Below are 56785 nucleotides of genomic sequence, written 5' to 3'. Positions count from 1 at the left end.
TGGCAGCAAAGGTGCTTTACTGGAAACGCAGAGATTGAATTGTTCGGCATTGAATGGTGGCCAGGTAATGAAGCGGGCAATCTTTTCGATGATCGATGCGCGAATCAATTCGCTGGACTCAACCGCAACTACCTGATGGGGCGTCAGATAAAGCCCAATAATAATCAGTGTAGCGAAACACAACTTTCGCGTAGACACAATTAAAGAGACTATACGTTTATTCACCAGCACCAACCACTAGAACTCGAGCGCAATTTCACCGAATAGCATTCGGCCTGGCGATGCGGGAATGGTGTTTAGATTTTTGCGATTAAATTCCGGATAGTAAAATTGCTCATCCAATAAGTTGTCTAAATAAAGCGTGAAGGTGATGGGCTTGATTTTGGAAAGACCAAGCAAGGTATTTAATCGATAATTACTATTGATCGTCACATTATGATAACTGTTGGCCGGCGGATTGAGTACCTGCGACGAAGCAACAATTTTAGCGGCACTGAAGTAAGTATCGAAGGCGCTGATTTGCAAATCGGCAGTAACATCATAGCTCAAACCAATTTTTGCCATGTGATTGGGCATTTGTGTTTTATTGTTTTGATTCTGCTCATCGCGATTGGTTTGAAAGGTGTATGAGCCTTTCCAGGATAATCCTTCAAATAATTTGGCCTTGGTTTCCAATTCCAGACCTTCGAATGTTATGCCGCCGGCATTGACATATTGCAGCCTGGTTGGCGTGGTATCCGGTATAGGGTTACGCACAATCAAATTGGTGACTTTGCTTTGAAAGGCGGTTAACGATAATTGGCGATCGGCATCGTGGTAGTAAATTTGCGCATCGACCGATTCAACTTTTTCTGGCTGCAAGCTACGGTTGCCTAACACGACTGCGGAATTCGCCCCCATTTCCCCGGCACTTGCCACTCGATACGCCTGATCGAATAATAATTTTGCGCCCCAGTTTGAATTCAGCTCATACACCAGGCCCGCCCGGCCTACGACGCCGTCTATACTAGATGCATGATCAACCGAACCTTCTTTGAAAGGGTCGAAACGGTGCCATTGTCCACCGATATTGAGTTTGAGATTATCTAACAGCGCATAGCTAATATCGCCGTAAATACTCGACTTTAATTGTTCATAGGGGTCCAAAGTATTGGGCTGCGAAACTTGAGTCACCTGGCCTTGCTGCCATTCCACCAAGCCACCGAAAATCAGATTGAACTTGTCCTCGAAAAAAGACAAATAATGGGTTTGTTCGAAGAGCAAATTGTTTTCCCATAAATTGGTCATATACATCACGTCATTCACAGGCAAATTATAGTTCTGGGAAAATTTGTTGTAGGTTAAATTCCAGCTGCCTCGCCAATGATCATTAAAGCGATGTTGATAGCCGGTATCAAAAAACAAGCGGTTATTTTCGATTTCCTGACCGGAACCAATCGGTACCGAACCCCAATGGGTACGTTGGTTATTCACCACATACAGATTGAAGTCCAAGTCTTTCCAGGCTCCCCAAAGGCTGGCGCTGACATCGCCATCGTCGTTACGAAAAGAAACCGGCTGTTTGCGCTCATCGGTAGCGGAAGCCAACCAGCCATCGCTGCTGCGGTGACGTATGGCGCCGCTGATGGCCGCATCTTCATTTTTCCAGGCAAACTCGGATTCCACCTGGCCAGTATTAAAGCTGCCGTAACGGCCGCGCACGGTCACACCATTGTCTTGGCGTTTTTTGGTGACGATGTTGATGACGCCAGTAAAGGCATTGGTGCCGTACAGCACCGATCCGGCGCCGCGCACCACTTCAACTTGTTCGATTTGATGAATCGGAAAATCCCGAAACACTGTTTCATTGAGGCCGCCGTAAGCGCTATCACGAAATGGCCGACCATTGATCAGGACTAGAGTGTGATTGTTGACATGCGTCAAGCCATCGCCACGTACCGATGCTGTGCTGTCTGACCAGATATAGGTGCTGAGCATATATACACTGGTGACGCGATTGAGTACATCGGCCAAGGTATTGCCGCCATAACGCTTGATGTCGTCTGCTGTGACGATACTGACGATACCCGCTGCTGAATACTCGCTTTCGCTTTTTTTGGACACTACTTCGATATTGAGAATGTCTTCTAGCGACATCTGCTTCAATTCGGCCATGTCAATTTGTTCGTCTTCGGCCATAGCCTGGCAAGCCATCACCAGCAAATACAAGGCGAATGATCGAGAGCAGAAAGATAATTTTTGCATAATGGCGTATCAGGTGTGGATGGCTCTTTACAAAACCCAAGCAAAGCGTTTAATGCCAAGCCTCCTGAGACTAATGTATATAGCAAGATTATACATATAAGTTTTAACGCTAAATGTTGACTCGTAAGTTCTGAACTGGCATTTCACACATATATTATTAATGATCGGCAGCATGCTTGTGGCTACAAAAATTCGTGACTACATACCATTGCTTAAACAGACTATTGCTGAAGCAAGGCCTAGCTTATTTGTCAAACAGCATGAGGTGTGCAGCAATGAAGACGATGCCAATATGCAAAGCTTTCACCCTGATACAACCAGGCTCAGTTGTTTTGATTACGACAAATGATGGTCGTCGGAGTAGGGGCATGTTCCGGAGCCGATACGGACAAAATTGAAAAGTTCAGACTGACGCCGCTTAAGGGAAAGCATGTCAAGGCGCTGTTGATCAAAGAATGCCTGGTAAATGTAGAATGTAAGGTAATCGATATTGTTGAAAAGTACAACATCCTTGTTTTTGACGGTATCGAAGCATACCTTGATGATTTACCAGGAAAGCAGCGAATCATTCATGCGATCAGCGATGGTATCTTTGTGGTAGCTGGAGAAAAGTTGGATCGACGGCAAATGATGCGCTCGAAATTTCCAGATGGTGTCTAATACTGCAAATGGAGCATTAGCAATTTGCAATGGCTGATGCCTATATAATGCCTACAACCACTAGCAGCCATCAATGAGCATACTCACCGAACTTCATTCTGACATCGACAAGCGAGTAGGCATTATTCGGTCCGAACGCACTGATTGGCTGTGTCGCAGTGGCTGTGCAGGCTGTTGCCACCGGCTTGCAGAAATACCAGTGCTTACTGAAGCTGAATGGACTTTGCTGCGGGAAGGGCTGGCTGGATTGCCCCAGGAATTGCTGCAGGGCATTGGTCAAGATGTCGCTGCGCTAGCTGTGCAAAAATCTCGGCCTATCGTCTGTCCGTTATTGGATCGGTCAACGGGGACTTGTCGGGTATATTTGTTTCGCCCCATTGCGTGTCGTACTTATGGGTTTTATGTTCAACGAGATAAGGGGCTTTACTGTAAAGACATCGAATCTCAAGTGGATAACGGTGAGTTAAATGACGTAGTCTGGGGTAACCAGGATGCTATAGATCGGCAGCTTAAAGGCATGGGGGACGCGCGCGAATTGACGGCTTGGTTTGTAGATTGGAGAGATAATCAGTCAAACTGAGACGAGCTGTATTTTTAGTTGCCGTTAATTCAAGCTGAAATTCGGTGACGATTGCGAGTTGAGCAGGTTTCAATTGCACACCTACGTTCCATCATGATTCCTTACTATATTCTTTGCCTGATTATCAGCGACTATCTCAATTGTTCGTTCAACCCTAAATTTTAGCCAGATCTTATTCCTTATGACCGAAGTTAATTTCAGCGCCGCCGATTACCCCAATATTCGTCGTGCACTCTTTGATTTGCATAAACGCATTTTGAAAAATCCCAATATCAATGAAGTTAAGACTTGTGCGAAACATTTGGGGTTATGGCACCAGAAGTCCTTAAGTTTTAACAACGATGCCGAAGTCGACTTGCTCATGGACTATAGGGTCTATGCGTTTCGGCCTAACGGTTTCAATATGGCTGAAAAATATCTTCGCTTGCACAAAAATACCTTGAGTGAATACGAACAAGCACTGCTAGCCCGTATGCGTATTGCCCGTTTTGCAGTCTTTCAAATTGAAGCAACCAATCATATTAACGAAATAACAGCTGTCGATGTATTCATAAAAACCCGCATTACGCTGGTTGACTATCAACTGGCAAAAACAGCCGAGACAGGTATGGTGTTCGCCTGCCATATCATTGAGCTAGGCGAATTCATCATTCAATCAGGAGCGTTGCTTCCTTTGAACAAGGCCTTGTTACAGGACGACGAGGTAATCAATGCGTTGGAGCGTGTCGACGATGACAATTTCGTGGACTACATGTTAAACCCGGCCAACACCTCGAAATTAGCACGGGCTATTATTTCCGCTTCCATTCGCTTGGGTTACACTGATAATGTTAAATATCACGACGTTTGAATGGCTTGTCGATCGGGTTTAGCGGCTAAGGCTTAAAAATTGAATATGGGTATGCCTGAATCATCTGCGTTTTGCGACCTGCAAATCAATAAACTTCTCTTTATAGGCGCACGAATACTCGGCATCCTTGCGATAATTAGAACATCCCCAGAACTCACCATATGGCCCTTTACGCAAACTTAATGTGCCGCCGCATTCAGGGCAAATAGGTTCAACATAATCACAACGACGATTTTCACAGACTCTGAATTGGCCGCTATTTAATAATCCGCCGCCGCAACGTTGGCATGCGCGTTGAGTGTGACCACATAACGGATATTCGCTGCAACCAAAGAAGCTGCCATGTCGGCTATCTCTGGGTACCAAATAGCCGGTCTGGCACTGACTACAAGCAATGTTTGCCAACTTAGCTTGAAATCCGTCTCCCTGGAATTCGTCGACAACGATAGGGTAGCCATGCTCTATCAACTCGCGGACAAACGGCGAAGGATTATTGCCATTGGTGATCAAATAGACATGATGCCTAGCGCGGGTCAGCGCCACATAAAACAAGCGGCGTTCTTCTGCATGTTCGTAAGCTTCCGCTTTCGGTAGCACCAGCTCCAATAATGGATGGCTGGCTTTTTCGGATGGGAAGCCATGCTTACCTTTATCCAATCCGAGTATCACCACATAATCGGCTTCCTTGCCTTTGGATGCATGGACACTCATGAATTGAATTTTTAACTGGGGATACTGGTTTTTTAAACCGGCCATCTCCGGTTTCTTAAAATGAAACCGGGCTAGCAACAAGACGCTGGCTTGCTGGGTTGACTTAGCGCTGATGGCCGTTAATGCAGCATGAATACCGACCATATCCTGGTTAGTCTTAATCAGCGATACGGCGGTATGCTCAACATGCCGGTGACTGCTGATGTCTTTTTTGATTTGACTGGGATTCTGGGTGACAAAACGAGAGGCCACCTCGCCAATTTTATTATTAAATCGGAAGGTTTTATCCAGGACACTGGTTGCAGTCGCACCAAAGTGATGTTCAAAGTCTTTGGTCAACGAAACATCGCTGCCGGAAAAGCGGTAGATCGACTGCCAGTCATCGCCGACGCAAAACAGGCTACTCTGTGGGTTGTGTCCCATTAAGGCTTTCAATAGTCGGGCACGACTGGCGGAAATATCCTGAAATTCATCGACCAGCAAATAAAGATAAGGCGATCGAAAGCGACCGGATTCTACATAGTCAATCGCTCGACCTATCATGTCATCAAAATCGATGCTGGCCTGATCACGTAAATAGAGTTGGTAGGCCTCATAGAGAGGTTCGAACAAATACGCGGCTGCCAACATGCGCTCGTGGTCTTCATGTTCTTTGGCAAGCTCAACCAGGTTTTTAATGGTGAGATTGGCCGATTTGAATTGAGTTAGAATATCGGTGATTAATTGGCTGAATTCCGATACTCGGCCTAATTCTTTTAGATTGTTTAGTAATTGGTTGGCGGGGACGGGCTTGAACTCGACACCGGCAGCCAATAATTTTTCGCTTAGCGCATCGGTTAACCGGCCTTGATGCTTCAAGTAGCTGTAAGTTTCGATCAGCGGGGTTTTGTGTTTCTGGTGTAAGCCACGTTTCCAGGCCATGCCCGCCAAATAACTTTCTTGATCAATAAACGGCGGGGTTTGGTTGTGTTCATTGACGGCAAAGTGTTCAATATAAATACCGTACTCGGGCAGATAGAAGTCAGGCTGGTAAACTTTATAATCCGGCCCGGATGTGTTGACCTGATAATTGGCTTCATATTGGTAACGAACACCTTGCCGGTAGAGAAAATTGGCAATCTCGCATTCTTCATAGCTTTTGACCAACTCGCCCTGCAGGGTTCGAATGTCGTTTTCCAATATGTATTGGTTATAAGCACCCAGGCTATCAAAGTCATACTGACTTTTATACGGATGGTTAAAACGAACAAAATAGGTCAACAGGCGTGATTTATAGCGGTCATCTTGCAGTAGCAATTGAATCTGTGCATCAACAAATCGAGTGCGTAATTCGGGATCTTCGGCCATTTTGTCAATTAACGGCACCATCTCTTCAACTTGGGAAATGATATGTTTGCCAAGGCCATGAAAAGTCTTCACAGTCAGGTCTTCGATGGCAAGTTTTTCTTTGATGCGCTCAGACATTTCTTCGGCAGCCTTGCGAGCATAGGCCAGCATCAATATCTGATTGGGTTTGGCTAAACCAGCATTGATCAAGTAGCCGGCACGACCTATCATCGTGCTGGTTTTTCCAGTGCCTGCGCCGGCGAGTACCAAGTTATGCTGCTCATCGATGATGCACGCCCGCCGCTGATGCTCGGTTAGTGGATTGGTTTCTACTTTGTCGAAATAGGATTGGTATCTGAGGAACTGTCGATCAATGAATGCCTGATTCAAACTTTCGACCTGACGATGTCCACCCTCAAGCAGTGGCAATATCAGTTGATAATCCAGCAAGACTTCTGGTTTGAGATGACGTTGGCAGTCTTTACGTTTGAATCCTGCTGCTAACCATTGATGGGATTTTAACCATTGATGAGCTGTGGCATGCCGGATGTAATGATGACCGGTAAATAGTAGCTTGGCTTCCTGTGCAGCTTGATTTAAAGCCGGTTCGAACTGTTGGTAAAACCGCTGGATGTAACTTCGAATATTGTTGTTAAGCTTGGATTGCAGTTGCCTGGATAGTGCTTTTTCTATGCCGCCGAAATGGAAAACTTGCTTATCTTGAATGCTAATGACCAAAACATCCCAAAACCAGCCTGAATGAATAGTCACGCCCGATTCAATACTCAGGATATCGATGTGATGGCAATTATTATTTGAGTCGACAAACTCGATTTTGCCATTGGTGAGTGCGAGCGATTGATAATCGTTGCTTGAGGCAAAAAAACTTGCCAATAGACTAATTTGATAAGTTAAATTATCCGTGCGGTTGTTAAAGCGGGGCATATGTCCTTATTGCTCGATATAGTGAGTTAACTCAAAAGGCCTAAAGCTCGCCTCCAGCATTAGGAGATGGTTAGGTTATTTGATTGCCAGAAATACCAGGCAGGATAGGGATTGAATCCGTTATAAGTTGGTCAGGCAAACGCTTCTATCAATAGGGGTAAAGCGGATCATGAACCCAATCACCATCCGCTGACAGACATTTTATTTGATTAACGAATCAAAAACTCGTCTTTGCTACGACCTTCAGCAATCAAAGCTTGCATCCATTTTGGTGCTAAACCACGACCGGTCCAGGTGTCTGACGGATTGTTGGGGTTAGCATATTTAGCAGGGACAAAAGATTTGGTTTTTTTGGATTTTTTATCCTCAATGATCTCGACTGTTACGTTAATAGACGATGCTAATTCTTTAATTTGCGCAATAACGTCTTTACGCATGCCGTTTTGCTTGGTTTCTAATTCAGCTTGAGCATCTGTAATCAGTTTTTGTAATTCGATTGTAGAGAGTTCTTGGATGTTTATCATTGATAAATAATGAAGTTAAAAAATGCAATTATATCAGTTTCTGCTAATGTGGTTGGCGATGATATTATTATTGTCGCAGCGTTAGGCAGCTATCCTGAAGCACAACAGGCGGTATTATAAACAGATACTTTCCTAACTTTTAGTTAATCACACAATGCAGGCTTTACGACTGAACAACGGATTATCGTATTGTCCGGATATTGCCAAACCAAACGTTAGTGCCGATCAAGCCTTGATACGATTGAGTTTGGCAGGAATTTGCGCCACTGATCTGGAGTTGGTGAAAGGCTACGCCGGTTTTACCGGCATCCTTGGGCATGAATTTGTCGGTGTGGTCGAAGCCGTTGATAACCCCGAACATCAGCAATGGCTTAATCGACGGGTAGTGGGATCGATTAATATCGGTTGCAATCATTGTGATGCATGTCTGAAAGAGGGCGCTGAACATTGCCAAAACCGCAAGGTGCTGGGTATTCGCGGTAAGGATGGCGTATTTGCTGAATATTTTTCGCTACCTGTTGCCAACCTTTATTCGGTGCCGGATGAGGTTTCTGATGAGGCCGCTGTATTTACCGAACCATTAGCTGCTGCGATACGTGTCGTCAAACAGTTGGAATCAATAGCCATTAAGGTGATAGCGGTGATTGGGCCAGGACGATTAGGTCTGTTGATTGCCCAGGTTTTGGCATTGGCTGGTTATGAAGTGACCGTGCTTGGACGATCCGAAAGTTCATTAGCATTGCCCCGGCACTGGCAACTGAAGACTGCCTTGATTCAAGATATTGCCGATAATTGCTTCGAATGCGTGGTAGATGCTAGCGGGCAGGTTAGTGGTTTTCGGCAAGCGTTAAGAATCCTTAGGCCGCGCGGTATTCTGATGTTGAAAAGTACCTTTTCAACTCTGGAGCCCGTTGATTTAAGTAAAGTGGTCGTCGCAGAATTGACTATCCTGGGTTCACGTTGCGGCCCCTTTGCTGATGCACTGACACTGTTAAAACAGCAACTGATACCGATTGAAAGTCTGATTGACGGGCGTTATCACTTGAATCAAGGTTTAGCTGCATTTGATCATGCCGATCAACCGGGTGTGAGAAAAATTCTATTACATCCATAACTCAACTTCACGCTGATAGATTCAGTCTTGTCGTTATTTACTAAAATTAGTTTGAAACATGAAAAAGAACAAAAAAGTTAAAAATGTAGGCCTAAGCGAAAAAGAGATTGAGGTAGGCTGTTTATATTTCACTACTGCAAACCAATATCGTGCGGTACTCGCGATGAAGGGTGAGTTCTTAATTTATGCGCCCAGCTCGGAAGGCATTGAAGCATTAAGTTCTACAGAAATGCCATTTGAAAATTCGCCCTTCAAAAAATGTCAGATCGTTACCTTTGCCAAAAAAGATTACCAGGATTTCGAATTTAATGGTGCTAAGGCTATCAAGCATAAATTGAATGAATCTCAGCTTGCAGAAGCAGTAAAGCAATGTAATGCAAAGTCTGCTATAGCTGAATTGTTGGCAGAGCAAAATTAGCCGGTGGCTGCAATTGGGGATAGGCAAAGTCAACCGCAGGCAGTCGTTTTGTCGACTCACTCTGGCCCCATTTACTGGCGCTTGATAGCTTTAATTTTTAGAATTGAGTTGCCCGCATGCTGCTAATACATCATCGCCTTTAGCAATTCTTATTAAAGTTGGTATTTTAAAAGTATCTAAAACTGCTTTAAACTTTTCAATTTTATCTAAATCGGGACGTTTGTAATGTGATCCTGGGAATGAGTTAAAAGGAATTAGGTTTATATAAGCACTTTTACCAGATAGTATCGTTCCCAACTTTTTAGCATCATCCGGCGAGTCATTAAAATCTTTTATCAGAATATATTCATAAGTAATAAATTGCTTTTTAATTAAAGGTATCTTATCAATATATTTCAATACCTCATCAAGCGGATATTTTTTATTAATGGGAATAAGTTCATTTCTCTTTTCTTCAAAGGGGGAATGAAGAGATAACGCCAGGTTCACGCCAGGGATTTCCTGGCTCCATCTTTTAAGTCCGGGAATATAACCAGCAGTTGATATAGTAATTTTTTGAACACCAATTGAAGTGCCGTGTTGTGATAGAAAGATTTCACAGGCTTTTTTAACGGCATCAAAATTATGTAAAGGTTCGCCTTGTCCCATAAAAACAATATTTAAAATCCTCTCTTCTCCAGGCCTGTTGTTTGCTAGCCAACGCCAAGCCTGGAGAAACTGGCCAACTATTTCACTTGTCGTTAAATTTCTTTTAAGCCCTTGTTCTCCGGTAAAACAAAAAGAACAATTCATTGCACAGCCAACCTGTGATGAAAGGCAAATAGAATATTTATTATGAAACGGAATAAGGACAGTTTCAACTTTATGATTGTCTTTAAACTTGAAAAGAAATTTTACTGTTCGATCATTTTTTGACTCATAAACCGTATCGACTTCGGGGAGAGAAAAGTCGAAATTTTCTTCAAAAAACGCTAATGAAGATTTGGCGATTTTATCAAGGCATTGAACATTTTCTTTTTTCTTATAGTACCAATTAAAAAGAACTGCCGCTGCTGAATTATTTAAGTTATTTTCATGTATAACAGTTTCTAAATCTGAATAGTTTAGGTCGTAAAAAGATTGTTTCAAAAAGTTTCTCCTGGCAATGCCAATATTTTATCCATAGCAATCAGCTTGAGATATTGTATTTTATATCTCAATAATATGTAAGCCATATTATTTTATTTTAGGGGAAATAGCCGATTGGCGGCCATCTTTAAAATTAGGTTTGTGCCGCTATCAAGCGCCAGATTGTTTTTATGATTTAAAACAAGGTCTCATTTTTAAACATTGTTAACAATCTAACGATTTCATGGTGAATTGGCGAGGGTTGAGCTGGCGGGTTTTCTAAGAAATCCGAGAAGCCTTTAATATCAGCGATTTTTTCTTTATTGACGACATTAAAGCCCATGCTCCAATCGGCAAATGAGCGTTCTTCTATGGGTTTTTTATAGATCAGCGAGACCTTAAAGTGTCGGGGGTCTTGTTTGATGGTGTTAAACAGCTCATTTACTAACTGTTCTTCGCCCTCTAAAATCTGAATAAAAAACGGGTCGAGATAATGCAGCATGCCCGAAATGTTGTAGCTTGCATTTTTGTGTCTGGATTTATTGAGCAAGTTTTTTAGCTCGTCGTCTGACCATTTGTGTTTGGAAACACTGGTATACACATAGCAATATGTCGACATTTTTTAGCTCCGTAAAACGTTTGATGCGTTTTTTTAGCAGTAAACCACAGTCATCAACAATTGTGTTGAAATTACCAGCTTTATCGCTGCATGGATTACTTTTTTATAATGCGCATTTAATTTTGCCGGGTGAAATATGCAAAACTTCATGACTGTGTTGCAAGCCGATATTACGACTTTAAATGTCGATGCCATTGTTAATGCTGCTAATCGTTCATTATTGGGCGGTGGTGGGGTGGATGGAGCGATTCATCGTGCAGCAGGGTCGGAGTTGTTGGCCGAATGTCTTTTGTTGGATGGTTGTGAAACCGGGGCAGCCAAGATTACTGGCGCTTATCAGTTGCCGGCGAAATATGTGATTCATACGGTGGGGCCGGTTTGGCAGGGCGGGCAGCATAATGAAGCGGCCTTGTTGGCGGCTTGTTATCAAAATTGTCTACAATTAGCTATGCAGCATGCCGTAAAGTCGGTGGCTTTTCCTGGTATCAGTACCGGGGTTTATCACTTTCCGAAACGTCAGGCCGCTGAAATAGCGGTGACCACGGTCAACAACTACCTAAGTGCCCAGCAGTCCGGTATTCAAGTGCTGTTTTGTTGTTTTTCTGCGGAAGATGCGCGTATTTATCAATCTGTGTTGGCACTCACGATCTAATCAATCTGGAGTGAATGTTGTAAATAATGGTATCTCTACTGAGGCCTTTGTGAGGCAAAAATTGGCAAGTTGTATCGGGAATTATCAGAATGATAAGCGGACACCCACTTCTACAATATGATTTGAAACATAAGCTTGGCCGAGACGGGTTTCATAACGGATAAAGCCAGCGCCACCATTGGGTAAGGTTGCACTGACAGAGCCACCTAGATTGGCGTAGTCACGATCCGGATCGCCGGTTTGAACGATGAAATTACCGAACCCTGGCGCGGCTTGAGATAAGCGCATCTCGATTAAGCGGTTGTCGTTTAGATATTGATGATCCCATTCCACACGAACGGCTGGGGTGATCACACCCCATGAAGTGCTGATTGCGTAACCGATTTGGGTGCCTAAACTACTGATAAGTGATTGGTTGGTTTGGGCGCTGGTCGTCAGGTCGAATCCATCGCCACCCTGTTCCTGATAGCCTTTTATATGCATGCCAAGATACTCCATGCGCAGGTACGGACCGATGACCCACTCCTGCCAACTCACATCCTTTCCGCTGCTCAAGGCAAAGCTGTACTGATCGCCTGTGCTATCGGCATTTGACTGTCCGTTGAAGCCTTGATAAGCATATTGTCGATTGAATGCGTATTGATTGCCGCCATAATTGGCTACCCAATCCAGATAAAAATCTTTTGGCAAGAAGTAGCTGCCGTAAACAGCGCCCATAAAGGTGTCACTGTTCATATGGCCTGCCGAATCAACGTAATCAGTTGCTGAGTGGGTGTAATTAAACGCCAGACCAGACACCAAGTTATCGTTGATTCGGTAGTCCGCACCCACGGTAACCGTTTGCGCTTGCGAGTTAAAGCCACGATCCCAGAAGGTGTTTTGTTGCTTCCCAAAGTTAAGCCGGGTCTGCACAAAAAAACCTAAGGGACTATCGCGGAAAAGTTCGTTATCGTCACCGGCAGCACCACCTAGCGTATTTAACCCTAGTGCTTGTGCCAGCTGGCTAGTCGACATCTGAACACCATTAAAATTAAACGACAAGGGCGAACTTCCGCCGCCTCCGCGTATGCTAGCCAGTCTTGCAAGCGGCGCATCCATACGGGTAGAGCTAAATTTAACCGGGCCAGCCATTTGGCTGGGTACTTGATCAGGTGTTAACGAATCGACAGCTGCCTTTTGTTGTGACAAGCTGAGTTGCTGCAACTGTATGCAACGATCGATCAAACTTCCGGTCGGTGCCGAGCAGCCCTGGTTTAATGCTGTGGCGAAGTCTTCTTGATTAGTCGTTAGCGCTGAGTCGGTGATAGTGTCGCTGGCAAAAGGTACAAGATTCCAAGGTGTTATTTGTCCATTACCACTGCCAAATGGCAAAACTGTACCTAGTAGATATTGGTTTTCAGGTAGTGTCGGGTCGAAATAGATGTTGTAATTGCTACTGATGCTGCTGAGTTGATTGACGCCGTCGGGTAAAATGACCCGGCTAGTATAGAGCGCTGCGCCGGGTGTGCTATTGCCGTCGATCAATTGCAACATGTTGCCGCTGCTTAGGGTTATCGAATTCCAGGAAAAATTGTTGGCAGGTGCTGTGCCTGTTATCCCAAGGTCGACACCGGCCAACCCCATAGTGTGCTGCGTTGAGACGGGGCCTGTGAAAATCAAGTCGGCATTGGCGGTATTCCAAAGCGTGTTTTGGGTGCTGGCATTATTGAAATCGCCAGTGATGATAAAAGTGTCGCCGCTATCGGCTACTAGATAACCGTCAGTGCCTATCGAAAGGTTGTTGAACAGGTTAGTGGATGGGTCGCTTTCATAGCGGGCACTATTGCTAAAATTGCCGGTAAAACTGACTGACGAGTCCGTAACTTTGAAAACCCCTTCATTGGTCACATTGCCTTCAATGACATGGGGGTCTAAACCGGTAATTTCCACTATACCTTGAGCGGTATTGTAAAAATTTCCGCTGCCTTTTAGTTGTCCTGTGGTTGCGAGATTGAATTGGCCGGTATTCGTGATCAGGCCGGAGTTATTTAATTCGCCGGTGTTGATTAAGTTACCTTGATTGATTAAATCGCCAGCATTGTTGATAGTTCCCTGATTAGTCAGGCTGCCGATATTGTTAAGTGCGCCACCGGTTTGGATGTTGAGGTTACCGCTGGTTAGATTGGTCAGATTGGCTTGATTATTTATAACGCCAGCATTGTTGATAATTCCCTGATTAGTCAGTGTGCCGGTGTTATTAAAAGCGCCTTGATTGGAGAACAAGCTGTTGTTCGAAAAAATACCTGTGGAGTGGGTTAGATTGGCATTGTTATTGATAAGTGTGCCGTCATTAATGAAGGAGCCGGAGGTGCTGTAGTAGAAACCAGGGTTTGTGATTAGGGTATTTCTCGTTGGATTATTAGAGCCGATGCTAATGGGTGTTACCGTCACCTGAAAGGGTGCAAAGCCAGGTTGACCATCGCTATCGTTTCCGAAGCTGCCGCCCACATTGGGTTGGTAGTCGAAATCCAGTGTGCTTCCAAGGCCGATAAAGTAGGTTCCGGGTACTTTGGGTGCCAATAATGTGGTTGCTGGCGGGCTTTGGAACTCTTGATTTAGGATTAATCCGCTTTGACTTCCAAAGCCAGGATAGATGATGCCCGAAAAAAAACCTGCCGAACCAGGCTGAGCGGGCGATATCCAGGCTGTGTAAAGCTGGATAATACAATACGGACAATAACTGGTATCGCCCTCTTGAATGTTAAAACTACCAGCCAGGGTGACGCTGGAGCCCGAGCTAACGGTTGCTGAATTGGCAGAAAAACTCCCACTACCTACTGCCGAGAAAGACGGCTGGCTTATGGAAACACTGCGGCCAATAACTGACCAGGTGACATCTGACGATAGAGTATCAGCCGAAGAACTCGTTGATGAGCATAGCAAGAATAAGCCAAGTCCTTTTTTATATAAGTTGTCTATGCTCATGCTTAAGGTTAAGTAATTAAAAATATTATCCTGCTGCTGACTTGCCTATCAATAAGTAGATTGTCCGGTTATAGGGGTAGGTCAGTTATTGCTGATGGAGGGGCGTGCAAATTATGTTCGGTTTAGTTTATCAGCTCCTGCTTTATTAATGTACGTGGAGCCACAAACAGAGCGGCTAGCAAGAAATTGGCATGAATTTTGGTCAATTTTTACTATTCAGCTTGACGGTTGATAGTTTTGCTGTAGAATCCGCGGCTCCAACTGCGGAGCGGTAGTTCAGTTGGTTAGAATACCGGCCTGTCACGCCGGGGGTCGCGGGTTCGAGTCCCGTCCGCTCCGCCAAATCGCTTGTTTTATATCTATTTTTTTCCCGTGGTTTGATTGTCTATATTCGATGCATTTAAATCGAATTGTTTAGGCTTGAAATATCAAATTTCGTCGCCATAATTTCTCTGCAATCAAAAGCATTTTTCATAAACACAGAGGAGAATAGACATGAACAAACTAAGTCCATTTGTTAGTCACGGCCTGTTTGATGAATTGTTTCGCGACGTTAATCCCGGTTATTTTATCAAGCCCTTGCACGGCGATGGTTTACCGGCACAAATCAAAGTCGATGTAAAAGAAAATCCCAACGAATTTGTTGTTGAGGCAGAAATTCCCGGAGCCAGCAAAGACAATATTCACGTCAATATAGACGGTAATGTAGTCACTGTACGTGCCGAAATTAATCAAGTAGATAGCCAGAACAAAGACGATAAGACGCTCCGCAGTGAACGCTATTACGGTGAGGTGTCCCGCAGTTTCCAATTGCCGGTGGATGTTGACGAGTCTGCCAGTAAAGCTCGCTACGAAAACGGCGTACTAACGCTGAATCTGTTGAAAAAACAGAAGCAGGGTGGCGGTCAGCGCATGATTATCGAGTAATATTCAACGGGTGGGCGCGCTCAGCGTCCACCCTCAGTTATCAATATTCAACTGCCGATAAAGGCGCCAAATAATTTTAAAAGTCTTGGTTAATGTGACATCGTTCTGATCTACCCGCTTATCTATTTCATGCTTATCCAGCCAACGACTTTCGTCTATTTCGTCTACAGCCAATTCAAAAGGGCCGTTATGGTGACAGCGATAGACCTGAATAAACTCCATGCCTAAGTCTGGCGTGGGTTCCAGTTTGAATAAAGCTGTTAAATCAGCTGTTACGCCGAGTTCTTCCTGCAATTCTCTGGGCGCACAGATGTCGTAAGTTTCGCCGTCATCAACATGGCCGGCAGCTGAAGTGTCCCAAAGGCCTTGGTTAAGGTCTTTTTTCTGCGAGCGTTTTTGCAATAATAGTTGCCCAGCTGCGTTAAATAGCAAAATATGCACAGCTCGGTGACGCAAGGCTAGTGCATGAATTTCACTGCGCAAGCGGCGGTCTATGATTTGATCGTGCTCGTCAACGACGGCTAGAAACTCATTATGCATGGTTGACTATCGATTCCAGAGTAAAGGTCGTGTATGGTATCGCTTTTTGATGGCATCTTTCAGGACAAATATGGCTAGAAGAAGTGAACATACCCAAGAGCAAATCCGGGAAATGGTGCTGACTGCAGCGGAAAATATTGTTATTGACGAAGGTTTTAATGCCTTGACGGTGCGTAAGGTGGCCATGGAGATTGGCTACACTGTCGGTAGTATTTATATGGTATTTACCAACATGGATGATTTGATCATGCATGTTAAAGGCCGGGCTCTGGATGTAATAGATGAGCAATTACGTAACGCTGAAGTCGGTGAGACGGTCGAAGAACATATTCAGCATTTAGCCGATATTTATCTGGCCTTTGCACATAAAAATTTTAATCGCTGGCGTATGATTTTCGAAGCCATCAATGATGCACCTGCGCCGGAGTGGTATCAACAGAAAATTAATGATGTGTTTGGTGTGGTAGAAGACTTGTTTCTTCAGCTACTTCCGGATCATTCTGTTGAACAGGCACATTTGGCAGCGCGTGCTTTATGGAGCGGAGTGCATGGTGTTTGTGTGTTGTCTTTGAATGGCAGCCTTGGCAGAGTCGGCGCCGAAAACGCCGAGACCACGGTAAAATTGTTGGTACAAAGTTTTATTTTCGGGCTGTTGCGGACGAAATATCCGGCAGACGCAGTACAACCAAAAATGTAGACAACCACATTAAGCCACCTAATGTCAGCAAGGCCGCAATCGGACTGACTTGCTGTGAGGCAGCAAAGGTATACGTACCTACCGATAGCAACATGGCAACATTCTGAAAGAAATTTTGCATGGCTACTGCGCCACCGCTACCAATACTTTGTTGGCCTATTTCCTGTAAGGCGGCATTGATAGGCACGATAAACATACCACCTGCAGTACCCATCAAAAACAGCACCATACGTGCCGGCCAAACAGCCTCGGTAAAACTCAAGCACATGATTAACAATGCCATCAAATAGGCAGGAATGCGGGCGCGGCGTAAATGTTCCAGTGGAATCAAGCGCGGAACCAAGGCTGAACCGGCGATGATGCCTAAAGCCAGAAATAAAGTCAGATTAGCAATGTCGCTAGCGTTATGTGACATTAAAACCAAGGGTGCCCATGCAATAATGATGACACGAACGCATGCTGCTGTAGCCCAAAACAGCGACGAACCCAATACGGCAAAGCGAGAACGTGGCAAGGCTAAAAAGCTGCCTACTTCCTGAAAAAACAGCACAACTTTCGAACCGGGAGCCGGTTTACGGCTGATGTTGGTGGGTAAAAACAAAGTGGTTGCTGCAGATATCAAATATAAAACCACAGTGCCCAATAAGGCCCAGGTAATCGAATAATCGGCGACTTTTGCCCCTACCACCATGCCGGTCAAAATAGCTAATATTGTCGAGCCTTCAATCCAGCTATTGGCTTTCACCAGGCCGTTGTGTCCAGCCAGTTCCGGCAAAATACCGTATTTGGCCGGGCTGTATAAAGCGGCGCCAACCCCAACCAGGCAATAGGCAATTAAGGGTTCTATGTTGATCAGCAATAAACCGGCGCCTGCAGCCTTGATGATATTGGCGACGATCAATACCCTCGATTTAGCGTAATTATCGGCAAATGCGCCCACCCAGGGTGCCAAAACTACAAAGGCGATTAAGAACACGCTTTGTAAGGCCGGTATATACCAACTGGCCGGCTCGGCTGTTTGCATCACCAAAGCGATGACGGTAAATAAAATGGCGTTATCGGCAAATGCCGATAAAAACTGGGCGATCAGAAGAGGGTAGATGTATTTGCTCATGCTGATTTACGCCTCGCTAGTGATGAGTTTAGCCGCCAGCTCAGTAGCGGCTAGGTAATCGGTTTTACCCGTTGGCAATACCGGCACTTTTTCCACCACAAATACTTTTTTGGGCAAAGTTATCGAGGCTACACCGGGTGAGGCTTCGGCTAATTGTTTGGGGATGGCGTTGGGTTGTGTAGTGTAGTCAATAACACTAATTGCTCGCCCTTTTTAGGGTCAGGCAGGCTGACTACGGCGTGTAAGGCGGTCGGCCATGCATGGCTTGCCAATTGTTCCACGGCGGTCAATGAGACCATTTCGCCGCTGATTTTAGCGAAACGCTTGCTGCGGCCTTGTATGCTAATAAATCCTTCTTCATCCACATTAACAATGTCACCGGTGTCATACCAGCCTTCGCCGTATAGTGAACAGGGCGGCACCAGGACGCCGGGATTATCCGGCAGCAAATAGCCCTTCATGATATTGGGGCCGGCCACATGTAGTTTGCCGCCTGTTTCGATGCCGGGTATGGACTCGAGCTTGTGCAGCATATCCGGCATGAAGCGGCCGACCGTACCTGCTTTGTAATCCATAGGTGTGTTGACGGAAGTGACTGGGGAAGTTTCGGTGGCACCATAGCCTTCCAGGACACGAATGCCGAATTTATTCAGCCACAGGCTGCGGGTGTTTTCATGCAGCTTTTCAGCACCGGCTACCACGTAGCGAAGACTGAAAAAATCGTAAGGATGGGCTTTTTTGGCATAAGCGGCCAGGAAGGTGTTGGTGCCAAACATAATGGTGGCGCCCACTTCGTAAGCCATTTCCGGAATCACCGCATAGTGCAGCGGCGAAGGATAAAAAAATGTGGTCATGCCATTCATAACCGGTAGCAGGGTGCCGACAGTAAACCCAAAAGAATGAAACATTGGTAAAAAATTTAGCACTACGTCGGTAGGGTTAAAGTCGATGCGGGACTTTATTTGCTGATGATTGGCCAGCACATTCGCGTGCGATAGCACTACGCCTTTGGGTGCCCCTTCTGAGCCGGAGGTAAACAACACCACTGCAGCATCATCGCTATCGTAAAAGTGACTTTTGTACCAATAATCAGCGGTTTTGGCCTGTATCAGAGCTGTTAGTTTATCAAGGCCTGACAGTGATCTAGCCAGATCTTCCAGGTAAACCAATTTAACCCGCTCGGCCAACGCTGCGGCTTCGTGTTCTAGATGCGCTAATTCTATGAACTTGCGTGAGGTTAGCACCAAGTTGACTTTGCCGGTTTGGCAAGCCGAAGCCATACCAACGGAACCTGTGGAGTAATTTAGCATCGCGGGTACTCTGCCGTATAACTGCAAGCCTAATATGGCACACAGGGTTTTGGTCGAATTGGGCAGAAATACACCAACATTTTCAGCTGTGCTGGTCAATGGTTTGATTAGCTTACCCAATATGATGCTGCGCGTTATCAGGTCATCGTAACTCAACGGTTGCCGATCCAAGTCTTCCGCCACGGTATGTTTGCCACCGTGTAGCCGACGAGCTGCTAATAAACCGGAGAAGATGGTTTGTTGATAGTGGCTGGTAACGAACATCATTTCAGTCATGATGTCGGTCAGAATGTGGCCACTGTGTTTACGTCGGGCTTTGCCGGTAAATTCGCCGTGGGTATCGATACGGGTGGGCGGCATGATGTGGATAGTGATTTTCGGAAACCAGCGCAAACGCACGATATTTTTCAGCTTGGAAAAATGGCTGTATTCAGCGCCCTCGATGCGAACCGGTAAAATCGTTGCGCCGGATTTATCAGCTACCATGCCGGTGCCGTCGTATATTTTCATCATCGAGCCGGTGACGGTGATGCGCCCCTCGGGGAAAATGACGGTTTTGGTATCGTTTTGCAGGTGATGAATCAGGGCTTTTAATGACAGCGGATGGGTCGGGTCCATCGGAAATACTTTGGATAAGCGCAGGAAAGGTTGTAGCCACCAGCGCTGGGAAATTTGGGTATCAATGGCAAATGTGATGTCGTCCGGTAAAAATACGCCCAGCAAAAGTGGGTCAAGAAACGAAACGTGGTTGGATACAATTAATACCCGCTCACCGGCTTGATGGTAATTATCCAGGCCATTTATTTTGACGCGAAAAAGCAGTGTCAGTAGCCAGTGCAGAAATTTCTTTAACATTATTATGCCTCCTGGGGGCGCATCTTAGCAGACGAATTGTGATTTGCAGGCGATACTATAATTATTAAATAAACAATGTTCAATTAATATTTGAATTGGTTTTGAGGTTGTGTAAGATTTTTGCATTGAATTTGTTTGGCGAGAATTTTACTTGGGAAGGTGGGGGCGATTAGAAAGCAGCTTGGTCAAATGAAACATATCCTGGGTTAAGTGCCAGTTATTTATAGCTGGCGCTTTACTATTCCTATGGTTTTCTTGCGTGTATTATTGGACGCACTGTCTACGGTGATATGTCTGAGTTGGTAGTTATTTATATGTTTGTTTAAAAAGAGAGGTGTGCGAATGTTTGCAAAAAAAGCCATTTTGATTTTATTCGGCCTTACGGTTTTATTGCTGGGCTGTAAAAAAGACCTCAAGCCCGATGAGCAGGGGCTGGCTGTTCAGCCTCTGCAGGTTTATTACACCCAATTCAGTCTATACCAGGAAAAAAATAATTTTCGCACCACTAATTACCGTAAAGGCGTATTGATCCCTATTAATACGCCAGTCAACCTACTTTCCATAGACTCTGATACTGCCTTGCTTAAGCTACAGGCAACCGGCCAACCGCTGACTATCGAAAATGTGCCCAAGTTTACCAAAGACAGTATGGCGATTGCTTTTAGCAAAATTGCCGGCACAAACAAAGTGGATCTTAGTGTGTTTACGAAAGCTGAGCAGGAAAGTATTTTGTCGGGCCAAGTCAAGCCAGGTATGAGCAAACAAGCCGTGCTGGCAGCTATTGGCTATCCGCCTCAGCATGAAACTCCTACGCTGGAAGCCAATTCCTGGACTTATTGGTCCAATCGCTTCAATCGTTTTATCGTGAACTTCAAAAACGATAAGGTAGAAAATATTGTCGACTAATTCTAAAATTCCTAGTCGCTGCGATGTGCTGGTTATTGGCGGTGGTCCAGCCGGTTCCAGTGTTGCGGCTTTACTGGCTAAGCAGGGTATTGATGTGGTGTTATTGGAGAAAGCTTTACATCCGCGTCCGCAAGTGGGTGAAAGTCTGATTCCTCACGTCTGGAAATATGCTGATAAGACCGGGGTTTCTGCTCTGATTGAGCGGGAGGGCTTTGTCGCCAAGGCAGGTGGCATCACAGTCTGGAATGGAAATATTAGCCGGATTGCCTTTTCCGAATTCGGTTTTGATCGGCCAGCTTTGCATGTGGAACGAGACATTTTTGATCAGCTGTTGTTGAAACATGCGGAAAATCTGGGTGTAAGTGTTTTTCAACAGGTGGCCGTTCGTAAGGTAAGGTTAGATTTAGACTCTCCCAATATAGGCTATGTAGATAGGCGGGGAGGGGATGCGGTTGAAGGCAATATTACCTGTCGCTTCGTCATTGATGCTAGTGGGGCGTCTGCAGTATTGGCAGGTAAGTTTAAATCCAAACGGCTGGTGGATTCGAGTATGCGCTTCTTGTCCTTATGGGGGCATTTTAAAGGTTCTCGTTATGTCGCTGCTGATGGTCGCAGTTATCCTGCCAGTGAAGTCAATACTGTTCGCCCGGTAACTTTTGTTACCTCGTTTGAGGATGGCTGGATCTGGCATATCGCCATGCGCCAATACGCCAGTGTAGGCCTGGTCATCAACACTGAGCGGGCGCGAGCCATGGATAAATCGGAACGGGAAGGTTTTTTCCTGGACACCTTAAAGAAGGCGCCTTACCTGGAGCGTTTACTGGATAATGCTGAATACTTGCCCGGCTCATTTAGTCAGCGACCGGATTATTCTTATTATTCTACCCGTTTGTGCGGGGAGAATTTTTATTGCATCGGCGATGCAGCGTCCTTTGTTGATCCCATTTATTCTCATGGGGTGTTAAACGCCTTTTACAATGCCTCTATCACGGCCTTGGCGGTCACTGAGTCACTGAAGGATTTTACTCGTCGTGGACGTCATGCCCAGCTGTGCGAGAATCGCATTCGGCAGTTTTACGGCTTTTCGCGCTCACTGGCTTTAGGCGAGTTTGGCGGTGATGGGGTGGATGCGGAATTGGTAAGACGCTTTATGCGCCAAGTCCCATCGGTGGAATTGGAGTTGATGTTGGCGGCGGCGTCTATGTCCGAGCGTTCAGAAAACTTTCACAGACTAAGCATGCATGCAGGGCTCAATCTGCATCCTGTTCGCTCCAAGGCGCATGTTATGGAAGGCTTGGCGCTTTAATTCTGAAGCCAAAGTCTGTACAGGATGATTGCAGGCTATGCGAAACCTAATGGTTTTAATGAGGTTAGAGCATAAAAAAGGCCAATGTCAGAAGTGACATCGGCCTTTTGCAATTTATAATCGATTGACGATTAAGCCATTGCGCGTAATCTGGTGTTCAGTCGGCTTTTGCTGCGCGCTGCTTTATTTTTGTGAATCAAGCCCTTGGTGACGGCTGAATCTATAATCGGCATTGCAGTTTTAAAAGCTGCTTGTGCTTGTTCTTTGTCGCCAGCTCTGACGGCGGCGAGTACTTTTTTGATGAAAGTACGAAGGTTGCTGCGCTGTCCAGTATTGCGAATACGGCTTTTCTCTGCCTGACGCGCTCTTTTTTTAGCTTGTGGTGAATTAGCCATAAAGTATCAGTTAAATCGAGTTAATTAGAAACCGTGTATTATCTTTTTGGATGCTATGATTGTCAACCTTTTAATACCTTAAATTTCGTTTTATCCAAGGAGAGGACGGCATTGAGTAAGCAGCTTTATAAATCTACGGCTATTGTGAGTAGTATGACCTTGATTTCACGCATCATGGGTTTTGTACGTGACATGCTGATTGCCAATCTTTTTGGCGTCAGTGCCGCTACCGATGCTTTCTTTGTAGCCTTTAAAATCCCTAATTTCCTGCGACGCTTATTTGCCGAAGGTGCTTTTGCGCATGCTTTTGTGCCGGTTTTGATGGATTATAAACAAACTGGTGATCAGCGGGAACTAAAGCTTTTCATAGACCGTACCGCCGGTACCTTGGCTGGAATACTGTTGATGCTGACGTTGGCAGGTATTATTGCTACTCCGCTTTTGATTCTGTTTTTTGCGCCTGGTTTTTTGTGGGAAGGCGATCAATATTCTATGGCTGTCGCCATGTTACGCATCACCTTTCCTTACTTATTGTTCATTTCGCTAACAGCCTTTGCTGGTTCGATTTTAAACACGCATGCCAAGTTTGCAGTGCCTGCAATAACACCAGTTTTGCTGAATATTTGTATGATTATCGCTGCAATATGGTTGGCGCCATTGTTTGGGCAACCCATTCTGGCATTAGCCTGGGGGGTGTTTGCTGCCGGCTTGCTGCAGATGCTATTTCAAATTCCTGCTGTGTGGAAACTGGGTTTGTTGCCTCGATTTCGATGGGGTTGGGGTGATGCGGGTGTTCGACGTGTAATTAAGCTGATGGTGCCGGCGATTTTTGCTGTGTCAGTGGTGCAGGTGAATTTGCTTTTCGATACTTTGGTGGCGTCGTTTTTAAGCTCTGGTAGTGTCTCCTGGCTATACTATTCCGATCGTTTGGTCGAATTTCCCTTAGGCATATTGGGCGTGGCAATAGCGACTGTGGTTTTGCCCAGTTTATCTAAAAATCATGCTGCCGATGATAGTGTGGCTTTTTCCAAGTCATTGGATTGGGGGCTTAAGCTGGTGGTTTTAATTGGCTTACCGGCCACTCTGGGCTTGGTATTGCTGGCGCGACCGTTATTATCGACTTTGTTTCAATATAATGAATTTAGCGCTATCGATGTAGACATGGCGGGTAAAAGTTTAATGGCGTTTGCCTTGGGTTTGTTGGCATTTATTTTAATCAAGGTATTGGTGCCGGGGTTTACCTCACGACTGGATACCAAAACGCCGGTGCGATTTGGACTGTATTCCATTCTTAGTAATGTGCTACTCAATCTGGTGTTGGTGTTTCCATTAGCGCATGCAGGGGTGGCGTTGGCTACTACATTGTCGGCTTACCTGAATGCCGGGCTTTTATTAGCCACTTTGCTAAAGCAAAAGGTTTATCAACCAGGGAGCGGCTGGGGATTGTTTATTTTGCGTGTGGTGTTGGCCTGCGGCTGCATGGCATTGTTTTTACTGTATTTTGTCGATGCACAAAACTGGTTGGGCTGGGATGTGTCGCAAAGAGGTTTGCAATTGACGATAGCTGTCGGATTAGCGATGCTGGTTTATCTGTTTGCTTTAGGCTTATCAGGTATTCGCATTCGACATCTAACTGAACATTAATCATCTCCTTGAGATTTGCTAAAGTGGCTCCATACTCATGTAGAATGCATAAACTTTACTTAGATCATTAGATTCAACATTATTTAATCAGCTATGAAAACAAGAACAATCGGTTTTATTGGTGGCGGTAACATGGCAACCAGTCTGATGAGTGGCTTAATTGCCAGCGGCCATTCGCCGCAACAAATTTGGGTATCAGACACTGCTGCGACCATTCTGCAATCGCATCGTGACCATCTAAACGTCAATGTATCCAACGATAACAATAAAATTGTTCAGGAAGTGGATGTGGTGGTGCTGGCGGTTAAGCCACAAGCTATGCGTGAAGTACTGTTACAAATCGCGCCTGCAGTACAGCAAAAAAAATCACTGGTGGTATCCATTGCCGCAGGTATTTCTCAAACCAGTCTGGCCTTATGGCTGGGTAGTGATGTGGCTATCGTGCGTTGCATGCCCAACACGCCTGCATTGGTGTTGACTGGGGCAACCGCTTTGCATGCCAATGCCAATGTCGACGAGGAAGAAAAGGATCTGGCAGAGAATATTTTACGGGCTGTGGGTTTGGCATTGTGGGTAGATGATGAAGCTCAGTTGGATGCTGTAACAGCGGTTTCCGGTAGTGGACCGGCTTATTTTTTCCTGATGATGGAAGCTATGGAACAAGCGGCTGTAACGATGGGCTTGGACGAACATACGGCAAGATTGTTGGTTCAGCAAACTGCATTAGGTGCGGCCAAAATTGCCTTGGAATCCGCTGAATCACCTGCACTATTGCGTGAGCGGGTCACTTCACCCGGAGGAACCACGCAAAAAGCTATTGAAACCTTTCAGGAAAACGGTTTTGCCGAATTGGTGTCCAAAGCCCTGCAAGCGGCTAAAGAACGTTCCATTGAAATGTCCAAGCAGCTGGGAGCCGACTGATGGGATCTAATTACGTGACAGACCCGCTAGTGTTTTTAATCGACACCCTATGTTCACTTTATATTCTGGCCGTCATGCTACGGTTTTTATTACAGTGGACGCAGGCTGATTTTTACAATCCGATTTCGCAGTTTTTAGTCAAAATCACTCATCCACCTTTGCGAATAATAAGGCGTTTTGTGCCGTCGGTGGGCCGGATTGATAGTTCTACTTTGCTGTTGGCACTGGTTTTGCAAATACTAGCCAACTTTGCCATTTTGGCTGTCAAAGGCGTGGCTATCAGTATCCTGGCGTTAACCATACTGTCGTTTACCGATTTATTGAAAATGGTGTTAGATATTTTTGTCTATGCTATTTTTGCCGGGGCCATTCTCAGCTGGTTTGCAGCTGGTAGTTATGGCGGTGCATCCTCTTTGCTTTATAACCTGACCGATCCACTTTTGAACGTTTGTCGCCGGGTGATGCCCAATTTAGGCGGCATCGATCTTTCGCCTTTAGCGGCTTTGGTATTGTTACAATTGGCAAAAATGATGATTTTGCCGCCCTTGCATGAATTGGCAGGGCTATTAAGCTAATTCAAGGCCATGTTCACCAAGCCTCAATTCATTGCATACATGCTGATTCTTCCGTTATTGCTAAGCGGCGCGGATAGCTATGCCAAAAAAATGTATCGCTGGGTAGATGAAAATGGCAAAGTGTTTTTTTCCGATCAGGTACCGCCCGATCAGGTACAGCATAAGCGCGAAACTTTAAATGACAAGGCTCGCGTGTTGGATGTAGTGGAAAAGGCCAAGACAGCGGAAGAACTGGCTCAGCAAAAGCGGCTTGAAGTCTTGCGTAAAGAACAGGAAAAAGTGATTGCCAAGCAGGCGGCTGATGACAAGGTATTGTTGGCCACCTATCGCAGCATTGATGACTTAAATCGGGCTATGGAAAACAAGTTTAGCCTGATGGATGGTGAAAAAAAAAGGCTGGAAGGCAATATCGAGCGCTATGAAACACAATTGTCGCAACAGCAACTGCAAGCAGCCAATCATGAGCGCAATGGGCAAAAGGTGCCGGAAAAACTATTGGCGGAGATTCGAGCAACTCGTGAACAGATCGTACTCAGTAGTCAGGAAGTGACGCGATATGAGATAAAACGGCAAGAAGTCGAAAAAGGTTTTCAAGCAGATATCACACGGTTTGAGTTTTTGACCCGAGGATATAACACGGATAAAACGCAAGTTGACGCCCAAGCATTTAGCAGTACTAATAACGAACTGGGCTTATTTGTTTGTCAGGATGCGCAAGAGTGCGACAAAGCCTGGAAGATTGCCGGCGAATTTGTCAATAATTACGCCACCACAGGTCGGGACGTAGAAACAGAAAAACTCATCATGAGCGCTGCAGCTTCAAATGATGCTGATATGAGTTTATCCGTCTCCAGATTATTGCTGGGCGATGGTCAGCAGATATTTTTGGATATTCGCTGTAAGTCATCCAGTCTCGGTAAAGAATTGTGCGCTAGCGAAAAAGCCAAGAGCATACGTCGAGGCTTTGCTAGTTACATACAGCTGCAGTTATCGTCTCAACATTAATGTACCGATACCCTGGTCGGTAAATAATTCCAGTAAAACTGAATGCTCGATGCGGCCATCTATGATGTGTACGCTATTAACGCCGCCTTTTAGCGCGTCGGTGGCACAGCGAGTTTTCGGGATCATGCCGCCGGAAATGGTGCCATCTTCAATTAGGTTATCGATGTCAGTCAAACTTAATCCGGTCAGCAGGTTACCGGCTTTATCCATGATGCCGGGGATGTTGGTCAATAGTATCAACTTCTCGGCCTTTAACACTTCGGCTACTTTGCCGGCGACAAGATCGGCATTGATATTATAAGAATGTCCGTCCTTACCCACTCCGATGGGGGCAATCACAGGAATAAAATCACTGTTGCCGAGCATTTCTACCACGGCAGGATCAATGCTGCTGACTTCACCGACATGGCCTAAGTCAATGATTTCAGGAGCGTCCTCCAGGTTGGCGCCCGCCCTGGTGATGTTAATTTTACGAGCATGAATGAAATTGCCGTCTTTGCCGGTTAAGCCTACCGCCTTGCCGCCCTGCATATTTATCATGTTGACGATTTCTTTGTTAACCAGGCCTCCTAATACCATTTCCACCACATCCATGGTTTCGCTGTCGGTAACTCGCATGCCGTCGATAAATTCTGAGGTTTTACCCAGTCGTTTCAATAAATCGCCGATTTGTGGGCCGCCACCGTGTACCACGATAGGATTGATACCCACCAGTTTCATTATGACAATATCGCGGGCAAAACTGTGCTTGAGATTTTCGTCGATCATGGCATTGCCGCCATATTTAATCACAACCGTCTTACCCTTAAACTTTTGAATGTAAGGTAAGGCTTCGATCAGCACATGAGCAATCTGGTGGGCAGTTTTTTCTTTCATAAATAGATTTAAAATGGAAGGGAAATGTTGGGTTTAACTTGCAACATCAGCGACTTAAATTCAGTCTGTATACGTTTCATGGCATCGTGATTGTCGGCTTCAAAACGTAATGATAATACCGATGAAATGGCGGATGCTCGCACCAACCCCCAACCATCGGGAAACTCCGCCCGCAAGCCGTCAATCTTAATAATTTCAGCATTACTAAATTGGGCCAGGCTGAACATTTTTTCGATAAACAGATGGCTTTCACCTTCTGCTAATGGAATCTGCATGATAGGTGTAATCAGGCTGTCAGGCAGATCGTTAAATATTTCGCTGCTAGTGCGGGTTTCAGCGGAGAGAATTTCTACCATCCGTACTGCAGCATACAGGGCGTCGTTAAAACCAAACCAGCGATCATTAAACAAAAAGTGACCGTTGATATCTCCGGCCATGGAAGCGCCCGTTTGTTTGAGACGGGTTTGTAATGCGGTAGAACCGCTTTTACATAGTACGGGGCGGCCGCCGCACTTTTTGATTTGTTCCGGAAGATTTCTGCAGCATGCAGCATCGTAAATTGCTTCTGTACCGGGTTTGATGGATAGCACATCACGGGCGAACAGCATCATTTGTCGATCGGCCCAGATGATACGGCCACTGGAGTCCACCAGACCCAAACGTTCGCCGCTGCCATCAAAAGCAATCCCCAGGTCGGCATTATTAAGCTTTACAGCCTTGATTAAAGCTTCCAGATTGCTAGGGTTTCCTGGGTCGGGTTGATGGTTGGGGAATTGGCCGTCAATGTCACAATACAATTCAACCACATCGCAACCTATCGTTTTAAATAGGGTAGGCCCAAACTCGCCTGTCGCGCCATTGGCGCAATCCAGCACCACTGTCATCGGTCGCACGATATGCGTGTCCTCAGAAATAATGCCGATATATTCGTTGCTAAAAAGGCTGTTCTGCTCAACTGAGCCGAGCTGTTCCTGGCTATAATCGTGGTTGATCAGCCGATTTTTTAAACCGGCAATTTTTTCAGGTAACAAAGGTTCGCCATTTAGAATCAGTTTTAACCCATTGTATTCTGCAGGATGATGACTGCCTGTAACCATGATGCCGGTTCGTCCAGCGCTATGATGACTGACAAAAAACATGACGGGCGTAGGCACTAAGCCGATGTCGAGCACATCGCAGCCGGTTGCTGTGATACCCTTGATCAAGGCGGCTGTTAAGCTTGGGCTGGAATCACGGCCATCGCGAGCTACCACTATGGTCTCGATATTGAGCAGTTTGGCTTCGCTGGCAAAAGCGCGACCGATATTGGCAATATTTTCTTCGTTAAGATTTTTGCCGGCAATACCGCGGATCTCATAGTCGCAGAACAAACTTGTCAGCGCGGATTGGTCTTCAGCTAACGATTCTGAAGCAGCGAATGCTGTCTCGTCAGCGGGTTTGCTTGATACAACCTCAGTGCTTGAATTGGTTAAATCCATGTCCCAGCTTTCCATGCTAGGCATAGTTACGGCCGTGTGCGTGGACATTTCCGAGCTGGGGATGGGGGCGCTAAGGTTCGCTTCGGTTGTTACTGGTAGGCTTTCTTCAAGAAAATCAATGTCAAATGACTCATCGAAAAAGTCTTTATCGCTTGCTTCCTCAGTTGTGTCCAGCGATACAGCATCTTGACCAATAACGCGCTTGAATTGAACCATTGCGGCAATAATGGGCTGTAATTCACTTAGTTGCATAGGATAATTGCCAACGGTTTTCCCTTGTAGCAGATCCTTGGCAGCTTTAAGAATACTTCCTTGATCCTGGTGGAAGTAGTCGTTGAGTTTGCGATAGCCGACAAAAAAAGCCAGACACGCCAGTAATGCGGGTATTAGGATAATTCCGCTTAAAACCCCAAAATCTGTCAGGCTGGTGCTGGTGTCTATCCATGCATCAATTTTCCAACGGCTGTTGGCCACCTCAATACGGTTAGGGTTGTCATTTTTTTTACTGACATCGCCAATCGAACCCAGTACCAGTTGATCCTGTTTGACTTCTATCAAGCCATTGTAGGACGGTGTTTTTGCAATAATTTGTTGTGCTAAATTGGGGTTAAGACTGGCTAGTATTACGCCTATAACTTGTTGACCGTTGCTAACAGCGCTGGTAATCGCTAAGTGGCGATCTTCTGCATTGCCCTGAATCACCGGTTTGGGTTTGCCAGTCAGGCTGGAGTGTACCATTTCCAGGTCACCAAACCCCATAGGTGGGTTTTGTGACGTGTCCATCTCATTAGTGTTGGGCAGTAATAATCGTAGTCTAAGAATATGCGGAATAGCGGCTTGTAGTTTATCGGCGGTGGCTTTAATGATTTCCGGGTTGCCACTGCTGAGTGCTGCAAGCACATCCGGAGACTGCGCCAAGCCATCGACGCTTTTTTGCAGAATGTCGAGTTGCAGGGACAAGCTGACGGCCAAACTATTGGCAACGCTGTTGGCAGCATCCATTTCGGCGCTTTTGGCGCTGGCAGTCGAAAACCAATAGGCACCCATGCCAGCCAGTAAAACCATTGCGGCAGACAAGGTGGCGATAATGCTGAAAATGCGTCCCATGACTTAAAGTTTCCTAGATTATTTAATGACGACCACTGTGACCGAAGCCGCCGCTACCGCGTTGGGTAGTGTTAAATTCTGTTACACATTCAAATTCAGCCTGTACGACCGGCACAAACACCATTTGTGCAATACGTTCGCCTATCTCGATAGTAAAGGCCTTGCTGCTGCGGTTCCAACAGGAAACAAACACCTGGCCTTGGTAATCCGAATCGATAAGTCCCACCAGATTGCCCAGTACTATGCCATGTTTATGCCCTAGGCCTGAGCGTGGTAGCAACACAGCGGCTAAATGCGGATCGGCGATATGAATCGCCAGGCCGGTTGGAATCAGTGTCGATTCGCCTGGCTGCAAGATAGTAGTTTGATCTACACAAGCCCGCAAATCCAGGCCGGCAGAGCCATGAGTGGCATAACTGGGTAAATCGATACTCTTGCCTAGGCGTGGGTCAAGCAGTTTGAGCTGGATTTTTTTCATGCATTCTCTCGATGATTAGGCTAAGCAGTTGCTGCGCCAATTGTTTTTTGTCTGTCATGGCCAAATGCTGACTGCCACCGGACCAATACACTTGCAAGGCATTCCTGTCACTGTCAAAACCACCCTCTGTTTGCCCCACCCAGTTTGCCGCAATCATATCCAGATTTTTGCTGCGCAGTTTAGTGGTGGCATAGTTTTCCAAGTCATCGGTTTCTGCAGCAAAGCCAACCACAAAGGGCTTGTTGGGGAGACTGGCGACAGTGGCGATGATGTCCGGGTTTTTTTCCAAGGCTATCACGCCATCGTCATGTTGTTTTTTAATCTTGTGGTTTTGTATTTCAGCCGGTCTGTAATCCGCTACTGCCGCTGCGCCAATATAGATTGCAAAGTTGTCGGCTTGGCTAATGACGGCATCAAACATTTGCTGGGCAGTTTCTACCTTTAACAGATTTACGGACATGGGGGAGGGCAGATTCACTGGGCCGCTAATCAGCGTAACCTCAGCACCAGCTGCAACAGCGGCTTCCGCCAATGCATACCCCATTTTACCGGAACTGCGATTGGTGATGTAACGCACAGGGTCCAATGGCTCGCGGGTAGGGCCTGCGCTTATAAGTATTTTGATGCCTTGCAAAGCTAATTTGTTTGCGCCAAGTATTTGCTCACAGATTTGCGCCGGCTCAAGCATTCTGCCAAAACCCTGTTCGCCACATGCCTGATCGCCACAAGCCGGGCCAATCACTTTGACACCATGCTGTTGCAAACGAGCCAGATTATCCTGTGTCACCGTTTTGTTCCACATAGCCTGATTCATTGCCGGGGCTACGAATACCGGGCATTCGGCAGCTAAATACAATGTCGATAACAAATCATCAGCTAAACCGTGTGCCATTTTAGCCAAGGTATTTGCGCTAGCCGGGGCAATCAACAGCAAGTCTGCCCATCGCGCCAGATGAATATGTCCCATGGCTTGTTCCTGTTCAGCATCGAACAGTTCGGTATGTACTGGGTTTCCGCTCAAAGCTTGAAAAGTCAGAGGCGTGACAAATTGCTGAGCAGCAGTCGTCATTATCACGCGTACCTGGCAATTTTTTTTGCGCAACAGGCGCACCAGTTCGGCAGATTTGTAAGCGGCTATGCCACCGCAGACAGCTAATAAAATTCGCGTGGTAATAATGGTGTCTCGTAATGGTTAAGAGGGTGAATTATGGCAAACTCGACGTGATTCTTCTATTCTTAATAACGTTTTAATGGATTGGAGCAAAACATGAGCATCAAGGATTGGCCCGCAGACGAGCGGCCAAGGGAGAAATTGTTACAACGCGGCGCTGCAGCATTGACCGATGCTGAATTACTGGCGATTTTTTTACGCACGGGTACGGTAGGGCAATCAGCCGTGGATATGGCCCGGGGATTACTCAGCGAATATGGTTCATTGCAAGCATTGTTGGCTGCAGACCGAGAACGTTTTTGTCAAAGTCATGGTCTGGGTGATGCTAAATACGCCCAATTGCAAGCGGTACTGGAAATGGCGCGACGTCATTTTTCAGAAGTGTTAAAACGAGGTAATGCCTTGACCAGCCCGGAAATTACCCGTGCTTATCTTAGTGCTCAGTTGCGCGGATACAGTTTTGAGGTGTTTGCCTGTTTGTTTCTGGATAACCAACATCGAGTGATTCAATGGGAAGAGTTGTTTCGTGGCACCATTGACGGTGCCAGTGTTTACCCCAGAGAAGTCGCGAAACGGGCATTGTTTCATCACGCTGCCGCAGTTATCTTTGCGCACAATCATCCATCCGGTATCAATGAACCTAGTCAAGCCGATAGGCAAATTACCGACAAGCTGAAACAAGCCCTGGGCTTATTTGATATCCGGGTGTTAGATCATTTTATAGTTGGTGATGGCCTACCTTATTCGTTTGCCGAGCACGGCTTGATTTAAAATGCGTCAAACCCAGGAGTACAAACCTAGGTTTGTACTCCTGCAAAATATCAAGCCAACAAATTCAGTAAAATTTGCTGGTAAATTTGGCTCAAGGTTTCTAGATCTTGCAGGTCGATATGCTCATTGATCTTATGAATGCTGGCATTCACAGGACCAAGCTCAATTACCTGTGCACCAGTGGGCGCAATGAAACGACCGTCAGAGGTGCCGCCACCGGTGTCATCCAGTGTCTCAAAGCCACAGATGGATTTTATTGCCGTATGCGTGGCGTCAATCAATTCACCTTGGGATGTTAAAAATGGATTGCCGGACAGACGCCACTGTAGATCGTATTTAAAATCGTACTTATCCAGTATCGCTTGTGTGCGGGTTTTGATGATGGCTTCATCCAGCTCGGTGCAAAAGCGTAGGTTAAATTGAATCTCCAGTTGTCCGGGTATGATGTTTTCTGCGCCGGTGCCGCCGTTAATATTAGACACCTGTAAACGTGTGGGCGGAAAAAATTCGTTGCCGTGATCCCAAGTTTCTTCGGTTAATTCTTTTAAGGCTGGTGCGAAGCTGTGAATTGGATTTTCTGCCAGATCAGGATAGGCCACATGGCCTTGAATGCCAAATACCGTCAACTTGGCGCACAATGAACCTCGTCGACCCACGCGAATTACATCGCCAATTTTTTGGTCACTGGAGGGTTCACCCACCAGGCACCAGTCTATTTTTTCCTGGCGCTGCTGCAAAATCTCGACCATTTTTACCACACCATGCGTGGCTATGCCTTCTTCGTCACTGGTCAGCATGATGGCTATCGAGCCCTTATGATCTGGGTGCTTAGCGATGAAACGTTCCACAGCGGTGATAAAAGCGGCAATGCCTCCTTTCATGTCCGCCGTGCCGCGACCGTATAGTTTGCCTTCGCGAAGCGTGGGTTCAAACGGCGGCGAATCCCAGGCCGTAAGCGGGCCGGGTGGAACCACGTCAGTATGCCCAAGAAATACGAATAAGGGCGGATTTTGTCCGCGTCGCAGCCATACATTTTGCGTGTCGGAAAAGTTCATGCGTTCATCGCAAAAGCCGAGCGGCGTTAAGCGCTTAGCCAATAAATTCTGGCAACCGGCATCGTTGGGGGTTACAGATTCACGACGAATCAGTTCTTTAAGTAAGGAAAGGCTTTCAGTCATAGGAGTGCGGTGAGTTGATCAGGATTAAAGCCGACAAGCAGTTGTTCTCCAATTGCAATAATTGGGCGCTTGATTAGTGTGGGTGTATCCAGCATCAAGCGCAGGGCTTTGTCTGGGGTTAAATCGCATTTTTGCTGGTCGTTGAGTTGTCGCCAGCTGGTGCTGCGTTGATTCAACACGGCGTCCATGCCGAGTGTATCCATAAAATGCTGTAATAAAGTTGGTTCTAGTCCGTCTAGCCGATAATCGTGGAATCGATAGGCAATTTGTCGGCTATCCAGCCAAACTCTGGTCTTTTTAATGCTGTCGCAGTTTTTGATGCCGTAGACAGTAATGGCAGGAAGTTGGGTCATAATTTTGGTGGCATTGAAGTTGCCGGCTATTTTACCTGGAAATATACACCGAAGTAATGTGACCGTTGCCCCTAACACATGGAGGCATATTTCCAGAAATAGGGCATACTTTAATAGTGGTTTGTTTGAACTAGGCGCCTAGACGGCACTCCGCTACAATCAGTCTAAGAAACAAGAATACGATGCCAGCTACAAATTGCTATTTTCCGCGCCGGAATTGGTGCGAGATTTGGTATTGGGATTTATTCCGGATGAGTGGTTGCATGGATTGAACTATGACACGCTGGAAAAGTTGCCTAGCAGTTATGTCACAGACGATTTTCGGCACCGAGCCGACGATGTAGTCTGGCGGGTCAAACTAGAGGACAGCTGGGTGTATTTATACATCCTGATCGAATTTCAAAGTAATATCGATCCCTTTATGGCTGTGCGGATGATGGTATACGTGGGTTTGCTGTATCAAGACCTCATCAAGCGAGATGAAACACTACCCAACAAACATCTGCCGCCTTTGAAAAACTTGGTGGCCACAGTCATGCGCTTTGAACATCCGATTAATGACAAAGCACTAATTGACTTGATCGGCCAGCTAAATGATTGGCTGGACGGTCAACCGGAACTTAAACGCACCTTTGCCATCTGGATAAGAGCAGTTTTGCTGCGGCAGAGCAAAAATACCTTGGTGCTACCCAAAATCAACGACTTAAAGGAGCTGAAAATGACACTGGCAGAACGATTTGACGAATGGGCCAAGGCTCACGAGCAGAAAGGCCTGGAAAAAGGCATAGAAACGGGAGTGGAAAAAGGAGAAGCACTTTTATTGCAAAGATTGTTAGTCAGACGCTTTGGTGCATTGCATAGTGATGTGTTAGCTAAAATTTCTACAGCTAATACAAGCCAATTAGAACGTTGGGCCGATAGGGTGTTGGATGCGGCTATATTGGATGAAGTGTTTGACTGAAGGTTTTAACAGCTCAGCCCCTTAATTTTCTAAGGAATGCGTACGAAATAACTTCAACACCTTGTCTTCTCTCCCTCCAGAGACTGTCATAAAAGGTAAAACAGTTCCTTCTCCCACCGCACCCGCAGGGCATAAAGGAGAAGGTTAGGATGAGGGTATATAAATCCGATGCTTAAATTATTTATCCCCCTCACCCCAACCCTCTCCCGCGAGGAGAGGGGGCTTTTGCGACAGCTGCCTCCTGCCGGAAGAGGGCTAGGTTAATTAAATGGTCGAGTTAATTTGCGCGCATTCCTAAACCAGTGTGTGCTGCTTTTTATATATCAACCGGAGTGATATAAATGCTTGCAGAAAAACGAAATAATTTAATCAGTGTTGATGAATATTTGGCTGGTGAATTGATCGCTGAAACCAAGCATGAACTCATTGATGGTTACGTGCATGCGATGGTGGGAACAAGTGGAAATCATCAGCGTATCTCGATAAATGTTTTAGCGGCGTTTAAAGACCATTTAAAAAACTCACCTTGTGAACCGTTTGGCTCGGATATGAAAATCAAAGTTGGCTTAAATTTTTTCTATCCCGATGTAATCGTTGATTGTCATTTTAACGAATTTGAGCCTTATTTTACCGATACGCCGATTATCATTGTCGAAGTGTTGTCTAAATCTACCCGCAGAAAAGACAGAACCACAAAGCTATCGAATTACATCACGATCCCAAGTTTGCAAGAATACGTCATGATCGAACAAGACTGCGTGGATGTAGAAGTGCTTAGTCGAAAAGAAAGTTGGTTTCCAAAACACTATTATTTAGGCGATGACGTTAGTTTTGAATCCATAGGCTTGAAGTTGTCTGTAGAGGCTATCTATCAGCGTGTGCATAACGAAGATATGTTGGAATATTTGGCTGCAAAATCACAATAGAGTTGCCGGTTGCCGGTATTGTCAGGTTATGCTTAGGTGTCTTATCCAGTGACTTGGTAGACAAAAATTTCAAGGGTGTATAGTGAGCAGTTCGTTTTTGGTTGTAGTGTTAATGGCTAAGGTCACTTGTTATTGATTTAATTAATTTAATATTATATTTTTTCAGCAACTGCAACTAGGCCATCGCCAAAATAAAATTTATAAAATAACCTTTGGATGTATTTAAAAGGAGCGAAAATATTTTCAGGGATTTTAGATAAGTAGTTGCTTATGACGGTTGGTCTTGAGTAGCTGCTCCTTAAATTTCGTTCTGCAATAGGAATGAGTTGAGCAGAATTATCATTTTTTAGAAGGCGTGTTGAAATATAACGACTAAATTCGGTAAGTGGGTACCCATAATTTATTATTTTTATGTTTTGATAGCCTGCCTTGCTAAGCAAGTTAAATAAATCATCTCTCTCATATCGTCTGACATGCCCAACTAATTCATCGACTTTAGAAAACTTATTATTATGCGCAGGTACTGAAACAATAATTTTTCCATTACTTTGTATGAATTGAGACCAATATTGCAATGCGTTCAAATCATCCTCTATATGTTCTAATACTTCAAAAGCAAATAAATAGTTAAAATTTTTATTGGTTGCTATCGTTAAGTTTGTGAGTATTTTAACCTGAGCAGTAAATTCATTCAACCTGTTTTTTAAAATAGCTCTGCTTTCAGGGCTGAGGTCATAACAGTATCCTGAAAAGCCTCTGGATAAAAACATCTGTGTCATTAGGCCTGTGCCAGCACCAATTTCTAGGAATGTGCCTGGTTTCCAATGCTTTGTACAATCGATAATACAATTTTGACGTAAGAATAATTTTGGAGATTTATTGGTCATGTTAGTTTTATTTAAAAATTAGTTGTCAAATAAAGCCTCGATAAGGTTGGCATAGTTTTTTGCAATAGACCTTGAGTCTTGTTTTAGTATTGTTTCATCGTATGCAACTGAAGAATAATTATGAATAAGCTTGGGATTTGAAAAAAGAGTGATGATTGCATCTGCAAGTGCCAAATTGTTTTTCTGCTCGACGATTAAACCGCTACGCTCATGAATAATAATATCTTCAATACCTGGCAAGTTGGTTGTAACACTACAGCAGCCACATCCGATGGCCTCTGAGATGACTACAGGTAGGCCTTCTCTATCACCATTTTCGGCGATAATAAAAGGGAAAACAGCAATCTGATGTTGTTGATAGTACTTTGGAAGTTCGGCATTTGGCACAGCACCTAAAAAGTCAACATTTGCATTTAACTTTAATTTATTGACCAGATTTTTTAAATGTTCAAGCTCCGGGCCTGTTCCGATAATAGTTAAATGCGTGTTAGGAAATTTATTTAAAATTATAGGCAATGCATTAATCAAATAGGATACGCCCTTTTTTTCAACCAAGCGCCCAACAAAAATCAAACTGAATGGTATTTTTTCATCCGAAGAAGGGGAAAATGTATTTTTAAAATCAACACCCATGGGAATAACTGAAACTTTAGGTCTAAAAGGGTAGCAAAGCGAATAGACTTCTTCAGCCATAATTGAATTTACAACTGTGATTGCTTGGGTATTAAGTAAAACATTTCTTTTAATAAATTTAGATATATTTCCTCTTAAAGAGAATAAGTCGCCACCATGTGATGTACAAATAATGGCTAATTTATGATTAATAAAAAAACGTAAAAAACAAGCAGTTAATCCTTGAGGAATAATCCAATGTGCATGAATGACAGAAATGTTTTCAGCTTTAATTACACGATAAGCGCTAATGAACTGAAAGCCCATAAAAAAAGGGACAAGCATATAACGCAAAGGTTGTGCCCGCAATCGGGCTAGAATTCCTCCCTCATAACAAAGAGTTTGAAATCGTTCAAAAAAATAACGAAATCGGATAACCTTAATACCGCACATGCTTTCGTGCTCTAACGCACCTTGAGCGTGAGGCGTTAATACGTAAACATCAAACGATGAGGTAAGTTGCTTGCAGAGCTCGAATACGAATGGTGGTTCTGTATCGCCTTGCCAGCGAGGAAAGGTGGACGTGAGTACCAAGAGTTTTTGCATATCTTAATGGTCCGAATTTTCTTCGGCTGATCGATAATGTAACGAAGAAATTTGTTCCGAAACGATACCAATGAGAAATATTATTAGAGCGGCCAAGAATAATACGGCGCTCATATTAGTGAAGCGGCTGGTTGTTATGTAGGTATAGGCATAATAAGAAACGCCGGTAACAAAGGTGATTAGGCTAATCGGTAAAAAAAGCCGCATAGGTGAAAATAAAGCACCTATTTTTAAAATAATCAAAAAAAATCGTGTGCCGTCTCTTAGTAAGCGGATATGGCTTTTTCCTTGCCGTTTACCAGCATGTATCGGGACGTAAGCTACCGGAAAACCTGAGCGAAAAAAGGCCATCGTACTGGTTGTCGGGTAAGAGAAACCATTGGGCAGCAAATATAAAAATCGGCGGAATTTGTTGGCTTTGACGGCTCGAAATCCAGAGGTCAAATCTTCGATTCTATGGCCGGTCATCATGGACGCGAGTTTATTGAAAGACGCGTTCGCCAGACGTCTAAGCCAGGATGCTTGTGTCCGGACGTGCCGCGCACCAACCGCCATATCATAACCTTCGGTCAGTTTCTGTAACAAGGCTGGAATATCGGTCGGATCATGTTGGCCATCGGCGTCCATAAACACCAAAATACTACCACTAGCATTGCGCGCCCCTGTTTTGATTGAGGCGCCGTTACCTTGGCAGTAAGGATGACTGATGACTTTGGCTCCAGCTTTAGTAGCAATCTCGGCCGTTTCATCTACTGATCCATCATTTACTACGATAATCTCGGCATCTGGGTAGCTTGACATTAATTCCTGTAAAAGCGGTTTAAGATTATTCGCTTCATTTTTGGCGGGCAGGATAATGCTGAGTTTGCAGGGATTTTTCACAGGTTTTTAGTTGATGGCTGATTAATGCCTAAACTATAGGCAATTGCCTGAATAAAAGTAAGCCTAATGGTGGATTATTTGTTCAGGAAAGTGTGTGCAATTTTTAAACTATTGGCTACGACTTGGTGCATATCGTAGTAAATGTATTGGCCGCAACGACCTATGAAAGTCATGTTTGGTAGTTTATCAGCCTCTGCTCGATAGCGACGGTATAAAGCTTGAGGCGCGCCATCAACCGTTTTAACCGGATAGTAGCGCTCGAAATGGTTTTCTGCAAAATCGCAGGGGATTTCCTTGGTTAATAATACGGAATTAGCGCCTAGATCGCAGGCTGGATATTGGCGCCAATCGGTCTGGCGGGTATAAATCCCGTCATCGGTAAAATTGATGGTGGGTACTGGTTGTTCGTGGGCATTGAGGTGTTCGTGGACAAATTTAATTGAACGATAAGGCAGCGCGCCGAATTGCTGGTCAAAATAAACATCGATCGGCATGGAGTTGAATATATGGCAATAATCGGCTGCCATGGATTTTACAAATTCACAATTGAGCGTCACGGAAATGGCTGGATGATCCAGCATGTTTTCAAATAAGCCGATATAACCGTGTTTGGGCATGGCCTGAATCTTGTCATTAAAGTAATTCGGATTGTCATCGTAACGCACGGGTAAACGTTTCAATACCTCAACGGGCAATTGGGACAGGCTGATATCCCACATTTTTTGCGTATAGCGGGCGAAAAATAATTGAGTCAGTTCAGGGCCAAAAATATTTTCTGCAATCTGTTGCGCATTGGCGGGATTTTCATGATGACTCCGAATTTTCTCCAGAAAGGCAATCACAGACGCTTCGTCGGTTAACTGCTGTCGATAGATCTTGTTGATGGTCAGACGATTAATTGGCAACGGGACATAGCCGGTATTTTCCACCCAGGCTTGGACTTTATGCGTGTAGGGTAGCCATTGCGTAAAGCGAGACAAATAATCGAAAATGCCTTGATCATTGGTATGAAAAATATGCGGGCCATAACGATGAATCCGCAACTTTAGCTCGGCATCAACCGGATCGAAGGCATTGCCAGCGATATGTTCACGTCGGTCGATGACATGCACCCGATAACGCCCACTATCGGCCAACTCGCGAGCAATCGTTGCGCCGGCAAAGCCCGCGCCCACGATCAAAATAGCGGGTTTCATTTTTGCAGCCACCTGGCTAACCGTTGTGCTTGTTCGGACCAAGTCGGCACAGGTATGTCGATAGTGCAAGGATTGTTCAGGAGAGCGGTTATTTTATTTTGTAGGTCGATGGCATTATCCGGCTCGTAAAGGCATTGGGGGTAATCCTTAAATGTTTGTTCGAGTGCGCCCAAGCGAGCGGTTAAAATGGGCGTTTGACAGGCCAGGATTTCATAAGTTTTCTGCGGAAATGCGTAACGTCCAAAATCTGTATCACGCATGCAGACTACGGCTAAATCAAGTGCATTATAAAATGCAACAATTTCACTATGCGGTAATAATCCCAAATAATGTATTCGAGGTTGATCGGGAATGGGAGAATGCTGGTCAGCTGGACCGGCGAGTGCTAAATGTAAGTTTGTATCCTGTGCAGCTAATTGTAAAAAACTTTCATATAACAAAGCTATGCCTCGTTTTCGGTTTAAAGAACCTGCCACACCAATAATCCGCGCATCGACGGGTAATTTGAAACGCTGCCTGCAAGTTTGCTTATCAAGTGGTTGAAAATCCGATCCGCCTATCGTACTTTCCAGCGTTATGACATTGTTATGCCCATAATGTTGCCGGATGTAATCCGAAAGCGGTTCGCTGACACAACAGATACCGTTGGCGTTTTTGATGGCTAGGCGATACAAAGGCAACAAGCCGGGAATTTTTGCCAAACCGAAGCTTTCGTAATTATCGTAAAGATCGAGAAAATAGGGAATCTTAAACTTGCGAGCAAGATACGCAGTAATAACCGCATGCAGACAGTCTGAGCTACCGATTAATACATCAGGTTTACTGCTGTCGATGAGTTTAGTTGTGGCTTTTAAATAACGCCAAATGCCCGGAATAATCAGTAAGCCAAGATTGAACGAATACCATTCCAGTACCGCATCATTTTGTTGAACGTGTTGAAACCAACCTGGTTGGCGCTTGCGATAACTTAAACAAATGCCATCTACTTTATGACCAAGTTGCGCTAATTGATTTGGAATCTCATAAAGCCGTGCGTAACGGTCGTCAATAACGTCCTTTTGCATGTATTGGCGTTTGCACAGAAATACGACTTTCATTTGGCGTCGTCATTAGTAACTTGCTGGTTATCATAACGGGCACAATAATCTATAGTTGCATGCATTATAGCTAATAAGGTAGGTGTCTCTTTAAGCACCTCAACAAACAAACCTTTTATGTCTTCCGAAATATATTCATGCACGATATCGTTCCTGAGTTCTTTTATTTCCCGCATTTTGTCAGTCGACTCAATCAAACCTCTTTTTGCGGCATTATTGACCACGTCGATTAATGTGCCCTGGTTTTCGAACTCGACATCATCTATAGAGCGAAACACTTTGCGGATTAAAAAATCAATACTGCGAGAAAAGCGCGCACAAAGCGTTTCTAGGGCATCCATTTCCTCCGGAGTGTACATGCTGCCTATTGGCATGTTTTGACAAATCAAATAAGAGCGTTCCAACCAATTATGCTGATTTTGAAGTGCTTGAATATTCTGTGACAATAACTGCTGACTATGACTCATAGTTCTACTGCCTGCTGCCAAATTTTTGCAAGGAAAGGATTATTCTGTTCGTCATCATCCACTAGAATATCCATTTTTTGTTCACCAAAATGTTGATAAAAATCCATCCTTAACCGTCGGATATCAGTTTTTTTGAGAGATTTACTCTTGATTAACAAATCGATATCACCGCCTTTTTTAGCATCATCTAACCGAGAGCCAAACAAGTATAGACGAGCCGAGGGATCGGTTCGCTTTAAGCTATCTTTTAATACGGAGATTTCTGCATGAGTTAAGCGCATGTTTTCGGGTTCTAAAATAATTCAACTAAAATGCGCTATTCGGCCGTCAAGACCACGGTGGTTCGCGCTTCGATTAAATCGGTAAGACAAAGTAGTTCGTAGAATTTAAAACCAACATTCTTCCGAATGCGCTTCGCTATTCGAAGCTACGTGGGCTTAGGAATTTGAAGCGCAAAAAATATAAAGAAGACTCAAATCGACTTATGCAATTCTTGCTTGATTGTATCTCGTACCATGTCGGCCAAGGTTAAACCGTGGGCAAACTGTCTGAGGGCTTCATTCATTAAAGTTTGATAACTGCCGCCGCTCATTTCTGCACGCGCTTTAAAAATTGCCAGCGTCTCGCTATCCACTCGCATGGTGATGCGCGACTTGTTGCCATATTGGGCTTGTAGTTTGGCTAAAGCTGGAACCTGCGAAACTGGCTTGGCATCGGCAAAGTCCATATCAGCATAGCGCTCGTACATTGGATCAGAATTGTTGTTCATAGCGTTTCTTCTGCGGTTGGTTGGCTTTCCATGCGGAAATCAGGCGCACAAAGTCGCCGCGTAACGTCCACACCACGATTAAAATACGACCTTTGTCACCCATGCCCAGCGATACAAAACGCTGCTCTCCATCGGCGTCGACATCTTCACGTGTCAGTACGTATGGGTCTAACAATACCTGCTTGGCTTCCTCAAAAGTTACGCCCTCATGGTTTGAGGAATTGGCAGCAGCTTTGTCGGGAGCGTATTCAATCTTCATTTATCAATAATATGTACAAATGTACATAAAAGCAATGTGTGCTGTAGGCCTTATCGAGTAGTTGGTAAGCAGATAGAGTTATAGAATCAAAAAATTTCAATAAACTGTGCCAGGTCGCATTAGCGAATCATGAAGAACTTTTGGGATTATTTAGTGCGAGGGGTTTTTATTAAATTGATACAAGTTGTTTAATTTACAGGCTTCATCGTATATTCGTTGACAGTTATTATGATCTATTTTTGGCATTATCTTCTTGCGATATTCGCTATAGAGTTTGTTTTCTTTGAAATATTTGCATGAGTATTGTTTTATTAATCTAACAACTTGATCTTCATCTAAAACGACATCACCAATAAAATTTTTATTTAAATCAATATAGCTGTCCCTATCGTTCAAATAATTATTAATATCAAATCGATAAAATATAACGGGCTTTCCAAGATAGAAAAAATCCCAAGAAACACTGGAATAGTCAGTGATCATTAAGTTACAACGTTTGATTAGTTGTAACGGTGTATATTCACCATACTTTATTATTTTTATATTGGGTGATGTGCAATGAAAGTCATCTAAGAATGAGCACATTGCTTGATGCAAATAAAAATGTAACGTTATGTCTTGTTGTTTAAGAAATTCATTTAGCTCGGTATTGTTCAGCAGTGATTGCGTTTTTAAATAAAAATCAGTGTTTTTTATATCAGCTGTGTTCATGCTTCTGTGTGTAGGAATGTAAACAATTTCCTTAGCATGTACTTTGTTTTTTAAATAATCATATCTGGCATAGCCGGTTGTTTTTATCTTTTCCTGATAAACACCTTCTTGGGTGATCAAAATATCTTTTTCTAGTTCAGATCCGACAGTAAAAATATTCATTGCATTCTTGTTTTTTGAATAAAATTTGTCAAATTTCTTGAAACCCAAAACGCCATGATGAAGATATACTAGTTTTTGATTTTTTCGAAAAAAGTTAAATAGTTTCTTGTAAAGAATATCTTTAAAATTATGCGTATAAAACAGAATGTTGGCTGAAAAAAAAAGCTCTATATGTCGAAAGGATCCATAGAGGATGACATGATTATCTTTTCTTAACTCGTTATAAAATGGCGACGATTTTTTTATGAGAAAAAATGTGTTATCTCTAGGATGTTGTTCTCTGCAATACCTATAAAAATAATATCCATTGTCTTGTAAGCAGTCTCCAGCATTTTCGCCAATTAACCAAATTATTTTATGGTTTTTATGTTGTAATAAAGTGAGTGCGCTTTGTAAAAGGCAGTAAAACAACACCATCACTCTATTAGTTATATTTTCTTTGTTAAGAAGTATAATAAATAAATTTAAATTAGATAAGGTTTTGTAATAAGGCATTTATGTGTAATTATCGTTAGTCAAGGCTATTAAGGATGTCAAGTAACTTAGTTGTTGACTGATTCCAATCCGGCCATTTAAAAGAATCTAAATAATCAAGGTTGTCTAAAAGACCCTGCGAATCAACTTTTATGATTAATTCGCAAAGTGAATTTGGATTTTCAAGGGAAAAATAATAACAATAGTCGCCACCTACTTCATGGAATATTGGGATATCGCTTGCAAGTACAGGGCATTTTAGAGATAAGGCTTCGATGAGCGGCAAGCCGAAACCTTCGATAATAGAAGGATAAACACATGCCTTCGCATGTTGATAAGCATACAATAATTCGTTGTCGTTTAAGTCATTAAACCAGAAAAGCTGTTTGCCATATTGTGGATGTTTTAAGATACGTTGAACTAATTGTTCCGACTTCCAACCGTATTTCCCTATAATACATAGCGAGGATTTAATTCCCTGTTTCCATGCTAATTCAAAAGCGTCCAACAAATATGAATAATTTTTACGCGGCTCAATAGTGCCTACGGAAATATAAGTATTGTTGACAAACAATATTTCTTTTCTAACAGTTTGTTGCACTTGTATAAGGTCGAGTTTAAATCCTGAGTAATTTACTTCTGTTCTTGGTAACTGAGAAGATGTTAGGCTCTCAATGTAAGAGGAGAGAGTGTTAGACGTGTATTTCGAAATGCAAATTATTAAATCAGCATGTTTAATTAAAGGGTGCAATCTTTTTTCGAAATATCGTTGATTTTGATCCGTTGTAAGTGTTGGGTGTGTTATTGGTACAAGATCATGTAAAAGAACTGTAATTCTAGCTCCAGCTTTATTTATGTCTTTTAGAAGCTGCTCTAAGTTAAATGCCCACCATGATGATCCTGGAATAAAGTAAATGTCGTTTTTTTTTATTTTTATTTTTTGTTTTTCTAATAGTATGTAAATTGACGTTACTAGAATGATTGGGGGGATTGTTATTATCATGATTGGTATAAAAAGTAATCTATAATTCACCCATTTTTTTTCTAAAAAACGTTCTAAAAAAGGAAAGCATGCTTGAGTTAGTTTCTTTAGTCTGTTCGGTTTAGTAGATCTTAAATAGACTTTTTCAAAATAACCTAGAGTATATTCTTTTGTTTGTTGGTTGTATTTTAAACTTCTAAGGCCTGCAATCTTACCAATAAAAATTGTCGGTATTATATTTATGTTTAAATTATTTGATAGTTCTGTTGATGAGTAAATTATATTGCGTTCAACGCGTTGAATTCCAGTTTTCGTTTGGGATAAATAAAGCTCTGTGCATTCAATGTATATATTCTTTTTCATTTTATGGTCTGTTTAGTGTTTTTCCTTATGTATTTTTGTAATTAATTGTTTGTAATAATTTTTTGATTAATGTTTTTGTTTTTTTGAATGGCTTTATTATTATGTCAATTCGTTTGTTTGCTCTATTAGCTAGTCTTTTTGCCTCGTCTATTTCTTTTGAATTTGATGTGGCTAATTGCTCCATTGCCTTCATCCATAGAATAATTGGAGTTTGTTCTAGGTATGTATTGTCTATGGCATTACTGTTTGTATTGAGAGTATTATATATTAATTCAAAGCTCCATTCATGTAATGGTTTTTGCCAGATAGATGTTAGTTTTTTGTTGATAGGATAAGGTAGGTTAAAAGGGCTTATCCATGCTAACTTGATGTCTCCTCTATCGTAGAATTCTTTATTGTATAATTCATTTAAAAATATAAAAAATGACAAGAAGTTATTGTATGGCCAAGCACAGTCATTTGGTATTTCACTTATTGATCCATAATCAATAAGTATTGGATTATTTTCTGTGTCAATTATTATGTTCCATAGCCTTACATCGTTATGATATAGGTTATTTTTTTCAAGTTTTATAAGTTGTCTAAGTATTTCTAGTGCAATTTTTGTTGTGTCAATGCCATTGATTTTTTTGATATGGTCAGCTAAAAGGTAGCCTGGTATTTTTTCACGAGCTAGCCAAACTAGTTTTTCATTCTCACCATGTGTAAGGATAGTTGGGGTCTTCATATTTGATGGAGGTTTTTGTAAAAAAAGCACCTCCCTTTTTATTTCATCGTAATTAATATTTTTGCTATCCCTTTCAAATATCTTGACTAGGTTATCTTTATTGAAATAGTATTTTCGTGTTCTGTTTTTTGATAAGTTATGCGATTTTGTTTCAATTCTTTTAAAATCACCAGAGATGCCGCCTAAATACCAATATTTGTTGCTTGCAAAGTACATGGGTCTTTTTATTTCTGATAAGTGTGTTTTTATAATACCTATTTCATGAACAAACGATAAGCTGCTTAAGAGATCAATTGGTTCTTTTGGTAGAGACTTTGCCCAGTATAATGGTTCTTCATATACTGCTAACTCACATACGATAGCATTTACTTTATTTGATAGTACATTTAAAAGAGAGTGTGTGTATTTGTAACCTTTTTCATGAATTAAGTGATGTAAAACACTTAAACATAAAACCAAATCATATTCGCCAGTATTGATTTCTTCAATTACATGCTCAATTCTTCCCTTTTCGAATATGACATTTAAGCTTGTGTTTTCACTTGCTAATTGATTACAAACGTCGATGTTTTCTTTTTGAAAATCGATTCCGTAAACAAAAGAGTTTGTTTTCTGGGCTAAAGATAAAGAAAAAAAACCTTGTGCGCATCCTAAATCTAATATTCTTATTCGTCTATTAAGTGTTTTTTTCAGTGATACACATACTTCTGAAATATGAGTGAGTCTGTCCTCGCATGGGCGCGAGTGTTTGATATTTAGATCGGGGTGGCCAAATATTGGTTGATATACTTCAGGAAGTATTTCAATTAATTTATTGATTGTGTTCTCGCTATTCATATTTTACCTAAATCCGTGGCTTCATCTTTGATTCATTAAATATAAAATGCTTTTTAAATGGCTTAGGTGAAATCATAAAAACTGGTTTTCGTCGTTTGTCTCAATTATTTATATCTATTTTAGGCTTTTAAGTCACCGAGTTAGGTTTTAAACATCATTTAGATCCCAACAGTAATCGAAATATATATATCCAACGACATCACAACCCCCATTTATAATAAATTTATAGGCCATATAGTGTTCTACTAAAGGTGTTATTTTGTCCGTGTCAAACATTCTTATGCTTACTGTATATATTCCTGGTTGCAAAGGGTTTTTGGGTATTTTTAAGGCAAGCATTCCTCCTGGCGGACTTAACTGTATTAATCCTAAGTTATCTTTATCGGACCTACATGCTGCGATTTGTTCGCCATAGCCTATGTGAAATGCAACACTTGGATAAGTGAATGTCTTAATATCACATTTGTAATATATTTCAACTCTTAAATCCTTTCCAGGTTCTAGTTCACCGCTATCGCTTTGTATTTTTACATTGCTTATTGAAAAGCTTTCGCTATTCAATGTTTTTCCTTGATTTTTTATCAATAAAAAATCTTGGTGAAGTTGATTTATTGAACTATTCGAACTTCCTATAAAAGCTGGTAAATATTTTCGAAGTAATAGCACTTGGGTGCTTATTTTGTCTATAAGGCTCATTTCGTGTGAGACAAAGAGAATGCTTGTGCCTTCTTTTCGTAATTCTGTCATTCGGCGAAAGCATTTGGCTCGAAAGTTAATATCTCCGACTGCCAATACTTCGTCTATTAAGAAAATATCTGGATTACAATGCGCTGCAATGGAAAAACCCAAGCGGGCATACATCCCACTCGAATAATGCTTGACCGGCATGTCAATCGATTCTTCCAGTTCGGCAAACGCCACAATCTCATCGAATTTCTTGTCGATCTCGCGTTTGCTCATGCCGAGAATAGCGCCGTTGACATAGACATTCTCTCGACCGGTTAACATCGGGTGAAATCCGGCACCGACTTCTATCAGTGCGCCGACTTTGCCTTTGATGCTGATTTTGCCTTTGTCCGGCAGGATGATGCCGTTGAGCATTTTTAATAGTGTGCTTTTACCGGCGCCGTTGCGGCCGATGATGCCCAAACATTCGCCACGTTTAACCTCAAACGACACATCATCCACCGCCCAAAATTCGTCTTTGCGCAATTTATCGGATGTGTTGGGTAAATGCAGCAGGTCGCGGCTGATGTCTTCCATGCCATAAAGCATAGACCGTTTTAGCGAGCGGCAAAATTTTTTGCTGACGTTTTCGACTTTGATTAATACGTCGTCTGAATTTGGCATGGTTGATCAGCGTAATTTATTGTTGTTATCTGCTTGCAGTGCGAAATCGATTACCCGGCGACTTAGCCATATACCATGGGATTGCATTTTGCTTTGGGTATGGAGACCGGAAACCCTGATGCGGATGCTTTGAGCAATATCCCAATAGACCCGGTTAAGCTCAGTCCGCACAAGCGGGCCACTCGTCTTCCTGCCGTTTCGTCGATTGCAACAAGATCGATAGCTTCTTGCAAGGCGTTTTGAATAACCGATGCTTCGCCACGGTCAAGCGTATTATTTAGATAGGGCGTTATAATCGTTGGGGCGATTTTGACATCAAGCCATGTCGAACGTTCGAAAACATCGACGCCAAAACAGGTCTGCCCCCCGGATCTGATTTCACTAGCGACTTCATAAGGAACAATCACTCGGGCATAGAGATGCCGAAGTACATCGAGATTGCCGGTCGCGGCTGTCAAAGCAATCAGTGGTGTCGTATTGGTGACGATTGTTTTGGCAGTTTCATGCATTGTTGGTATCGCTTTCTAGTTCGTCGGTATCGAGATCGATCATGGCGACATGGTAACGGTGCAGTTCCGCCAAGAAGGCGACGCGTTCCATGTCCGCAAGTGCAGCCGCCATGCCTGAAGAAAGTCTTTTCATTTCGAATAATTTTACGGCCATGGCCATTTTGGCTTCACGAGCAAATTGTTCGGGGGAGCATTGGATGGCATCGGGCAGATTGGGCGGCACATTGACTTGGATTTGCATGATTATTTCTCCGTTATTTGGGATTTCAGGTTCTGTGATCAGTACTTTGGATTACCCCATTGCGACCGTTAATGCCCAAACATTCGCCACGTTTAACCTCAAACGACACATCATTCACCGCCCAAAATTCGTCTTTGCGTAGTTTGTCGGATGTGTTGGGTAAATGCAGCAGGTCGCGGCTGATGTCTTCCATGCCATAAAGCATAGACCGTTTTAGCGAGCGGCAGAATTTTTTGCTAACGTTTTCGACTTTGATTAAAACTTCGTCTGAGTTCGGCATGGGAATATCGTGTTATTGGCTAACCGTTTGAAATATATTGACAGCCAGTTGGTTAGCCGCTTCGTTCATGCGGTTGTCATTGGTCCAAAACTCCGTACAGCCATTTTCAATAGCCGTTGCCAGGTGAAGCGCATCGGGAGTCTTTATTTTATGTTTTATTCTTAAGTTTAATGCTTTGGCAAATACGTTGTCATCGATGGTTAACCAATGTTGTTCGGCCAGAAAAATTTCGTAATCTTCAACCAATGCTTGGTTGCCATCTATTGAGGGCTTTACCAGGGATTCGAGGCGAACCAAAGTGGATACGCATAAAATGGCATCGAGGTTATTTTCAAGATGCTGTCGAATTAGAGTGCTGAATGGTTGAGCTTCTTCTAGTAAATAAATGACACAACAGGTGTCAAGATAAACCAGTCGAGACATTAGTCGTTCCACTCGTCTCTAATAGCGTTAATGTGTCGTTGCATTTCTTCGAGATTAGCTGTCGGCCGTTGCTGGAAACGTGGAGATGCCAGAAGTCTTATCGCGCGTGAAGCATGGCCTTTGATTTCGGTTATAGTCGCATCGCGTTCATTTGTATCACTTTCCAATAATGTGAGAAGTGCTTTGCCTTCTAACTTGAAGGGGATCGGCTCCAAGGAGCGGATATGTCCGGTTGGGTCGATCTCAACGTGTATGGTTTTTAGCATGGTTTTATCCTAAGCGTCAGTAGTCAGGATGGGCAAGCGTTGTTTTGCTCTTTCCCGCCCGACCATTGGTAATGGCTCCGAATTGGCTCAATCATCAAAAAAAGTTTGCTGAAATACTTTTTGCTGTCGCGCTTGTTGAAAGGGATTAATAGTTCCATTTTTATCTTGCCGGTTTCAAGAAATCGTTGCTTTTTGTGCCTCATTCCCAAACAAAGAGCTTGTAAATGCGCGAAGTTCAGAGCCGGTATTCGGCCAATGGATCGGAACGGGCGTTATCGTGAAATAAACCGGAGTCTGCCTCTTCATTCGTCAATACCCAGGCCACCACTTCCAGTGGCTCTTCTCCTTTGATCAAGCGTTGCGTTTCCTCGCGAAAGCGATCGAAAACCCCATCAATCGGATCACCGCTCCGTAGTCGCCGTGCACTGTCGATAATCGCTGCCGCGCGATTGAGCCGCGCTTGCAATAATCGAATCTGCTGCTGTTTGGTTTGCAGTGCTTCCACCAGAACGCTTTGCAGGCGAACCGAATCGCGCCATTCCTCCCGTAATTGCCGTACCCTCTGGGCTATTGCTTCAGGTTTCGACTCACCATCACACAACTGATAAGTCACAAAGACGCCTTGTGCAATAACGACAAATAATGTCAGTGTACGCACTCGCGCGTCGTTCGCGCTATAAACAAGTTTGCCATCAGCATCGAGGTGCAAAATATCGAAATAAACCGCTATTCCCGAAGTTGCGCCGGCGATCCAGTCGCCCGGACGGTAGGTCTCCAGTATGCATTCGAAACGTTTAGTCTGGATTTCCAATTCCCGACCATCCAGTTCGATGTTGAGCGAATCAAACATCCCCATTTTAATAATCCTCCATCATTGCGCTTCTTTCGGCCATAGGCGATGGTTAGCGACTTGTCCGTCTTGTACTTGTTTGTTGAATGGGCGCTATTTTTCACAGAATAGTTGTGCGTTTTTTTCCGCTTCGAGGTTCGCTAATCGGGCTAGTTCCTCTATGGGTAAATCCGGTAATCCAGTGTGCCGCCATTCAGTGTAGTTAAACCGTTCGCGGGATATTGCCATTAAAAAGCGTTCGGTTTCGACCAAGCCCAATGCCTGTATCAATGCATTCATCCCATCCATGCGTATTTCGGTTTCAGTTTTCATACCAATTCTCCATATAAGCCAAGGCATTTTGCGGTAACAGTGCCAATGTATCATCAGCCACGCGTAAATATTTTAGTAATCGATCATCTGTTGTTACGAAAAGTTCTGCGCCGCTTGCAATGGAACAAGCCACATGCAAAGCATCGTATTTATGAACGCCCAGCTTCATTAGGTTTGTGGCTCGTGCAATGATGCTGTCATCGATCATAATCACGGTAGATGCTATGTTTCGCCATTTGAGTATGGCGATTCGATGTTCTAGGAACGGGTTTTTCGAACATTCAAAATCGAGAATTGAGGACCACAGGAGTCCATGCTCACCGTCCTTGATCTTTTGTTGAATCACAATTTTAGCTTCCGTTTCGATGCGAATCCGCGACTGAGTTTGGTCGTCATAAGGTCGATTAAAGCAGCACATATCAAGATAGATTTTCATCAGCTAATGTTCCGTCGTGTTCTCGGTGCGACGGGAGTTTGTAACCCCGTCGCTTACGTTTCATGCCTGAGTTGGGCCTTGGTGATGTAAAACTTTACGGACGGGTTTTACAAAACCCTTCTAGCTTTGCTATTTATGCCCTACCGATCGCTTAGCCATGTCGCCGGTTCCAAAACGTCGGCGTTAAAAAAAGCTATTCTATCTAGCATACAATAGATAAATCATCCGAAATACGCCTGCCATGAAAACAACAGCCGAAAAAGTCACCGTCTATACCTCGCGTGCTATCAATAACCAAGCCTGGTTTGCCATGTTTAACGAATTATGGCAAAGCCGCGAGTTGATTTGGCGTTTGATGATTCGGGATTTCTCCGTCCGCTACCGCCAATCCATTTTTGGTTATCTATGGGCGGTGTTGCCGCAAATCGTTACCGTCGCTATTTTTACTTTTTTATCCAGGCATCGGGTGTTTGATATGGGCGAAACCGCCTTGCCGTATGTGATTCATGCCTTATGGAGTATCTCGGTTTGGCAATTGTTTTCCAGTTGTCTGGTCGGTTGCACCAATAGTTTGGTTAATGCTGGCTCGCTGGTGACCAAAATAAACTTTCCAAAAGAGGCTTTGGTTATCGCAGCAGTCGGGCAGGGCGTGGTTGATTTTCTAATTCGCCTGCTGCCAGTGATCATTGTGTTTATCTGGTTTGGTTTTACACCGTCCTGGCATGCAATCGCTATTCCGCTAGTATTGTTGGCCATTATATTAATGGCGGTCGGCGTCGGGTTTTTCATGGCGATCATTAATCTGGTGCTACGCGATGCGGGCAATGCGATCAGTATGTTGCTCACCTTCGGCATGTTTTTAGCGCCTATTTTATATCCACCACCAGTGCGCGAGCCTTTTGATGTGGTTAATTATTTGAACCCCTTCAGTCCTTTATTAATTACTACGCAAGACTTATTGGCGGGGCAGGGCATCGAGTTCTCTACGCCACTGATTGCAACCCTGGCTTTATCGGTAATATTGTTCTTTGTGGGATGGCGAGTATTTCATATCACCATGCCTAGAGTTGCGGAAAGAGCATAAATCTCGGCGCGACGGGAGTTTGCAGCCCCGTCGCTTACGCTTCATGCCTGGATTGGCTCTTGGTGATGTAAAACTTTACGAGCGGGTTTACAAAACCCGTCCGGCCTTGTAGGGTTGTTCGGCGATTTTTTCAAAGCGGGCTATAAAATCATAATAGTATTTATCGGCTTGGGCTTCATTCGAAAGTTTATAAGTCCCCATTACGCCGAGCTTCTTCCTTAAAGGCTGTGAGGATTTCGGCGGGTGATTCGTCTGTAAATCCGCTTTGCTCGGCTTTAATCAGCTTAGCGCGTATCCATTCAATTTCATCTTGTTGCGCCCGTGCTTTTCGGATCAGGTCGTTGACCACTTCACTTTTGCTGGCATATTCCTCATTTTCAACTTGAGCTTTGAGCCAATGATCATTTGGTGCGGTGATTGAAATGCTTTGTCTGGTCATTTTTTAGCCTCCAACTTAGGTGCGCATATGATGCAATAATACACCAACAATACAAACGCCATAACTTCTTTTTATTCCAAAACCCAAGGTTTTATAGATCAAAACGTCCCCGGCGCGTAAACCCCGTCGCTTACGTTTTATGCCTGGATCGGCTCTTGGTGGCGTAAAACGTTACGAACGGGTTTACAAAACCCGTCCGGCTTTGGCTTAACGTTCAACTTTGCCTTGTTCTGTTTTTACGCTATCTAGCACTTGTTTTTGCAGTCTTTCCAATTGATCTTGCCTAGGCAACCAAACTTTTAAGTTATTGCTGAATTTGTTTTTAGCGCGTTCTAGTATATGCAGGCTTTCCTGTTTTTTACCAGCCATGGCGTAAAACTGGGCTTTTAAGATCAAGAAGTCCAGCGTTGCCCGGTTTTCGGGGAATTTATCTAATGCAGCGGCGGCTTCGTTAAATTGGCGGTTGGCATTAAAACTAAGCGCCAGTAACACCACAAAATCGTCTTTTTGGCTGCCGTAATTTTTATTGTTGATTAAAAGCTCGACCAACTCTTGGTAATACGCCCAAGTAAGATCGGGGCAAATACCATTTTTCTTAAGGTCCAATATCTGATGCCAAGCGTCAATAGTGCCTCGGTCAAACCGGCCGCTTGCTAAGCGTTGTTCAATCGCGGAATGATTGGGTAAAGTCACATGTTTGTCGAAGCAATGTAACAAAATTATTTGACTATAGGTGCCTGGAAAACCTGGCCACTTTTTTTCGACACTTTGTAATATTAAAGAGGCGTGAGCAAAATCACCCGCATTTGTAAATGAAGAAGCCGCATCCTGATAGGCGCGTATTGATTCAGGGCGTTCTGTTAATGCAGAAATAGCCAACGCACCGGGACTGCGCCAAGTCGATATTTCGGCGCCATAGATCAACACATAACCGGTTGCCAAGCTAAACAACAAGCCTGTTGATGCATAATTCAGCCATTTTTTAGTGGTATTTGAAAAATCTATGGCTTTAAGGTTTAACTCTATGACGGTGCCGACGATGCCGATCAGGATGCCAAGGCTAGGCAGATAATTACGATGCTCAAAATACAATTCCAGACCAAAAATGCTGGATTCCAGCAAGTGTCCGCTTAAAAACCAAAACACGCCAAAGGCAAAAAATGCTGCGCGCTTTCTTAAAATCAAAGCCAGGGCAGATAAAGCCAGCCAAAAGCTGACCGATATTATGGTGGCAGTTGAGTCGAAGAGATTCTTGTAAACCGGAAAGCCGTCGTTAAAAATGTTCAGCTTTCTCGGTGTTGGTAGCAGGATTTTATCCAGGTAGTCCTGCAAAATAACCGATTCGGTTAATAAGCGCTCAAAAGGGCCAAAATCGGGTCGGGTGTGTTGCGCGATATGCAGGCATAAATAGCCCAGCACCAGTAAAGAGGGCAGTATGCCAAAAATAATCACCCAGGCGTCCCATAGCTTGTTGCCGCATTGCTTACGTAGTAAAAACACATACAGTACGCTCAGCATTAAGCCTGTCAGGATGGCGTTTTCTTTGGAGAGTATGCCTAATACATAGGTGATAGCCATGCCTAATGTAGCTATGACTAAGTAAAATTTGGATGGTCGCTGTTGATAGTGTTTGATGCTCCAGAGGAAGCTGATAACCCCCAGCAAAGAAAAAAAGCCTGCCAATAACACCATGCGTTGCACGACATAAAATACCGTGCTGATATTAAGCGGATGAAATAACCATAAGCTAAAAACCGTGCCGGCAAACAAAAATATGCTGCGTTGCGGCCAGTTTTTGATTTGGCCGATTAAATAGCAGCAAACATAAACCAGGTAGGCGTTGGCAATGTGTATGCACAGGCTGGCGAGTTTGAAAGGGTAGGGATTGCTAGGCCAGTGTTCGGCTTGCAAAGCAAAGGAAAATAAGCTGATTGGGCGGCCTAATTCACTGGCGATGCCGCTAAAGATGAATTGGGATAGTTGATGGTTGGCATATGCCTGATCCAAGCCTTCTAAATTGGGCTGGTCGTCCAGAATAAAGCCACCGGCTAAGCCGGGCAGACTTATCCAGTAATAAACGATTGTGATTAAGATCAAAAAAAACCCCTGCATCAGCAGGGGTCTTGGTTTTATGCTCGTAAGATCAAGCACGAGTTAATTTTATTTACAAACACTGGGTTGCACAGCTGTTGGAATGGTTCCGCAGTCCCATGTGAATTGTCCATTTGTATTGAACGTCATGGTAACTGTTAGTCCTTGCAGTTTAGCGTTTACGCTAGCAGATTTAAATGTAGCTACAATGTCAGTTGAATTACTAGGGTTTTCAATCTTAGAGACATATTTACCGAATAGAACGGGTGACCCTAAATCTGATGTTACATCTGGAACAGAGCCATTCGTAGAATAATACTCTGCAATGCCAGTCTTCAAACCGCCCAATAGTGATGCTGCTTCAGCTGCTTGAGCTCTGGCCAAATAATCTTGATAAGCCGGAATCGCCACCGCTGCCAAGATACCGATGATCGCAACTACGATCATTAATTCGATTAAGGTAAAACCTTGTTGTACTTTTTTCATAGGTAGTGTGTTCATTTTTGAATCCTCTGTAGGTTGAAAACATCGAAAACAGTAATGCAGCATGCGTGCCAGAATGTTTGATTGGCTGGTTATTGTTTTTTAAGTTACTGGTTTTACTGGACTACTTTGTATTAAAAACGCCAATCACCTCAGCGTGAGTGGTTTTTTAGCCGGGATGAACTATGGTTGTGATTAAACTTTGCTTGAGAAATAACTCTGCCACTGAAAAAATGCCGGTTAAAAAACCCTGCCAAATCTATGCTACTTAACTTAAGCCGAAAAAAATCAGCCAGCATCAGCCTGCAAGCCGCGATGACCTTAACCGAATGGAGCGAACGCACTATTCGGCGGCGAGTGGCGGATGGTAGTTTGCAGTGTGTGAGCGATAACACTGCTTCTAATAAAACCCTGATTTATTTAAAATCGATAGAAGCAGATTTGTGTATTCCGTTGTCAGCTGATGATATTGAGTTGCTAAAAGCGGCCGATGCCGGCGATGCGCCTGCGCAAACCGATTTAGCCTTGCTGTTTTTAATACATGGCAAAGCCAAAAGTGCGGCGTATTGGCTGGAGTTGGCCGCCAAACAGAATTTCCCCGATGCCATGCATTGGTTAGGCCGTTGCTACTTATGCGGTGAGGGTTTTGTTAAAGATGAAACACTGGCTTTGATGTGGATAGCCAAGGCGGCTTCGTTGGGGCACCCAGTTGCGCAAGCACAGGTTGAGGCGCTTTCGCGGCAATGATTCTCATGGTTCCCACGCTCTGCGTCACTGCCATT

59 protein-coding genes, 1 tRNA gene and 2 pseudogenes (1 of these 62 cut by a window edge) are annotated in these 56785 nt (G+C 43.9%); 21 read left to right on the top strand and 41 right to left on the bottom strand.

Annotated features, from left to right (window positions below; genetic code table 11):
• Positions 1-225: the beginning of a YfiR family protein gene (locus tag A1359_RS12240; RefSeq protein ID WP_198159341.1), read on the bottom strand. The gene continues 327 nt to the left of window position 1, outside the view; the window shows 225 of its 552 coding nt (coding positions 1-225); it begins with the start codon at positions 223-225; its stop codon lies off the left edge, out of view.
• Positions 226-237: 12 nt separating this feature from the next.
• Entirely contained in the window at positions 238-2244 is a 2007-nt protein-coding gene (locus tag A1359_RS12235) for a TonB-dependent receptor plug domain-containing protein (RefSeq protein WP_066983095.1), read from the bottom strand.
• 345 nt (positions 2245-2589) lie between these two features.
• Between A1359_RS12235 and A1359_RS12230 the strand changes: the two genes are divergently transcribed.
• The 3 genes from A1359_RS12230 to A1359_RS12220 all read left to right on the top strand — a co-directional run bounded on the left by A1359_RS12230 (position 2590) and on the right by A1359_RS12220 (position 4334).
• Complete coding sequence (locus tag A1359_RS12230) at positions 2590-2904, top strand: hypothetical protein (RefSeq protein ID WP_232322198.1); 315 nt, start codon at positions 2590-2592, stop codon at positions 2902-2904.
• Positions 2905-2977: 73 nt separating this feature from the next.
• A complete protein-coding gene (locus A1359_RS12225; RefSeq protein ID WP_066983092.1) occupies positions 2978-3484 on the top strand; it encodes a YkgJ family cysteine cluster protein in 507 nt (168 codons plus the stop codon).
• Between the two features lie 181 nt (positions 3485-3665).
• On the top strand, positions 3666-4334 hold the full coding sequence (locus A1359_RS12220; RefSeq protein WP_066983089.1) for a hypothetical protein: 669 nt from the start codon (positions 3666-3668) through the stop codon (positions 4332-4334).
• Positions 4335-4394: 60 nt separating this feature from the next.
• Here the strand turns inward: A1359_RS12220 and A1359_RS12215 are convergent, their stop codons facing one another.
• Together A1359_RS12215 and A1359_RS12210 are read right to left on the bottom strand one after the other, a co-directional pair.
• Positions 4395-7316 (bottom strand): UvrD-helicase domain-containing protein, encoded by a 2922-nt coding sequence (locus A1359_RS12215; RefSeq protein WP_066983086.1) that lies wholly within the window; start codon positions 7314-7316, stop codon positions 4395-4397.
• A gap of 209 nt (positions 7317-7525) precedes the next feature.
• Entirely contained in the window at positions 7526-7840 is a 315-nt protein-coding gene (locus A1359_RS12210; RefSeq protein WP_066983083.1) for an H-NS histone family protein, read from the bottom strand.
• A gap of 154 nt (positions 7841-7994) precedes the next feature.
• On the opposite strand from A1359_RS12210, the gene A1359_RS12205 reads away from it, so the two are divergent.
• The gene (locus A1359_RS12205) at positions 7995-8954 is read left to right on the top strand and encodes an MDR/zinc-dependent alcohol dehydrogenase-like family protein (RefSeq protein ID WP_066983080.1); all 960 of its coding nucleotides are present in this window, start codon (positions 7995-7997) and stop codon (positions 8952-8954) included.
• Positions 8955-9012: 58 nt separating this feature from the next.
• Positions 9013-9372, top strand: coding sequence for a hypothetical protein (locus A1359_RS12200; RefSeq protein WP_066983078.1), 360 nt, complete (start codon positions 9013-9015; stop codon positions 9370-9372).
• Between the two features lie 90 nt (positions 9373-9462).
• On the opposite strand, the gene rlmN is transcribed toward A1359_RS12200, so the two are convergent.
• Positions 9463-10500: a 23S rRNA (adenine(2503)-C(2))-methyltransferase RlmN gene (gene rlmN / locus A1359_RS12195; RefSeq protein WP_066983074.1), complete on the bottom strand. Its 1038-nt coding sequence runs from the start codon at positions 10498-10500 to the stop codon at positions 9463-9465.
• 175 nt (positions 10501-10675) lie between these two features.
• Positions 10676-11098 carry a BLUF domain-containing protein gene (locus A1359_RS12190; protein ID WP_066983071.1) on the bottom strand — a complete coding sequence of 141 codons (423 nt, stop codon included), beginning with the start codon at positions 11096-11098 and terminating at the stop codon, positions 10676-10678.
• A gap of 136 nt (positions 11099-11234) precedes the next feature.
• Here A1359_RS12190 and A1359_RS12185 point away from each other — a divergent pair, with 136 nt between their 5' ends.
• The gene (locus A1359_RS12185) at positions 11235-11750 is read left to right on the top strand and encodes an O-acetyl-ADP-ribose deacetylase (protein ID WP_066983068.1); all 516 of its coding nucleotides are present in this window, start codon (positions 11235-11237) and stop codon (positions 11748-11750) included.
• A gap of 84 nt (positions 11751-11834) precedes the next feature.
• On the opposite strand, the gene A1359_RS12180 is transcribed toward A1359_RS12185, so the two are convergent.
• Positions 11835-14714 (bottom strand): autotransporter family protein, encoded by a 2880-nt coding sequence (locus A1359_RS12180; RefSeq protein ID WP_066983065.1) that lies wholly within the window; start codon positions 14712-14714, stop codon positions 11835-11837.
• A gap of 265 nt (positions 14715-14979) precedes the next feature.
• On the opposite strand from A1359_RS12180, the gene A1359_RS12175 reads away from it, so the two are divergent.
• A tRNA-Asp gene (locus tag A1359_RS12175) sits at positions 14980-15056 on the top strand.
• A gap of 153 nt (positions 15057-15209) precedes the next feature.
• Positions 15210-15641, top strand: a complete 432-nt coding sequence (locus tag A1359_RS12170; protein ID WP_066983062.1) for an Hsp20/alpha crystallin family protein — start codon at positions 15210-15212, stop codon at positions 15639-15641.
• Positions 15642-15674: 33 nt separating this feature from the next.
• On the opposite strand, the gene A1359_RS12165 is transcribed toward A1359_RS12170, so the two are convergent.
• Positions 15675-16181 (bottom strand): NUDIX hydrolase, encoded by a 507-nt coding sequence (locus A1359_RS12165; protein WP_066983059.1) that lies wholly within the window; start codon positions 16179-16181, stop codon positions 15675-15677.
• Between the two features lie 70 nt (positions 16182-16251).
• On the opposite strand from A1359_RS12165, the gene A1359_RS12160 reads away from it, so the two are divergent.
• On the top strand, positions 16252-16878 hold the full coding sequence (locus tag A1359_RS12160; RefSeq protein WP_066983056.1) for a TetR/AcrR family transcriptional regulator: 627 nt from the start codon (positions 16252-16254) through the stop codon (positions 16876-16878).
• Here A1359_RS12160 and lplT read toward each other — a convergent pair.
• Positions 16820-17992: a lysophospholipid transporter LplT gene (gene lplT, locus A1359_RS12155; protein ID WP_066983053.1), complete on the bottom strand. Its 1173-nt coding sequence runs from the start codon at positions 17990-17992 to the stop codon at positions 16820-16822. The genes A1359_RS12160 and lplT overlap by 59 nt on opposite strands.
• Positions 17993-17998: 6 nt before the next feature.
• Positions 17999-20157, bottom strand: a pseudogene (locus A1359_RS12150) (AMP-binding protein).
• A 342-nt stretch (positions 20158-20499) separates the two neighbouring features.
• On the opposite strand from A1359_RS12150, the gene bamE reads away from it, so the two are divergent.
• Both bamE and A1359_RS12140 read left to right on the top strand, forming a co-directional pair.
• The gene (gene bamE, locus A1359_RS12145; protein ID WP_066983050.1) at positions 20500-21063 is read left to right on the top strand and encodes an outer membrane protein assembly factor BamE domain-containing protein; all 564 of its coding nucleotides are present in this window, start codon (positions 20500-20502) and stop codon (positions 21061-21063) included.
• Entirely contained in the window at positions 21053-22369 is a 1317-nt protein-coding gene (locus A1359_RS12140) for an NAD(P)/FAD-dependent oxidoreductase (protein WP_066983046.1), read from the top strand. Before bamE ends, A1359_RS12140 begins: the two co-directional genes overlap by 11 nt.
• A gap of 131 nt (positions 22370-22500) precedes the next feature.
• On the opposite strand, the gene rpsT is transcribed toward A1359_RS12140, so the two are convergent.
• A complete protein-coding gene (gene rpsT / locus A1359_RS12135) occupies positions 22501-22764 on the bottom strand; it encodes a 30S ribosomal protein S20 (protein WP_066983043.1) in 264 nt (87 codons plus the stop codon).
• Positions 22765-22875: 111 nt separating this feature from the next.
• On the opposite strand from rpsT, the gene murJ reads away from it, so the two are divergent.
• From murJ to A1359_RS12115, 4 genes are all read left to right on the top strand, one after another.
• Positions 22876-24408, top strand: coding sequence for a murein biosynthesis integral membrane protein MurJ (murJ, locus tag A1359_RS12130; RefSeq protein WP_083960617.1), 1533 nt, complete (start codon positions 22876-22878; stop codon positions 24406-24408).
• Between the two features lie 93 nt (positions 24409-24501).
• The gene (proC, locus tag A1359_RS12125; RefSeq protein ID WP_066983037.1) at positions 24502-25329 is read left to right on the top strand and encodes a pyrroline-5-carboxylate reductase; all 828 of its coding nucleotides are present in this window, start codon (positions 24502-24504) and stop codon (positions 25327-25329) included.
• Positions 25329-25904 carry a YggT family protein gene (locus A1359_RS12120; protein WP_066983035.1) on the top strand — a complete coding sequence of 192 codons (576 nt, stop codon included), beginning with the start codon at positions 25329-25331 and terminating at the stop codon, positions 25902-25904. The genes proC and A1359_RS12120 overlap by 1 nt, the downstream gene beginning before the upstream one ends.
• 9 nt (positions 25905-25913) lie before the next feature.
• Positions 25914-26909: a DUF4124 domain-containing protein gene (locus A1359_RS12115; protein WP_066983031.1), complete on the top strand. Its 996-nt coding sequence runs from the start codon at positions 25914-25916 to the stop codon at positions 26907-26909.
• On the opposite strand, the gene argB is transcribed toward A1359_RS12115, so the two are convergent.
• The 4 genes from argB to coaBC are packed head-to-tail and all read right to left on the bottom strand — an operon-like array spanning position 26892 to position 32025.
• Entirely contained in the window at positions 26892-27785 is an 894-nt protein-coding gene (argB, locus tag A1359_RS12110) for an acetylglutamate kinase (protein ID WP_066983028.1), read from the bottom strand. The genes A1359_RS12115 and argB overlap by 18 nt on opposite strands.
• Before the next feature lie 8 nt (positions 27786-27793).
• The gene (locus A1359_RS12105) at positions 27794-30370 is read right to left on the bottom strand and encodes a phosphomannomutase/phosphoglucomutase (RefSeq protein WP_066983025.1); all 2577 of its coding nucleotides are present in this window, start codon (positions 30368-30370) and stop codon (positions 27794-27796) included.
• 22 nt (positions 30371-30392) lie between these two features.
• Positions 30393-30848: a dUTP diphosphatase gene (gene dut, locus A1359_RS12100; RefSeq protein WP_066983022.1), complete on the bottom strand. Its 456-nt coding sequence runs from the start codon at positions 30846-30848 to the stop codon at positions 30393-30395.
• Positions 30820-32025: a bifunctional phosphopantothenoylcysteine decarboxylase/phosphopantothenate--cysteine ligase CoaBC gene (gene coaBC / locus A1359_RS12095; RefSeq protein ID WP_066983019.1), complete on the bottom strand. Its 1206-nt coding sequence runs from the start codon at positions 32023-32025 to the stop codon at positions 30820-30822. Before coaBC ends, dut begins: the two co-directional genes overlap by 29 nt.
• Before the next feature lie 90 nt (positions 32026-32115).
• On the opposite strand from coaBC, the gene radC reads away from it, so the two are divergent.
• On the top strand, positions 32116-32790 hold the full coding sequence (gene radC, locus A1359_RS12090; RefSeq protein ID WP_066983016.1) for a RadC family protein: 675 nt from the start codon (positions 32116-32118) through the stop codon (positions 32788-32790).
• 50 nt (positions 32791-32840) lie between these two features.
• On the opposite strand, the gene dapE is transcribed toward radC, so the two are convergent.
• Positions 32841-33968 carry a succinyl-diaminopimelate desuccinylase gene (gene dapE / locus A1359_RS12085; RefSeq protein WP_066983013.1) on the bottom strand — a complete coding sequence of 376 codons (1128 nt, stop codon included), beginning with the start codon at positions 33966-33968 and terminating at the stop codon, positions 32841-32843.
• Positions 33965-34321: an ArsC family reductase gene (locus A1359_RS12080; protein ID WP_066983112.1), complete on the bottom strand. Its 357-nt coding sequence runs from the start codon at positions 34319-34321 to the stop codon at positions 33965-33967. The genes dapE and A1359_RS12080 overlap by 4 nt, the downstream gene beginning before the upstream one ends.
• Before the next feature lie 187 nt (positions 34322-34508).
• Between A1359_RS12080 and A1359_RS23480 the strand changes: the two are divergent.
• The 3 genes and pseudogenes from A1359_RS23480 to A1359_RS12070 form a co-directional block, all read left to right on the top strand.
• Positions 34509-34790 (top strand): annotated as a pseudogene (locus tag A1359_RS23480) (Rpn family recombination-promoting nuclease/putative transposase); the annotation flags it as partial.
• 66 nt (positions 34791-34856) lie between these two features.
• Positions 34857-35282 (top strand): DUF4351 domain-containing protein, encoded by a 426-nt coding sequence (locus tag A1359_RS23550; RefSeq protein WP_332310085.1) that lies wholly within the window; start codon positions 34857-34859, stop codon positions 35280-35282.
• Positions 35283-35623: 341 nt separating this feature from the next.
• Positions 35624-36208 (top strand): Uma2 family endonuclease, encoded by a 585-nt coding sequence (locus A1359_RS12070; RefSeq protein ID WP_066983007.1) that lies wholly within the window; start codon positions 35624-35626, stop codon positions 36206-36208.
• Between the two features lie 152 nt (positions 36209-36360).
• Here the strand turns inward: A1359_RS12070 and A1359_RS12065 are convergent, their stop codons facing one another.
• From A1359_RS12065 to A1359_RS11965, 21 genes are all read right to left on the bottom strand, one after another.
• Positions 36361-37095, bottom strand: a complete 735-nt coding sequence (locus A1359_RS12065) for a class I SAM-dependent methyltransferase (protein WP_066983004.1) — start codon at positions 37093-37095, stop codon at positions 36361-36363.
• A gap of 18 nt (positions 37096-37113) precedes the next feature.
• On the bottom strand, positions 37114-38313 hold the full coding sequence (locus tag A1359_RS12060) for a glycosyltransferase family 4 protein (protein ID WP_083960616.1): 1200 nt from the start codon (positions 38311-38313) through the stop codon (positions 37114-37116).
• 3 nt (positions 38314-38316) lie between these two features.
• The gene (locus A1359_RS12055) at positions 38317-39195 is read right to left on the bottom strand and encodes a glycosyltransferase family 2 protein (protein WP_066982997.1); all 879 of its coding nucleotides are present in this window, start codon (positions 39193-39195) and stop codon (positions 38317-38319) included.
• A gap of 74 nt (positions 39196-39269) precedes the next feature.
• Positions 39270-40391 (bottom strand): FAD-dependent oxidoreductase, encoded by a 1122-nt coding sequence (locus A1359_RS12050; protein WP_066982995.1) that lies wholly within the window; start codon positions 40389-40391, stop codon positions 39270-39272.
• The gene (locus A1359_RS12045) at positions 40388-41488 is read right to left on the bottom strand and encodes a glycosyltransferase (protein ID WP_066982991.1); all 1101 of its coding nucleotides are present in this window, start codon (positions 41486-41488) and stop codon (positions 40388-40390) included. The genes A1359_RS12050 and A1359_RS12045 overlap by 4 nt, the downstream gene beginning before the upstream one ends.
• Positions 41485-41955, bottom strand: a complete 471-nt coding sequence (locus A1359_RS12040) for a hypothetical protein (RefSeq protein WP_066982988.1) — start codon at positions 41953-41955, stop codon at positions 41485-41487. Before A1359_RS12040 ends, A1359_RS12045 begins: the two co-directional genes overlap by 4 nt.
• The gene (locus A1359_RS12035; protein ID WP_066982985.1) at positions 41952-42236 is read right to left on the bottom strand and encodes a nucleotidyltransferase domain-containing protein; all 285 of its coding nucleotides are present in this window, start codon (positions 42234-42236) and stop codon (positions 41952-41954) included. Before A1359_RS12035 ends, A1359_RS12040 begins: the two co-directional genes overlap by 4 nt.
• A 191-nt stretch (positions 42237-42427) precedes the next feature.
• Entirely contained in the window at positions 42428-42724 is a 297-nt protein-coding gene (locus tag A1359_RS12030) for a BrnA antitoxin family protein (RefSeq protein WP_232322196.1), read from the bottom strand.
• Positions 42708-42983: a BrnT family toxin gene (locus A1359_RS12025; protein WP_066982982.1), complete on the bottom strand. Its 276-nt coding sequence runs from the start codon at positions 42981-42983 to the stop codon at positions 42708-42710. The genes A1359_RS12030 and A1359_RS12025 overlap by 17 nt, the downstream gene beginning before the upstream one ends.
• A 150-nt stretch (positions 42984-43133) precedes the next feature.
• Complete coding sequence (locus A1359_RS12020; RefSeq protein ID WP_066982979.1) at positions 43134-44351, bottom strand: CDP-glycerol glycerophosphotransferase family protein; 1218 nt, start codon at positions 44349-44351, stop codon at positions 43134-43136.
• 16 nt (positions 44352-44367) lie between these two features.
• The gene (locus A1359_RS12015; RefSeq protein WP_066982976.1) at positions 44368-45675 is read right to left on the bottom strand and encodes a glycosyltransferase family 4 protein; all 1308 of its coding nucleotides are present in this window, start codon (positions 45673-45675) and stop codon (positions 44368-44370) included.
• A gap of 25 nt (positions 45676-45700) precedes the next feature.
• Positions 45701-47239: a methyltransferase domain-containing protein gene (locus A1359_RS12010; RefSeq protein WP_066982973.1), complete on the bottom strand. Its 1539-nt coding sequence runs from the start codon at positions 47237-47239 to the stop codon at positions 45701-45703.
• Positions 47240-47386: 147 nt separating this feature from the next.
• A complete protein-coding gene (locus A1359_RS12005) occupies positions 47387-48589 on the bottom strand; it encodes an ABC transporter ATP-binding protein (RefSeq protein ID WP_066982970.1) in 1203 nt (400 codons plus the stop codon).
• Between the two features lie 62 nt (positions 48590-48651).
• A complete protein-coding gene (locus A1359_RS12000; protein ID WP_198159340.1) occupies positions 48652-49098 on the bottom strand; it encodes a DUF3368 domain-containing protein in 447 nt (148 codons plus the stop codon).
• Positions 49091-49339, bottom strand: a complete 249-nt coding sequence (locus tag A1359_RS11995; RefSeq protein WP_198159339.1) for a UPF0175 family protein — start codon at positions 49337-49339, stop codon at positions 49091-49093. The genes A1359_RS12000 and A1359_RS11995 overlap by 8 nt, the downstream gene beginning before the upstream one ends.
• Positions 49340-49364: 25 nt before the next feature.
• Positions 49365-49619, bottom strand: a complete 255-nt coding sequence (locus A1359_RS11990) for a P-loop NTPase family protein (RefSeq protein ID WP_066982962.1) — start codon at positions 49617-49619, stop codon at positions 49365-49367.
• A 12-nt stretch (positions 49620-49631) separates the two neighbouring features.
• Positions 49632-50042 (bottom strand): type II toxin-antitoxin system VapC family toxin, encoded by a 411-nt coding sequence (locus A1359_RS11985; RefSeq protein ID WP_066982958.1) that lies wholly within the window; start codon positions 50040-50042, stop codon positions 49632-49634.
• A complete protein-coding gene (locus A1359_RS11980) occupies positions 50042-50308 on the bottom strand; it encodes a hypothetical protein (protein ID WP_066982955.1) in 267 nt (88 codons plus the stop codon). Before A1359_RS11980 ends, A1359_RS11985 begins: the two co-directional genes overlap by 1 nt.
• Before the next feature lie 235 nt (positions 50309-50543).
• The gene (locus A1359_RS11975) at positions 50544-51164 is read right to left on the bottom strand and encodes a hypothetical protein (RefSeq protein ID WP_066982952.1); all 621 of its coding nucleotides are present in this window, start codon (positions 51162-51164) and stop codon (positions 50544-50546) included.
• 87 nt (positions 51165-51251) lie between these two features.
• Positions 51252-51470, bottom strand: coding sequence for a hypothetical protein (locus A1359_RS11970; RefSeq protein WP_066982949.1), 219 nt, complete (start codon positions 51468-51470; stop codon positions 51252-51254).
• Complete coding sequence (locus tag A1359_RS11965) at positions 51460-51906, bottom strand: PIN domain-containing protein (RefSeq protein ID WP_066982946.1); 447 nt, start codon at positions 51904-51906, stop codon at positions 51460-51462. The genes A1359_RS11970 and A1359_RS11965 overlap by 11 nt, the downstream gene beginning before the upstream one ends.
• 241 nt (positions 51907-52147) lie before the next feature.
• On the opposite strand from A1359_RS11965, the gene A1359_RS11960 reads away from it, so the two are divergent.
• A complete protein-coding gene (locus A1359_RS11960) occupies positions 52148-52990 on the top strand; it encodes an ABC transporter permease (protein WP_066982943.1) in 843 nt (280 codons plus the stop codon).
• A 187-nt stretch (positions 52991-53177) separates the two neighbouring features.
• On the opposite strand, the gene A1359_RS11955 is transcribed toward A1359_RS11960, so the two are convergent.
• The 3 genes from A1359_RS11955 to A1359_RS23470 form a co-directional block, all read right to left on the bottom strand.
• Positions 53178-53429 carry a ribbon-helix-helix domain-containing protein gene (locus tag A1359_RS11955; RefSeq protein ID WP_066982939.1) on the bottom strand — a complete coding sequence of 84 codons (252 nt, stop codon included), beginning with the start codon at positions 53427-53429 and terminating at the stop codon, positions 53178-53180.
• Positions 53430-53636: 207 nt separating this feature from the next.
• Positions 53637-55526, bottom strand: coding sequence for a hypothetical protein (locus A1359_RS11950; protein ID WP_157200544.1), 1890 nt, complete (start codon positions 55524-55526; stop codon positions 53637-53639).
• A 63-nt stretch (positions 55527-55589) separates the two neighbouring features.
• The gene (locus A1359_RS23470) at positions 55590-56021 is read right to left on the bottom strand and encodes a pilin (RefSeq protein ID WP_269747915.1); all 432 of its coding nucleotides are present in this window, start codon (positions 56019-56021) and stop codon (positions 55590-55592) included.
• A gap of 243 nt (positions 56022-56264) precedes the next feature.
• Between A1359_RS23470 and A1359_RS11940 the strand changes: the two genes are divergently transcribed.
• Positions 56265-56750 carry a tetratricopeptide repeat protein gene (locus A1359_RS11940; protein WP_066982933.1) on the top strand — a complete coding sequence of 162 codons (486 nt, stop codon included), beginning with the start codon at positions 56265-56267 and terminating at the stop codon, positions 56748-56750.
• Positions 56751-56785: the final 35 nt, after the last annotated feature.

This window comes from Methylomonas lenta (assembly GCF_001644015.1).
Taxonomy (GTDB): domain Bacteria; phylum Pseudomonadota; class Gammaproteobacteria; order Methylococcales; family Methylomonadaceae; genus Methylomonas; species Methylomonas lenta.
This window is presented reverse-complemented; position numbering and strand designations above follow the sequence as displayed.

What these genes read in the sequence shown, in the direction of transcription:
- A1359_RS12235 (WP_066983095.1), bottom strand. Translation starts at nt 2,244, where the DNA reads ATGCAAAAATTATCTTTCTGCTCTCGATCATTCGCCTTGTATTTGCTG.
- A1359_RS12230 (WP_232322198.1), top strand. Translation starts at nt 2,590, where the DNA reads ATGATGGTCGTCGGAGTAGGGGCATGTTCCGGAGCCGATACGGACAAA.
- A1359_RS12225 (WP_066983092.1), top strand. Translation starts at nt 2,978, where the DNA reads ATGAGCATACTCACCGAACTTCATTCTGACATCGACAAGCGAGTAGGC.
- A1359_RS12220 (WP_066983089.1), top strand. Translation starts at nt 3,666, where the DNA reads ATGACCGAAGTTAATTTCAGCGCCGCCGATTACCCCAATATTCGTCGT.
- A1359_RS12215 (WP_066983086.1), bottom strand. Translation starts at nt 7,316, where the DNA reads ATGCCCCGCTTTAACAACCGCACGGATAATTTAACTTATCAAATTAGT.
- A1359_RS12210 (WP_066983083.1), bottom strand. Translation starts at nt 7,840, where the DNA reads ATGATAAACATCCAAGAACTCTCTACAATCGAATTACAAAAACTGATT.
- A1359_RS12205 (WP_066983080.1), top strand. Translation starts at nt 7,995, where the DNA reads ATGCAGGCTTTACGACTGAACAACGGATTATCGTATTGTCCGGATATT.
- A1359_RS12200 (WP_066983078.1), top strand. Translation starts at nt 9,013, where the DNA reads ATGAAAAAGAACAAAAAAGTTAAAAATGTAGGCCTAAGCGAAAAAGAG.
- A1359_RS12190 (WP_066983071.1), bottom strand. Translation starts at nt 11,098, where the DNA reads ATGTCGACATATTGCTATGTGTATACCAGTGTTTCCAAACACAAATGG.
- A1359_RS12185 (WP_066983068.1), top strand. Translation starts at nt 11,235, where the DNA reads ATGCAAAACTTCATGACTGTGTTGCAAGCCGATATTACGACTTTAAAT.
- A1359_RS12180 (WP_066983065.1), bottom strand. Translation starts at nt 14,714, where the DNA reads ATGAGCATAGACAACTTATATAAAAAAGGACTTGGCTTATTCTTGCTA.
- A1359_RS12170 (WP_066983062.1), top strand. Translation starts at nt 15,210, where the DNA reads ATGAACAAACTAAGTCCATTTGTTAGTCACGGCCTGTTTGATGAATTG.
- A1359_RS12165 (WP_066983059.1), bottom strand. Translation starts at nt 16,181, where the DNA reads ATGCATAATGAGTTTCTAGCCGTCGTTGACGAGCACGATCAAATCATA.
- A1359_RS12160 (WP_066983056.1), top strand. Translation starts at nt 16,252, where the DNA reads ATGGCTAGAAGAAGTGAACATACCCAAGAGCAAATCCGGGAAATGGTG.
- lplT (WP_066983053.1), bottom strand. Translation starts at nt 17,992, where the DNA reads ATGAGCAAATACATCTACCCTCTTCTGATCGCCCAGTTTTTATCGGCA.
- bamE (WP_066983050.1), top strand. Translation starts at nt 20,500, where the DNA reads ATGTTTGCAAAAAAAGCCATTTTGATTTTATTCGGCCTTACGGTTTTA.
- rpsT (WP_066983043.1), bottom strand. Translation starts at nt 22,764, where the DNA reads ATGGCTAATTCACCACAAGCTAAAAAAAGAGCGCGTCAGGCAGAGAAA.
- proC (WP_066983037.1), top strand. Translation starts at nt 24,502, where the DNA reads ATGAAAACAAGAACAATCGGTTTTATTGGTGGCGGTAACATGGCAACC.
- A1359_RS12120 (WP_066983035.1), top strand. Translation starts at nt 25,329, where the DNA reads ATGGGATCTAATTACGTGACAGACCCGCTAGTGTTTTTAATCGACACC.
- A1359_RS12115 (WP_066983031.1), top strand. Translation starts at nt 25,914, where the DNA reads ATGTTCACCAAGCCTCAATTCATTGCATACATGCTGATTCTTCCGTTA.
- argB (WP_066983028.1), bottom strand. Translation starts at nt 27,785, where the DNA reads ATGAAAGAAAAAACTGCCCACCAGATTGCTCATGTGCTGATCGAAGCC.
- A1359_RS12105 (WP_066983025.1), bottom strand. Translation starts at nt 30,370, where the DNA reads ATGGGACGCATTTTCAGCATTATCGCCACCTTGTCTGCCGCAATGGTT.
- dut (WP_066983022.1), bottom strand. Translation starts at nt 30,848, where the DNA reads ATGAAAAAAATCCAGCTCAAACTGCTTGACCCACGCCTAGGCAAGAGT.
- radC (WP_066983016.1), top strand. Translation starts at nt 32,116, where the DNA reads ATGAGCATCAAGGATTGGCCCGCAGACGAGCGGCCAAGGGAGAAATTG.
- dapE (WP_066983013.1), bottom strand. Translation starts at nt 33,968, where the DNA reads ATGACTGAAAGCCTTTCCTTACTTAAAGAACTGATTCGTCGTGAATCT.
- A1359_RS12080 (WP_066983112.1), bottom strand. Translation starts at nt 34,321, where the DNA reads ATGACCCAACTTCCTGCCATTACTGTCTACGGCATCAAAAACTGCGAC.
- A1359_RS23550 (WP_332310085.1), top strand. Translation starts at nt 34,857, where the DNA reads ATGCGCTTTGAACATCCGATTAATGACAAAGCACTAATTGACTTGATC.
- A1359_RS12070 (WP_066983007.1), top strand. Translation starts at nt 35,624, where the DNA reads ATGCTTGCAGAAAAACGAAATAATTTAATCAGTGTTGATGAATATTTG.
- A1359_RS12065 (WP_066983004.1), bottom strand. Translation starts at nt 37,095, where the DNA reads ATGACCAATAAATCTCCAAAATTATTCTTACGTCAAAATTGTATTATC.
- A1359_RS12060 (WP_083960616.1), bottom strand. Translation starts at nt 38,313, where the DNA reads ATGCAAAAACTCTTGGTACTCACGTCCACCTTTCCTCGCTGGCAAGGC.
- A1359_RS12050 (WP_066982995.1), bottom strand. Translation starts at nt 40,391, where the DNA reads ATGAAACCCGCTATTTTGATCGTGGGCGCGGGCTTTGCCGGCGCAACG.
- A1359_RS12045 (WP_066982991.1), bottom strand. Translation starts at nt 41,488, where the DNA reads ATGAAAGTCGTATTTCTGTGCAAACGCCAATACATGCAAAAGGACGTT.
- A1359_RS12040 (WP_066982988.1), bottom strand. Translation starts at nt 41,955, where the DNA reads ATGAGTCATAGTCAGCAGTTATTGTCACAGAATATTCAAGCACTTCAA.
- A1359_RS12035 (WP_066982985.1), bottom strand. Translation starts at nt 42,236, where the DNA reads ATGCGCTTAACTCATGCAGAAATCTCCGTATTAAAAGATAGCTTAAAG.
- A1359_RS12030 (WP_232322196.1), bottom strand. Translation starts at nt 42,724, where the DNA reads ATGAACAACAATTCTGATCCAATGTACGAGCGCTATGCTGATATGGAC.
- A1359_RS12025 (WP_066982982.1), bottom strand. Translation starts at nt 42,983, where the DNA reads ATGAAGATTGAATACGCTCCCGACAAAGCTGCTGCCAATTCCTCAAAC.
- A1359_RS12020 (WP_066982979.1), bottom strand. Translation starts at nt 44,351, where the DNA reads ATGCCTTATTACAAAACCTTATCTAATTTAAATTTATTTATTATACTT.
- A1359_RS12015 (WP_066982976.1), bottom strand. Translation starts at nt 45,675, where the DNA reads ATGAAAAAGAATATATACATTGAATGCACAGAGCTTTATTTATCCCAA.
- A1359_RS12010 (WP_066982973.1), bottom strand. Translation starts at nt 47,239, where the DNA reads ATGAATAGCGAGAACACAATCAATAAATTAATTGAAATACTTCCTGAA.
- A1359_RS12005 (WP_066982970.1), bottom strand. Translation starts at nt 48,589, where the DNA reads ATGCCAAATTCAGACGACGTATTAATCAAAGTCGAAAACGTCAGCAAA.
- A1359_RS12000 (WP_198159340.1), bottom strand. Translation starts at nt 49,098, where the DNA reads ATGCATGAAACTGCCAAAACAATCGTCACCAATACGACACCACTGATT.
- A1359_RS11995 (WP_198159339.1), bottom strand. Translation starts at nt 49,339, where the DNA reads ATGCAAATCCAAGTCAATGTGCCGCCCAATCTGCCCGATGCCATCCAA.
- A1359_RS11990 (WP_066982962.1), bottom strand. Translation starts at nt 49,619, where the DNA reads ATGCCGAACTCAGACGAAGTTTTAATCAAAGTCGAAAACGTTAGCAAA.
- A1359_RS11985 (WP_066982958.1), bottom strand. Translation starts at nt 50,042, where the DNA reads ATGTCTCGACTGGTTTATCTTGACACCTGTTGTGTCATTTATTTACTA.
- A1359_RS11980 (WP_066982955.1), bottom strand. Translation starts at nt 50,308, where the DNA reads ATGCTAAAAACCATACACGTTGAGATCGACCCAACCGGACATATCCGC.
- A1359_RS11975 (WP_066982952.1), bottom strand. Translation starts at nt 51,164, where the DNA reads ATGGGGATGTTTGATTCGCTCAACATCGAACTGGATGGTCGGGAATTG.
- A1359_RS11970 (WP_066982949.1), bottom strand. Translation starts at nt 51,470, where the DNA reads ATGAAAACTGAAACCGAAATACGCATGGATGGGATGAATGCATTGATA.
- A1359_RS11965 (WP_066982946.1), bottom strand. Translation starts at nt 51,906, where the DNA reads ATGAAAATCTATCTTGATATGTGCTGCTTTAATCGACCTTATGACGAC.
- A1359_RS11960 (WP_066982943.1), top strand. Translation starts at nt 52,148, where the DNA reads ATGAAAACAACAGCCGAAAAAGTCACCGTCTATACCTCGCGTGCTATC.
- A1359_RS11955 (WP_066982939.1), bottom strand. Translation starts at nt 53,429, where the DNA reads ATGACCAGACAAAGCATTTCAATCACCGCACCAAATGATCATTGGCTC.
- A1359_RS23470 (WP_269747915.1), bottom strand. Translation starts at nt 56,021, where the DNA reads ATGAACACACTACCTATGAAAAAAGTACAACAAGGTTTTACCTTAATC.
- A1359_RS11940 (WP_066982933.1), top strand. Translation starts at nt 56,265, where the DNA reads ATGCTACTTAACTTAAGCCGAAAAAAATCAGCCAGCATCAGCCTGCAA.